At 59.8% G+C, this 56,284-nt stretch carries 56 protein-coding genes and 1 pseudogene; 16 read left to right on the top strand and 41 right to left on the bottom strand.

Annotation, left to right across the window (positions count from 1 at the left end; genetic code table 11):
* The first annotated feature begins 24 nt into the window (after positions 1–24).
* Entirely contained in the window at positions 25–480 is a 456-nt protein-coding gene (locus GIW28_RS04975; protein ID WP_236445863.1) for an Lrp/AsnC family transcriptional regulator, read from the top strand.
* A gap of 105 nt (positions 481–585) precedes the next feature.
* Here the strand turns inward: GIW28_RS04975 and GIW28_RS04980 are convergent, their stop codons facing one another.
* Both GIW28_RS04980 and GIW28_RS04985 read right to left on the bottom strand, forming a co-directional pair.
* Positions 586–3,651: an efflux RND transporter permease subunit gene (locus GIW28_RS04980; RefSeq protein WP_138453031.1), complete on the bottom strand. Its 3,066-nt coding sequence runs from the start codon at positions 3,649–3,651 to the stop codon at positions 586–588.
* 6 nt (positions 3,652–3,657) lie between these two features.
* Positions 3,658–4,758, bottom strand: a complete 1,101-nt coding sequence (locus tag GIW28_RS04985; protein WP_176991287.1) for an efflux RND transporter periplasmic adaptor subunit — start codon at positions 4,756–4,758, stop codon at positions 3,658–3,660.
* A 93-nt stretch (positions 4,759–4,851) separates the two neighbouring features.
* Here GIW28_RS04985 and GIW28_RS04990 point away from each other — a divergent pair, with 93 nt between their 5' ends.
* Complete coding sequence (locus GIW28_RS04990) at positions 4,852–5,487, top strand: TetR/AcrR family transcriptional regulator (RefSeq protein WP_017137119.1); 636 nt, start codon at positions 4,852–4,854, stop codon at positions 5,485–5,487.
* 122 nt (positions 5,488–5,609) lie between these two features.
* On the opposite strand, the gene GIW28_RS04995 is transcribed toward GIW28_RS04990, so the two are convergent.
* Positions 5,610–6,392 carry a class I SAM-dependent methyltransferase gene (locus tag GIW28_RS04995; RefSeq protein WP_017137118.1) on the bottom strand — a complete coding sequence of 261 codons (783 nt, stop codon included), beginning with the start codon at positions 6,390–6,392 and terminating at the stop codon, positions 5,610–5,612.
* Between the two features lie 96 nt (positions 6,393–6,488).
* On the opposite strand from GIW28_RS04995, the gene GIW28_RS05000 reads away from it, so the two are divergent.
* Positions 6,489–7,109, top strand: coding sequence for an energy transducer TonB (locus tag GIW28_RS05000; RefSeq protein ID WP_138451325.1), 621 nt, complete (start codon positions 6,489–6,491; stop codon positions 7,107–7,109).
* 1 nt (position 7,110) lies between these two features.
* Here the strand turns inward: GIW28_RS05000 and GIW28_RS05005 are convergent, their stop codons facing one another.
* The 6 genes from GIW28_RS05005 to ppc all read right to left on the bottom strand — a co-directional run bounded on the left by GIW28_RS05005 (position 7,111) and on the right by ppc (position 13,712).
* Positions 7,111–7,938 (bottom strand): isocitrate lyase/PEP mutase family protein, encoded by an 828-nt coding sequence (locus GIW28_RS05005; RefSeq protein ID WP_099548544.1) that lies wholly within the window; start codon positions 7,936–7,938, stop codon positions 7,111–7,113.
* Positions 7,939–7,965: 27 nt separating this feature from the next.
* Positions 7,966–8,826 carry a DUF72 domain-containing protein gene (locus GIW28_RS05010; protein ID WP_236445865.1) on the bottom strand — a complete coding sequence of 287 codons (861 nt, stop codon included), beginning with the start codon at positions 8,824–8,826 and terminating at the stop codon, positions 7,966–7,968.
* Positions 8,826–9,128, bottom strand: coding sequence for a hypothetical protein (locus GIW28_RS05015; RefSeq protein WP_017137114.1), 303 nt, complete (start codon positions 9,126–9,128; stop codon positions 8,826–8,828). The genes GIW28_RS05010 and GIW28_RS05015 overlap by 1 nt, the downstream gene beginning before the upstream one ends.
* A gap of 254 nt (positions 9,129–9,382) precedes the next feature.
* On the bottom strand, positions 9,383–10,066 hold the full coding sequence (tsaB, locus tag GIW28_RS05020) for a tRNA (adenosine(37)-N6)-threonylcarbamoyltransferase complex dimerization subunit type 1 TsaB (RefSeq protein ID WP_236447259.1): 684 nt from the start codon (positions 10,064–10,066) through the stop codon (positions 9,383–9,385).
* 90 nt (positions 10,067–10,156) lie between these two features.
* Positions 10,157–10,804 (bottom strand): adenylate kinase, encoded by a 648-nt coding sequence (adk, locus tag GIW28_RS05025; RefSeq protein ID WP_056857561.1) that lies wholly within the window; start codon positions 10,802–10,804, stop codon positions 10,157–10,159.
* A gap of 280 nt (positions 10,805–11,084) precedes the next feature.
* Positions 11,085–13,712 carry a phosphoenolpyruvate carboxylase gene (ppc, locus tag GIW28_RS05030; protein WP_236447260.1) on the bottom strand — a complete coding sequence of 876 codons (2,628 nt, stop codon included), beginning with the start codon at positions 13,710–13,712 and terminating at the stop codon, positions 11,085–11,087.
* A 184-nt stretch (positions 13,713–13,896) separates the two neighbouring features.
* On the opposite strand from ppc, the gene GIW28_RS05035 reads away from it, so the two are divergent.
* From GIW28_RS05035 to GIW28_RS05045, 3 genes are all read left to right on the top strand, one after another.
* Positions 13,897–14,241, top strand: a complete 345-nt coding sequence (locus GIW28_RS05035) for a pilin assembly protein (RefSeq protein WP_099548541.1) — start codon at positions 13,897–13,899, stop codon at positions 14,239–14,241.
* Positions 14,242–14,523: 282 nt separating this feature from the next.
* Positions 14,524–14,949 (top strand): DUF4398 domain-containing protein, encoded by a 426-nt coding sequence (locus GIW28_RS05040; protein WP_017137109.1) that lies wholly within the window; start codon positions 14,524–14,526, stop codon positions 14,947–14,949.
* Positions 14,950–15,004: 55 nt separating this feature from the next.
* On the top strand, positions 15,005–15,790 hold the full coding sequence (locus tag GIW28_RS05045) for an OmpA family protein (protein ID WP_017137108.1): 786 nt from the start codon (positions 15,005–15,007) through the stop codon (positions 15,788–15,790).
* Between the two features lie 50 nt (positions 15,791–15,840).
* Here GIW28_RS05045 and GIW28_RS05050 read toward each other — a convergent pair whose 3' ends face one another.
* From GIW28_RS05050 to GIW28_RS05125, 16 genes are all read right to left on the bottom strand, one after another.
* Complete coding sequence (locus GIW28_RS05050; protein WP_157786501.1) at positions 15,841–16,014, bottom strand: hypothetical protein; 174 nt, start codon at positions 16,012–16,014, stop codon at positions 15,841–15,843.
* A gap of 118 nt (positions 16,015–16,132) precedes the next feature.
* Positions 16,133–16,459 carry a hypothetical protein gene (locus GIW28_RS05055; RefSeq protein WP_017137106.1) on the bottom strand — a complete coding sequence of 109 codons (327 nt, stop codon included), beginning with the start codon at positions 16,457–16,459 and terminating at the stop codon, positions 16,133–16,135.
* A complete protein-coding gene (locus GIW28_RS05060) occupies positions 16,456–17,361 on the bottom strand; it encodes an alpha/beta hydrolase (protein ID WP_138451331.1) in 906 nt (301 codons plus the stop codon). The genes GIW28_RS05055 and GIW28_RS05060 overlap by 4 nt, the downstream gene beginning before the upstream one ends.
* A gap of 174 nt (positions 17,362–17,535) precedes the next feature.
* Positions 17,536–18,813, bottom strand: a complete 1,278-nt coding sequence (locus GIW28_RS05065) for a flavohemoglobin expression-modulating QEGLA motif protein (RefSeq protein WP_017137104.1) — start codon at positions 18,811–18,813, stop codon at positions 17,536–17,538.
* Between the two features lie 21 nt (positions 18,814–18,834).
* Positions 18,835–19,395: a hypothetical protein gene (locus tag GIW28_RS05070; protein WP_017137103.1), complete on the bottom strand. Its 561-nt coding sequence runs from the start codon at positions 19,393–19,395 to the stop codon at positions 18,835–18,837.
* 57 nt (positions 19,396–19,452) lie between these two features.
* The gene (locus GIW28_RS05075; protein WP_026013712.1) at positions 19,453–20,169 is read right to left on the bottom strand and encodes a TetR/AcrR family transcriptional regulator; all 717 of its coding nucleotides are present in this window, start codon (positions 20,167–20,169) and stop codon (positions 19,453–19,455) included.
* 162 nt (positions 20,170–20,331) lie between these two features.
* Positions 20,332–21,834, bottom strand: coding sequence for a lysine--tRNA ligase (lysS, locus tag GIW28_RS05080; protein ID WP_017137101.1), 1,503 nt, complete (start codon positions 21,832–21,834; stop codon positions 20,332–20,334).
* Positions 21,835–21,905: 71 nt separating this feature from the next.
* A protein-coding gene (prfB, locus tag GIW28_RS05085; RefSeq protein WP_096236834.1) for a peptide chain release factor 2 occupies positions 21,906–23,001 on the bottom strand; the annotation gives its coding sequence in 2 pieces (ribosomal slippage) (positions 21,906–22,928 and positions 22,930–23,001; 1,095 coding nt in all).
* 233 nt (positions 23,002–23,234) lie between these two features.
* A complete protein-coding gene (locus GIW28_RS05090; RefSeq protein WP_017137099.1) occupies positions 23,235–24,236 on the bottom strand; it encodes a response regulator in 1,002 nt (333 codons plus the stop codon).
* A 52-nt stretch (positions 24,237–24,288) separates the two neighbouring features.
* On the bottom strand, positions 24,289–25,299 hold the full coding sequence (locus GIW28_RS05095) for a chemotaxis response regulator protein-glutamate methylesterase (protein WP_236447261.1): 1,011 nt from the start codon (positions 25,297–25,299) through the stop codon (positions 24,289–24,291).
* Positions 25,296–27,578: a hybrid sensor histidine kinase/response regulator gene (locus GIW28_RS05100; protein WP_236447262.1), complete on the bottom strand. Its 2,283-nt coding sequence runs from the start codon at positions 27,576–27,578 to the stop codon at positions 25,296–25,298. Before GIW28_RS05100 ends, GIW28_RS05095 begins: the two co-directional genes overlap by 4 nt.
* Positions 27,575–28,276 (bottom strand): chemotaxis protein CheW, encoded by a 702-nt coding sequence (locus GIW28_RS05105; protein ID WP_017137096.1) that lies wholly within the window; start codon positions 28,274–28,276, stop codon positions 27,575–27,577. The genes GIW28_RS05100 and GIW28_RS05105 overlap by 4 nt, the downstream gene beginning before the upstream one ends.
* Positions 28,273–29,526, bottom strand: coding sequence for a CheR family methyltransferase (locus tag GIW28_RS05110; protein ID WP_236447263.1), 1,254 nt, complete (start codon positions 29,524–29,526; stop codon positions 28,273–28,275). The genes GIW28_RS05105 and GIW28_RS05110 overlap by 4 nt, the downstream gene beginning before the upstream one ends.
* Positions 29,523–30,035, bottom strand: a complete 513-nt coding sequence (locus tag GIW28_RS05115) for a chemotaxis protein CheW (RefSeq protein WP_017137094.1) — start codon at positions 30,033–30,035, stop codon at positions 29,523–29,525. Before GIW28_RS05115 ends, GIW28_RS05110 begins: the two co-directional genes overlap by 4 nt.
* The gene (locus GIW28_RS05120; protein ID WP_099548538.1) at positions 30,035–31,657 is read right to left on the bottom strand and encodes a methyl-accepting chemotaxis protein; all 1,623 of its coding nucleotides are present in this window, start codon (positions 31,655–31,657) and stop codon (positions 30,035–30,037) included. Before GIW28_RS05120 ends, GIW28_RS05115 begins: the two co-directional genes overlap by 1 nt.
* 171 nt (positions 31,658–31,828) lie before the next feature.
* Entirely contained in the window at positions 31,829–32,539 is a 711-nt protein-coding gene (locus GIW28_RS05125) for a tellurite resistance TerB family protein (protein ID WP_236458923.1), read from the bottom strand.
* Between the two features lie 304 nt (positions 32,540–32,843).
* Between GIW28_RS05125 and GIW28_RS05130 the strand changes: the two genes are divergently transcribed.
* Positions 32,844–34,469 carry a glucan biosynthesis protein D gene (locus GIW28_RS05130; RefSeq protein WP_236447665.1) on the top strand — a complete coding sequence of 542 codons (1,626 nt, stop codon included), beginning with the start codon at positions 32,844–32,846 and terminating at the stop codon, positions 34,467–34,469.
* A gap of 117 nt (positions 34,470–34,586) precedes the next feature.
* Here GIW28_RS05130 and GIW28_RS05135 read toward each other — a convergent pair whose 3' ends face one another.
* The 4 genes from GIW28_RS05135 to GIW28_RS05150 form a co-directional block, all read right to left on the bottom strand.
* Positions 34,587–34,772 (bottom strand): hypothetical protein, encoded by a 186-nt coding sequence (locus GIW28_RS05135; protein WP_017137090.1) that lies wholly within the window; start codon positions 34,770–34,772, stop codon positions 34,587–34,589.
* Between the two features lie 335 nt (positions 34,773–35,107).
* Positions 35,108–36,214, bottom strand: a complete 1,107-nt coding sequence (locus GIW28_RS05140) for an NADH:flavin oxidoreductase/NADH oxidase (RefSeq protein WP_017137089.1) — start codon at positions 36,212–36,214, stop codon at positions 35,108–35,110.
* A gap of 127 nt (positions 36,215–36,341) precedes the next feature.
* Positions 36,342–38,243, bottom strand: coding sequence for a potassium transporter Kup (locus tag GIW28_RS05145; RefSeq protein WP_099548536.1), 1,902 nt, complete (start codon positions 38,241–38,243; stop codon positions 36,342–36,344).
* A gap of 154 nt (positions 38,244–38,397) precedes the next feature.
* Positions 38,398–39,495, bottom strand: a complete 1,098-nt coding sequence (locus GIW28_RS05150; RefSeq protein WP_236447664.1) for an acyltransferase family protein — start codon at positions 39,493–39,495, stop codon at positions 38,398–38,400.
* A 284-nt stretch (positions 39,496–39,779) separates the two neighbouring features.
* Between GIW28_RS05150 and GIW28_RS05155 the strand changes: the two genes are divergently transcribed.
* The 6 genes from GIW28_RS05155 to tsaA all read left to right on the top strand — a co-directional run bounded on the left by GIW28_RS05155 (position 39,780) and on the right by tsaA (position 45,159).
* Positions 39,780–40,817: an acyltransferase family protein gene (locus GIW28_RS05155; RefSeq protein WP_236447663.1), complete on the top strand. Its 1,038-nt coding sequence runs from the start codon at positions 39,780–39,782 to the stop codon at positions 40,815–40,817.
* Between the two features lie 212 nt (positions 40,818–41,029).
* Entirely contained in the window at positions 41,030–42,370 is a 1,341-nt protein-coding gene (gene rimO / locus GIW28_RS05160; protein WP_017137087.1) for a 30S ribosomal protein S12 methylthiotransferase RimO, read from the top strand.
* A 159-nt stretch (positions 42,371–42,529) separates the two neighbouring features.
* The gene (locus GIW28_RS05165; protein WP_017137085.1) at positions 42,530–42,997 is read left to right on the top strand and encodes a GNAT family N-acetyltransferase; all 468 of its coding nucleotides are present in this window, start codon (positions 42,530–42,532) and stop codon (positions 42,995–42,997) included.
* Between the two features lie 221 nt (positions 42,998–43,218).
* Positions 43,219–43,929, top strand: coding sequence for an rRNA pseudouridine synthase (locus GIW28_RS05170; protein ID WP_058421638.1), 711 nt, complete (start codon positions 43,219–43,221; stop codon positions 43,927–43,929).
* Between the two features lie 69 nt (positions 43,930–43,998).
* Positions 43,999–44,460 carry a DUF1456 family protein gene (locus GIW28_RS05175; RefSeq protein ID WP_003189058.1) on the top strand — a complete coding sequence of 154 codons (462 nt, stop codon included), beginning with the start codon at positions 43,999–44,001 and terminating at the stop codon, positions 44,458–44,460.
* 3 nt (positions 44,461–44,463) lie between these two features.
* Positions 44,464–45,159 (top strand): tRNA (N6-threonylcarbamoyladenosine(37)-N6)-methyltransferase TrmO, encoded by a 696-nt coding sequence (gene tsaA, locus GIW28_RS05180; protein ID WP_099548535.1) that lies wholly within the window; start codon positions 44,464–44,466, stop codon positions 45,157–45,159.
* 147 nt (positions 45,160–45,306) lie between these two features.
* On the opposite strand, the gene fpr is transcribed toward tsaA, so the two are convergent.
* On the bottom strand, positions 45,307–46,086 hold the full coding sequence (gene fpr, locus GIW28_RS05185; protein ID WP_003189055.1) for a ferredoxin-NADP reductase: 780 nt from the start codon (positions 46,084–46,086) through the stop codon (positions 45,307–45,309).
* A gap of 124 nt (positions 46,087–46,210) precedes the next feature.
* Between fpr and GIW28_RS05190 the strand changes: the two genes are divergently transcribed.
* Positions 46,211–47,137 carry a LysR family transcriptional regulator gene (locus GIW28_RS05190; RefSeq protein ID WP_026013711.1) on the top strand — a complete coding sequence of 309 codons (927 nt, stop codon included), beginning with the start codon at positions 46,211–46,213 and terminating at the stop codon, positions 47,135–47,137.
* Between the two features lie 3 nt (positions 47,138–47,140).
* Here GIW28_RS05190 and GIW28_RS05195 read toward each other — a convergent pair whose 3' ends face one another.
* The 3 genes from GIW28_RS05195 to GIW28_RS05205 all read right to left on the bottom strand — a co-directional run bounded on the left by GIW28_RS05195 (position 47,141) and on the right by GIW28_RS05205 (position 49,201).
* A complete protein-coding gene (locus GIW28_RS05195; protein WP_017137081.1) occupies positions 47,141–47,503 on the bottom strand; it encodes a diacylglycerol kinase in 363 nt (120 codons plus the stop codon).
* A 75-nt stretch (positions 47,504–47,578) separates the two neighbouring features.
* Complete coding sequence (gene erdR / locus GIW28_RS05200; RefSeq protein WP_017137080.1) at positions 47,579–48,229, bottom strand: response regulator transcription factor ErdR; 651 nt, start codon at positions 48,227–48,229, stop codon at positions 47,579–47,581.
* A gap of 252 nt (positions 48,230–48,481) precedes the next feature.
* Entirely contained in the window at positions 48,482–49,201 is a 720-nt protein-coding gene (locus GIW28_RS05205) for a tRNA-uridine aminocarboxypropyltransferase (protein ID WP_236447343.1), read from the bottom strand.
* Between the two features lie 179 nt (positions 49,202–49,380).
* Here GIW28_RS05205 and GIW28_RS05210 point away from each other — a divergent pair, with 179 nt between their 5' ends.
* Complete coding sequence (locus GIW28_RS05210) at positions 49,381–49,821, top strand: PA3611 family quorum-sensing-regulated virulence factor (protein ID WP_017137078.1); 441 nt, start codon at positions 49,381–49,383, stop codon at positions 49,819–49,821.
* Positions 49,822–50,199: 378 nt separating this feature from the next.
* Positions 50,200–51,312: a TIGR00730 family Rossman fold protein gene (locus GIW28_RS05215; protein WP_017137077.1), complete on the top strand. Its 1,113-nt coding sequence runs from the start codon at positions 50,200–50,202 to the stop codon at positions 51,310–51,312.
* 141 nt (positions 51,313–51,453) lie between these two features.
* Here GIW28_RS05215 and recX read toward each other — a convergent pair whose 3' ends face one another.
* The 8 genes and pseudogenes from recX to GIW28_RS05255 form a co-directional block, all read right to left on the bottom strand.
* Positions 51,454–51,921 (bottom strand): recombination regulator RecX, encoded by a 468-nt coding sequence (gene recX / locus GIW28_RS05220; protein ID WP_017137076.1) that lies wholly within the window; start codon positions 51,919–51,921, stop codon positions 51,454–51,456.
* Between the two features lie 8 nt (positions 51,922–51,929).
* Positions 51,930–52,988, bottom strand: a complete 1,059-nt coding sequence (gene recA / locus GIW28_RS05225) for a recombinase RecA (protein WP_017137075.1) — start codon at positions 52,986–52,988, stop codon at positions 51,930–51,932.
* Positions 52,989–53,071: 83 nt separating this feature from the next.
* Positions 53,072–53,572, bottom strand: coding sequence for a CinA family protein (locus GIW28_RS05230; RefSeq protein ID WP_099548533.1), 501 nt, complete (start codon positions 53,570–53,572; stop codon positions 53,072–53,074).
* Between the two features lie 81 nt (positions 53,573–53,653).
* Positions 53,654–54,133: pseudogene (locus tag GIW28_RS05235) on the bottom strand (lysis system i-spanin subunit Rz).
* Positions 54,133–54,558, bottom strand: coding sequence for a structural protein (locus GIW28_RS05240; RefSeq protein ID WP_236447344.1), 426 nt, complete (start codon positions 54,556–54,558; stop codon positions 54,133–54,135). Before GIW28_RS05240 ends, GIW28_RS05235 begins: the two are co-directional and overlap by 1 nt.
* 57 nt (positions 54,559–54,615) lie before the next feature.
* Entirely contained in the window at positions 54,616–54,825 is a 210-nt protein-coding gene (locus tag GIW28_RS05245; protein ID WP_236447345.1) for a hypothetical protein, read from the bottom strand.
* Entirely contained in the window at positions 54,822–55,142 is a 321-nt protein-coding gene (locus tag GIW28_RS05250) for a hypothetical protein (RefSeq protein ID WP_236447346.1), read from the bottom strand. Before GIW28_RS05250 ends, GIW28_RS05245 begins: the two co-directional genes overlap by 4 nt.
* On the bottom strand, positions 55,142–56,227 hold the full coding sequence (locus GIW28_RS05255; RefSeq protein WP_236447347.1) for a pyocin knob domain-containing protein: 1,086 nt from the start codon (positions 56,225–56,227) through the stop codon (positions 55,142–55,144). Before GIW28_RS05255 ends, GIW28_RS05250 begins: the two co-directional genes overlap by 1 nt.
* Between the last annotated feature and the right edge of the window lie 57 nt (positions 56,228–56,284).

Below are 56,284 nucleotides of genomic sequence, written 5' to 3' on the forward strand. Positions count from 1 at the left end.
ATCAATGTTCGTAAGGTCCATCTAATGAAAAGGCTTACAAAAAACGATCAGACACTCGATGCCATTGATCGCGCGCTGCTGGTCGCCCTGCATCAGAATGCCCGTGCCTCTATCCGCGCGCTCAGCCGGCAGGTGGGATTGTCCGCTCCTGGTTGCAGCGAGCGTCTCAAACGCCTGGAAGTGGCAGGGGTTATAAGTGGGTTCAGCGTAGCGTTGGACGCACAGGCACTGGGGTTTGCGCTGCAGGCACTGGTGCGGGTAAAACCGCTGACGGGAAATTTTCAAACAGTGGAGCAGCTACTGTCAGACATGCCTGAATGTATTGTCTGTTACAAGATCACCGGGGAAGACAGTTTCGTCTGCCATCTGTACACACACTCCGTTAACCACCTTGATCAAACCTTGCAAAAAATAACGCCATTGGCCGACACCAACACCTCCATTATAAAAACCGTCGAGAAGAAACTGCCAACATTCTAAATAAACAAGTGGGAGACATTCAGGCTTAAACAGCAGTTATCGAATTTCAGGCTTTTCCCACACCCGTCAATACTATCGATACGCCTTCACGCCTCCCGTTATGAACTAGTGCGCCTCCTTCTTAATGCGAAACCATGCCGCATACAGGGCTGGCAAGAACAATAACGTCAACGCGGTCGCCACAATCAACCCGCCCATGATTGCCACCGCCATCGGCCCGAAGAACACGCTGCGCGACAGCGGAATCATTGCCAATACCGCCGCAAGCGCCGTCAGCACAATCGGGCGAAAGCGTCGGACGGTGGCTTCGATGATCGCCTGCCAGGGCGCCAGTCCCGCCTTGATGTCTTGTTCAATCTGGTCCACCAGGATCACCGAGTTACGCATGATCATGCCCGACAGCGCGATGGTGCCGAGCATGGCAACAAAGCCGAAGGGCTGGCGGAACACCAGCAGGAACAAGGTCACGCCGATCAAGCCCAGCGGCGCCGTCAGAAACACCATTGCAGTGCGTGAGAAACTGCGCAGTTGCAGCATCAGCAAGGTCAGCACTACCACGATAAACAGCGGCACGCCGGCCTTGACCGAGTTCTGGCCACGGGCCGAATCCTCGACGGTGCCGCCCACTTCGAGCAGGTAGCCGTCCGGCAGTTCGGCGCGCACGCCTTCCAGGGTCGGCAGGATCTGCTGGACCAAGGTTGCCGGTTGTTCCTTGCCGTAGATATCGGCACGCACGGTCACCGTCGGCAGGCGATTGCGGTGCCAGATGATGCCTTCTTCAAAGCCATATTCGAGGGTCGCAATCTGCGACAGCGCTACGCTTTTGCCGTTGTCGGTCGGCACCGCCAGGCTCGGCAGCAGCGACAACTCGGTACGTTCATGCACGGTGCCGCGTAGCAGGATCTCGATCAACTCGTTGTCCTCGCGGTACTGGCTGACGCTGGAGCCGGTCAAGGAACTTTGCAGGAACTTCGACAGGTTGGCAGTGCTGACGCCCAGCGCACGGGCACGGTCCTGGTCGATATTCAGGTAGACGATCTTGCTCGGTTCCTCCCAGTCCAGGTGCACGTTGACCACGTGGGTATTTTCGCGAACCTTGGCCGCGACCTTGCGCGCCAGGGCACGGACTTCTTCGATGTGCTCGCCGGTCACGCGAAACTGCACCGGGTAGCCCACGGGCGGGCCGTTTTCCAGGCGCGTGACGCGTGAACGCAGGTCGGGGAATTGTTCGTTAAGGGTCTCGATCAGCCAGGTGCGCAGGCTTTCGCGTTCCTCGATGGTTTTGGCCAGTACCACAAACTGCGCAAAGCTGGCGGCCGGCAGTTGTTGGTCCAGCGGCAGGTAGAAGCGCGGCGAACCGGTGCCCACATAGGCCACATAGTTGTCGATGCCAGCATGTTCCTTGAGCAAGGCTTCCAGGCGCTTGACCTGGTCGGCGGTGTTGCTCAGCGAGGCACCTTCAGCCAGTTTCAGGTCGACCATCAACTCCAGTCGGCCGGAGGCCGGGAAGAACTGCTGTGGCACAAAACGGAACAGCGCCACCGAGCCGATAAACAACAACAAGGTCAACACGATCACGGTTTTGCGCCGACGCACACACCATTCGACCAAGCGTCTTACACGTTGATAGAACGGCGTGCCGTAGGGATCAGGCCCATCGGTGCCGTGTTTGGCCGCATGAATCTTCGCCAGGTCCGGCAGGAGCTTTTCCCCCAGGTACGGCACAAACACCACCGCCGCAACCCACGAGGCCAGCAGGGCAATGGTCACCACTTGGAAAATCGAACGGGTGTATTCACCGGTACTCGATTGCGCGGTGGCAATCGGCAGGAAACCTGCGGCGGTGATCAATGTGCCGGTGAGCATCGGGAACGCGGTGCTGGTCCAGGCAAAACTCGCGGCCTTGAGCCGGTCGTAGCCCTGCTCCATTTTGATCGCCATCATTTCCACGGCGATGATCGCATCGTCCACCAACAAGCCCAGGGCCAACACCAAGGCACCGAGGGAGATTTTGTGCAGGCCGATGCCCAGGTAATACATGGTCGCAAAAGTCATCGCCAGTACCAGCGGAATCGCCAGGGCGACCACCATGCCGGTGCGTACACCAAGGGAGAAGAAGCTCACCAGCAGCACGATGGCCAAGGCTTCAGCGAGTACCTGGACGAATTCACCGACGCTGGTTTTCACCGCGGCCGGTTGGTCCGAGACCTTGCGCAGTTCCATGCCTGCCGGAAGGTTCTTCTGCAGGCGTGCGAATTCGCCTTCAAGGGCCTTGCCCAGTACCAGAATGTCGCCGCCGTCACGCATCGCCACGGCCAGGCCGATGGCGTCCGCGCCCATATAGCGCATGCGCGGCGCCGGTGGGTCGTTGAAGCCGCGATGGATTTGCGCCACATCACCGATGCGGAAGGTGCGGTCACCTACGCGAATCGGGAAGTTACGGATCTCATCGACCGTTTTGAAGTTACCCGAGACGCGCAGTTGCACGCGTTCCGTCGGGGTTTCAAAGAAACCGGCGGTGGAGACGGCGTTCTGCTCCTGCAGTGCCTGCTGCACTGCAGCCAATGGCAGGCCGAGGGTGGCGAGCTTGAGGTTGGACAGTTCGATCCAGATCTTCTCGTCCTGCAGGCCCAGTAACTCGACCTTGCCCACATCCGGCACGCGTTGCAGTTGAATCTGGATGCGGTCGGCGTAGTCCTTGAGCACCGCGTAGTCAAAACCGTCACCGGTCAGGGCGTAGATATTGCCGAAGGTGGTGCCGAATTCATCGTTGAAAAACGGCCCCTGGATATCCGGCGGCAAGGTCTGGCGAATATCGCTGATCTTCTTGCGCACCTGGTACCACAGCTCCGGGATTTGTGCCGAGTGCATCGAATCGCGGGCCATGAAGGTGACCTGGGACTCACCGGGCCGGGAGAACGAGACAATGCGCTCGTACTCGCCCGTCTCCATCAGCTTCTTCTCGATACGTTCGGTGACTTGGCGCGAAACTTCCTGGGCCGTGGCGCCCGGCCAGTTGGTCTTGATGACCATGGCCTTGAAGGTAAACGGCGGGTCTTCACTTTGCCCCAGCTTGGTGTAGGACAACGTGCCGACCACTGCCAGCAGGATCATCAGGAACAGTACGATCTGGCGATTACGCAACGCCCATTCGGAAAGATTGAAACCCATCGGGGACTACTCCTTGGCCGCCAGATTCACTACTCGGTTGGCGCGATCCACCGGGCGCACTTGCTGGCCCTCATGGAGCACATGCACACCCGCCGCGATCACCCAATCGGTGGGGGCCAAGCCTTCAAGCACCGGCACGGTTTTTTCACCGAAAGCACCGATGCGCACCGGCGTTCGTTTGAGCGTGTTGTCCGGCTGTACCCGCCAGACGTAGGACGCACCGTTCTCCGCGCTCAGGGCCGACAGCGGCACTGACAGTGGGACGATCCCATCAGCCTGGATGAAGACGCGGGCGCTCTGGCCCAACTCGGCGGGGACTTTGCCGCCGGTGAAGGCAACGCGCGCAGCGAAGGTGCGGGATTTTGGGTCGGCTGCCGGTGAGAGCTCACGAATGCGCCCGGCAAAACGTTGGTCGGGCTGGCTCCACAACTCCACCGATACCGGTTGGCCGATCTTGAAGCGGCCAAACCCTTGCTCGGGCAGGCTGATCAACACTTCGCGCTCGCCATCGGTGGCCAGGGTAAACACCGTTTGGCCGGCGGCCACCACTTGGCCGACTTCCACCGCACGCTTGGCCACTACACCGTCCTGGGGCGCACGCAGCACGGCATAGCCGGCCTGGTTGCTCGATACGTCGAACTCGGCCTTGATCTGCTTAAGACGTGCAACACCTGCTCGGTAGAGGTTTTCGGAATTGTCGTACTGCGAGCGGCTGACCATCTGACGGTCCATCAGGGTCTTGTAGCGGTCGCGTTCGGCGCGCACCAGGCTCAGGTTGGCTTCGGCGGCGGCAACCTGGGCGCGGGTGGCTTCCAGTTGCAGGCGCACGTCCTGTGGGTCGAGCTCTGCCAATGGTTGGTTGGCCTTGACCCGCTCGCCCTCCTCCACCAGGCGCTTACTGACTTTGCCGCCGATGCGAAAGGCCAGGTCCGGCTCATAACGGGCGCGTACTTCCCCCGGAAAACTGTCCATCGCCAGCGCCGACGGCTGCGGTTGCACCACCATGGCCGGGCGGATGGTGGTTTGGGCCGCTTCTTCATGACCGCAGGCGGTCAACAGGAAGATCAGGCTGACAGGCAACGCAAGGGGCAGGAAAGTACTGCGCATGCTGAAGGACCTTTCGCAAATGGAGCTAGGAATAATTATACTGGCCGGTATGTTATTAATACCAAACTCACCAGTCCAGTATTAAAGGTGAAAATGTCCGACAATCCTGTAAACACCAATAGCCCCGGGCGTCCCAAGGACATGGCAAAACGCCAGGCAATCCTCGAAGCAGCCAAAATCCTGTTTTTGAGCAATGGCTACGCCAGCACCAGCATGGATGCCGTGGCCCTTGAGGCCGGCGTGTCAAAACTGACGGTCTACAGCCACTTCACGGATAAAGAGACCTTGTTCACCGCCGCCGTCGTGGCCAAGTGCGAGGAGCAGTTGCCGGTGATGTATTTCGAGTTGCCCGAGGGCATGCCGGTGCACACCGTACTGCTGAACATCGCGCGCGGCTTTCATCGGCTGATCAACAGCGAAGAATCGGTGAACCTGCACCGCCTGATGATGACCACCGGCAACCAGGACGTGAAACTCTCGCAGATCTTCTTTGAAGCCGGGCCTATGCGCATGCTGCAAGGCATGGAGCGCCTGCTCAGCCGCATTGACCAGAGCGGCGCCTTGAGCATCGACAAACCATTTACGGCGGCTGAGCACTTCTTTTGCCTGCTCAAGGGCACGGCAAATTTCTGCTTGTTGTATGGGTGTGGCGGGCAGTTGAGTGAAGAAGCTGCCGAAGCGCATGTGCAGGAGGTGGTGGGGTTGTTTATGCGGGCGTATCGGCCTTGAGGGTTTGAGCTGCCTGATCGGGCACTATCGCAGGCAAGCCAGCTCCCACCTTTGACTGTGTTTGCAAATCAAAAGGTGGGAGCTGGCTTGCCTGCGATGAGGCCCGATAGAACAACAATGATTCAGGACTTGAGCGCTTTCTTTGGATAGATGTCATACCGGCTGGACTTTCCATCCAACGCATGGCTCGGTTTGGGCCCGTCAATGCACGGCGCCTTGCGCGGGCGCTTGACCACCACGCGGTGGCTGGCCAACGCCAAGGCGGCAGCGAGTAAGGCCGGTGCGTCCGGATCATCACCCACTAATGGGCGAAACAGGCGCATTTCCTTCTTAACCAGCGCCGTTTTCTCACGGTGCGGGAACATCGGGTCCAGGTAGATCACCTGCGGCGGCTCGCCCTCCCAGTTGCGCATCACCTCGATCGAGTTGCCTTTGAGCAACTGCATGCGCGCCACAATCGGCGCCACTTCAAAGTCGTCCGCACCACGGGCCAGGCCGTCTTCGAGCAAGGCGCCGATCAACGGCTGACGCTCGATCAGGCTCATCTCGCAGCCCAGGCTGGCGAGTACGAACGCGTCCTTGCCCAAGCCCGCCGTAGCGTCCAGCACCCGTGGGCGCACGCCTTGGGCAACACCGACCGCCTTGGCGATCATCTGCCCGCTGCCACCGCCGTAGAGACGCCGATGCGCCGCGCCGCCTTCGACGAAGTCCACGCGCACCGGCCCCGGAGCGTCAGGCCCGAGCTGTTGCAGTTGCAGGCCGTGTTCCCCGACTTGCAGGGAAAAGTCCGCCTCCTCCAGCTGCAAAGGCAGGCCAAGCTGCGCGGCCCAGTGCTCGGCGCGGGCCTTGAAACCGTCGGCCAAAGCCTCGACCCGAATGCGGCTGGCCGCTGGTTGTTCGCTCATCAATCGCTACGCTCAAAAATATTAAGGATCGGCAAACAACGGCCGATAAAAACAACAGTCAGGTATTTTGCCAGAGCTGAGCGTCGACCGAGAAAAATGTCAGACATTCTTCCCCTAACCATCGGTGTACTGCCGACCCACAACCACTACGGCCTGCGCAATACTCAAGCGCTGGCTGGGGTGAGCCATGTGTGGCAGGACTTCTTCGCCCGTGCGTTGGCCGAGCAGCTTGGCGATACGCCGGGTGCGCTGGCGGCCAAAGCCCCGGCGCCGAGGGACCCGGCGGTAGAACCCAGCGAAGGCGCCGACCTGTTGTCACAGATCCTCACCCAGCGTGAATGCGACGTACACGACACCGAGGTCGCCCCGCCGGAGCCGCTGTTCCTGCCCATCGCCGAATTTGAAACCGAGCTGCTGCCGCCGCCTGCCACGCCGTTTCCGGCAGAAGAAATCATCGCCCAGCAGCGCCAGCAAAACTTCGAAAGCGGCTGGGTCCGCCCGATTGTGCTCAATGCCGGCAACCCGCCGCCTGAGCCTGGCCCGGCGCCGCAGCCCCAGCCGCTGCACCTGCCGATTGCCGAATTCGAACTGGACCTGCTGCCACCGCCTGCCACGCCTTACCCGGCCGAGGAGCTGGTGGCGCAACAGAAGGCGCTGGACTTCGATTATCACTGGGCGCGCCCGCTGGTCCTCAACAACCTGCGCCTGGCGGCCTGATTCAGTCTTTGAAAAAACCGTTGGCCTGGCTGAACGGCATCTTGCGTTCAGTGAAGGTAAAAGTGCCCAGCTCATACACCTCCTGCGCCGCCCGATAGAACTCGCCATACGCCGCCAGCGCCATGGCTGAGCCGACACTGATGCGGCGCACACCCATTTCGCTCAACTGCGCCACGCTCAGGTTCAAACCACCGGACATCAGTACATTTACCGGTTTGGGCGCCACCGCCTTGACCACCGCGAGCACTTCTTCGGCACTGCGCAAGGCGGGAGCGTAGAGCACGTCCGCCCCGGCTTCGGCGTAGGCTTGCAGGCGGCGAATAGTGTCAGGCAAATCCAGGCGACCATGCAGGAGGTTTTCTGCACGGGCGGTGAGCGTAAAGGCAAATGGCAAGCTGCGGGCAGCGGCGACGGCGGCTTCCACGCGCTCCACCGACAGGTCAAACGGATAGATCGGGTCGACCGCAATGCCCGTGGCGTCTTCGATAGAGCCACCCACAATACCGCTGGCCGCGGCGCGCAGGATGGTCTGGGCGCAGCCTTCGGGGGTGTCGCTGAAGCCGTTCTCCAGGTCAGCCGCCACCGGCAGCGCAGTGGCCCGCACGATCGATGACGCATTGGCCAAGGTGTCTTCAAGGGATAATGCGCCTTCCGCATCCGGTCGCCCGAGGCTGAACGCATAGCCCGCACTGGTCGTGGCCAACGCCTCAAAACCCAGGCTGGCGAGCATGATGGCGGAGCCGGCGTCCCACGGGTTGGGCATCACGAATGCGCGGTCACGCTCATGCAAGGCCTTGAAGGTTTCGGCGCGAAGGGTTTGGGCATCCATGGCTGACTCCTGTCGGAAAAAGGAGCCCTAGAGTAACCCCAGTTGCTCCGCTGCGGGTTCCCGATGCAAGGTTGGCAGCGCTGGCAACCCCGGCAAACGCAGCATCAACTGTTGGTGAAAGCGCAGCGCCAGTTGCGCGGCGAGGCGGTTATCCGAGGTGTGCAGGAACACATAAGGCGTGCGCCCCTCTTCGATCCAGCCAGCAATTTTTTCTACCCACGGGACCAGGAACGGGTCATTGGCCTCCAGTTCCGGATGGCCGATGAAGCGCACCTGGGGAAATAGAGTCAGCGCCGCCGGCCGTGTTGGTACCTTGGGCTTTTTCGATTGGGCGTGCAGCACGGCCGCCGACGTTGAAGTGCAACTGAACAGCGCACGTGGATCGAGGCAAATACGCTCCACGCCACGGTCGCGCAACAGGCGGTTGAGCCTGCGCTCGGCATCGCCCTTGGCGAAGAACTCAGGGTGACGCACTTCCACGGCCAGCGGGCGTTCCAGGCCGTCAATGAAACCCGCCAGTTCGCCCAGGCGTTGCGGCGAAAAGCTCGCCGACAATTGCAACCACAGCGGCGAAACCCGCTCGCCCAAAGGGCTCATCAAGCCGACAAAACTTTCCGCTGCCGGCAATTGCTCGCGCAAGTCGCCGCCGTGGCTGATATCTCCGGGGAATTTGGCGGTGAAACGAAAACCCTCAGGCATGATTTCAGCCCAGCGCTGCACCGTGGCGGCCGAGGGGCGGGCATAAAAGGTGGTGTTGCCTTCAACGGCGTTAAAGACCTGGGAATACAGGGCAAGGTAGTCGCTGGAACGGGCATCGGCCGGGTACAGGTACTCGCGCCAGGCGTTTTCACTCCAGGACGGGCAGCCGATGTAGTAAGGCAGGCGCATCAGATGTGGATGTCGAGACCCAGCACTTCCATATCCCATTCGACAAAGCCGGCGGTGGTCAGGTAGCTGGCCAGCGCGGTGGCGACGCTTTTGCTCATGGAACGGGGGAAGACCATGTCTTGCTGACGGGCAGGAAGGCCACTGATGCGTGCAGCGCCAGAACCTTGGGCACTGGGTTGCGACTCTGACTGAACCTCGATGAAGTCCGGCGAATCTTCGACGGACTCGTCTACCGTGACGTTCGCCTTGCGCGGCTTACGCTTGAGTGGGTAGGACTGTGAGGAAAAGCCGTCTATACGCATACATGCAGACTCGGTATCAATGATGGCAATTTAGCGGCACTTTCCGTAGCGCGCAAATGCTCTGGTGATAACTAGAACACATAATTTGTAAAAGGTTTACAAACCGAGGCAAATTCTGACGATTGGGGATTTTTGCCGGTGCGCTGCACTTACTGTGGCGAGGGAGCTTGCTCCCGTTGGACTGCGCAGCAGCCCCGATCTATTAACAGCGGGGCCGCTTCGCGGCCCGACGGGAGCAAGCTCCCTCGCCACACTTAAAGGCCGCGCTCAGCCTTGGTTTGCGCAACTTTATCGCGCAGGTAAACCGGTGCAGCCTGGTCGGCCGGAATCGCTTCGCCGCGCTCGAAAGCAAAGCGCGCCAGGGTCAGCAAGTCTTCGGCATGCGGCAACATTGTTGCATCCTGGCCAGCCAGTTTTACGTCGATACGCTCACCGTAACCCCAGCCAGTGCCGGCGCCGAACCACTCGCCGCTGGCATCAGCAGGCAACACCGACGATTCCGGAGGCTGTGCGGCTTCCACGCCCACCAGACGCATTTCGCCATCGGTTTCGCGGTAGCAGCCCCAATACACTTCATCCATGCGCGCATCAATCGCCGCCGCCACCTGCGAGGCGCCGTGTTCACGCAATGCACGCTGGGCCAATACTGCAAGGTTGGACACCGGCAACACCGGGCGCTCCAGCGCAAAGGCCAGGCCCTGCACCACACCAATGGCAATACGCACGCCGGTAAAGGCGCCCGGGCCACGCCCGAAAGCAATCGCGTCCACGGCAGACAGCGTGGTGCCCGCCTCTTCCAGCAGTTGCTTGATCATCGGCAACAGCTTCTGCGCATGCAGACGCGGGATCACCTCGTAGTGGCTCGTTACCTTGCCATCGTGCAGCAAGGCGACGGAGCAAGCTTCAGTCGCGGTGTCCAGGGCCAGCAGGGTGCTCATCGGTGTAGGTGTCCAAGTCGAAAAAAAGTGCGCCAGTATAAACAACAACGGCCCGCAAGCGGGCCGTTGTACGCAAAGCCGATCGAAGGATCAGCTCAGTGCTTCAAGCACCTTGGCAGTGATGGATTCTACCGAACCCACGCCAGGGATGTGGCTGTACTTCGGCTTGCCTTGGGCAGCCGAAAGCTTCTGGTAGAAATCCACCAGCGGCTTGGTCTGCGAATGGTAGACCGACAGGCGATGGCGCACGGTTTCTTCGGTGTCGTCCTTACGCTGTACCAGGTCTTCACCGGTCACATCGTCTTTACCTTCAACCTTTGGCGGGTTGTAGACGATGTGGTACACGCGGCCCGAGCCTTCGTGAACGCGACGGCCCGCAATACGCTGAACGATTTCTTCGTCTTCAACTGCGATTTCAACCACAGCGTCCAGCTCAACGCCGGCTTTCACCAAGGCTTCCGCCTGGGGAATGGTGCGTGGGAAACCGTCGAACAGGAAACCGTTCTTGCAATCTTCCTGGCTGATGCGTTCCTTGACCAGGTTGATGATCAGGTCATCGGAGACCAGGCCGCCGCTGTCCATTACGCTCTTGGCGATCAGGCCCAGCTCGGTGCCGGCCTTGACGGCGGCACGCAGCATGTCACCGGTGGAGATTTGTGGAATGCCGAATTTTTCAGTGATGAACTTTGCCTGAGTACCTTTACCGGCCCCGGGAGCTCCCAGCAGAATGACGCGCATCGATGTGCTCCTCAATTTTTTATAGAGATGACGCTCGGATTCGCCGCGTGGGGCCAATCTCGTAAAAATGTGGGTCCTGGCCGATCAAACGGCCAAAGGCTGATCAAGATACACAGCGGGCTCTATCCATACAAGCCGCCAAAAGTCGCAAGAACCGCGCCCGCCATGCAGTCATAGGTAGGGTATGCCTGAGTGCAACCCCGCCTCCTAAACGCCGACCGCCCGTTTCCGGGCGGCCGTCGTTGTTTATCTGCAAGCCATTGAGAACACGCAGAAAACCTCAGCCAGTGTTGCGCAAACCGGCGGCAATACCGGCTACAGACACCAGCAGCGCCTGTTCCAGAGGGCTGTCCTGCGCCGCCTCCTGCTGGCGCGAGCGTGCCAGTAATTCGGCCTGCAACAGGTGCAGCGGGTCGAGGTAGGTGTTGCGCAGGCGAATGAACTCAAGCGTGTCCGGGCTATGGGCCAGCAGTTGCGACTGGCCGGTCAGGCCAAGTACCACGTCGCACGCCTGCGACAATAGGTCGCGTAAGTGCGCACCCAATGGCAGCAGGTCCGGCTGCACCAAACGCTCGTCATACAGCCGCGCGATGTCGGCATCGGCCTTGGCCAGTACCATCTCGAGCATATCGATGCGGGTGCGGAAGAACGGCCATTGCTCGCGCATCTGCCCCAACAGCTCACCTTCGCCACGCTCCAGCGCCTTGCTTAATGCCGCTTCCCAACCAAGCCAGGCGGGCAGCATCAGGCGGGTTTGGGTCCAGCCGAAGATCCACGGAATCGCGCGCAGGCTCTCGATACCGCCCGCACGGCGCTTGGCCGGGCGACTGCCCAATGGCAAGCGGCCCAACTCCTGCTCGGGTGTGGACTGGCGGAAGTATTCGACGAACTGCGGATTTTCCCGCACCACGGCGCGGTAAGCACTGACACCGTCTGCTGCCAATTCATCCATCAGATGCCGCCAGGCCGGCTCAGGTGGCGGCGGTGGCAGCAGCGTGGCTTCGAGCACGGCAGCCAGATAAAGGTTGAGGTTCTGCTCGGCAATGTCCGGCAGGCCGAACTTGAAGCGAATCATCTCGCCTTGTTCGGTCGTACGGAAACGCCCCGCCACCGAGCCTGGCGGCTGCGACAGGATCGCCGCATGCGCCGGGCCGCCGCCACGGCCAACGGTGCCGCCGCGACCATGGAACAACAGCAACTCCACCTGTTGCTCGCGGCAGATATCCACCAGCCGTTCCTGCGCCCGGTACTGTGCCCAGGCAGCGGCGGTGGTGCCGGCATCCTTGGCCGAGTCCGAATAGCCGATCATCACTTCCTGCGGGCCTTGCAAGCGCGCGCGATAACCCGGCAATTGCAGCAGACGCTCCATCACCGGCCCGGCGTTATCCAGGTCGGCCAGGGTTTCAAACAGCGGCACCACGCGCATCGGCCGTTGCACGCCCGACTCTTTAAGCAACAGTTGCACGGCCAGCACATCCGACGCGGCACCCGCCATGGAAATGACATAAGAACCGAGTGATGCAGCCGGTGCGGCGGCGATTTCCTTGCAGGTGTTCAACACTTCGGCGGTGTCTGCCGACGGTTTGAAATAACCCGGCAGCAGCGGTCGGCGATTGGTCAGCTCTTTGCTCAGGAAGCTGATGCGCGCTTCTTCGTCCCAGTCTTCATAACGGCCCAAGCCCAGGTAATCAGTGATTTCGGTCATGGCCGCCGAGTGACGACTGGAATCCTGACGCACGTCCAGGCGCACCAGGAACAAGCCGAAGGTCACGGCACGGCGCAGGCAGTCGAGCAACGGGCCATCAGCGATCACGCCCATGCCGCACTCATGCAGCGACTGGTAGCACAGCTCCAACGGGTCGAGCAGGTCGCGGTTGTTTTGCAACACATCGGCAGGCGCAGGCGTGCTGGCGGTCAGTGAGGTATGCGCCCATTGACGCGTGGCGCGCAGGCGTTCGCGCAGTTGCTTGAGCAAGGCACGGTAAGGTTCGACGCTATCACCGACCTTGGCCTGCAATGCAGGGCTGGCCTGCTGCATCGACAGCTCGGACGCCAGATGATCGACGTCTCGCAGGTACAGATCCGCCGCCATCCAGCGCGCCAGCAGCAACACTTCGCGGGTGACCGGCGCGGTGACATTCGGGTTGCCGTCACGGTCGCCACCCATCCACGAAGCAAAGCGGATCGGCGCCGCCTCAAGTGGCAGGCGCAGGCCCGTGGCGGCGTGCAAGGCCTGGTCGGCCTTGCGCAAATAATTGGGAATGGCATGCCACAGCGAATGCTCGATCACCGCAAAGCCCCACTTGGCTTCGTCTACCGGCGTGGGCCGGATGCGGCGGATCTCTTCAGTGTGCCAGGCTTCGGCGATCAGACGCTGCAAGCGCTGGCGAATCAGCTCGCGCTCGGCGCTGGTGAGGTCGCGGTGATCCTGCAACGCCAGCTGTGCGGCAATCGCATCGTATTTCTGGATCAAGGTGCGGCGCGCCACTTCGGTCGGGTGGGCGGTGAGCACCAGCTCAATCTCCAGGCGCGCCAACTGACGGGCCAGGGACTCATTGCTGTGACCTTCGCTTTGCAGGCGCGCCAGCAACTCCGGTAATACGCGAGACTCGAAGGGCGCTGGTTGCGATTCATCGCGCCGATGGATCAGTTGGTACTGCTCGGCGATATTGGCCAGGTTGAGAAACTGGTTGAAGGCCCGGGCCACGGGCAGCAATTCATCTTCCTGTAACTGATTGAGGCGGGTGCTCAGCTCATCGCCAGCACCTCGTCTGTCAGCCTTGGCGCCTTTGCGGATCTGCTCGATCTTGTCGAGAAAAGCATCGCCGTACTGCTCTCGAATGGTGTTGCCCAGCAGCTCACCCAGCAGGTGAACATCCTCACGCAAGCGTGCATCGATATCACTCATCAGCCAATCTCCAGCCAGAAATCCGGGACGCGCAGGCCTTCCAGAGTGCCGCCCGCGTCAGTTTCTGACAAGACACTTTAAACCTTGCGACTTGCAGCTAGTCTCAACAGTGAGTCGTCGTGTTACCCACGCAGGCGACTGGACACCCATCACCGCCTGCCATCGCGGGCTTATTGAGGTTGCCATGAAAATTCGAGAACTGGCCCAACATTGGGAAGAGAACGCGAAGGGTCGCCTGACCAAAACCGAGTACGCGATCCACTTGGACGTCGAGTCCGCTGCGCGCCTGGCCGCTATCGCCGAGATGTACCCCAAGCGCAGCACCGAAGAATTGCTCGGCGAACTGATCGGCGCGGCCCTTGAAGAGCTGGAAGCGAGCTTCCCCTACATCAAGGGCCAGCATGTGATCGCCACCGATGAAGAGGGTGACCCACTGTACGAGGACGTCGGCCCGACGCCGCGCTTTCTGACTCTGTCACGCCGCTATCTGCATGATTTATCAGCCACAGCCGATAAACAGCAACACTGAAAAACCTTCGACACCCCCCGTTTAACCCCTGTATTCCGGGCCTCACAGAGGCTCGGAGTACCTCTGCGCAACGCGAAAGTTCAAACTTTTAAACGCTGACCAAACAGTCAGATATTTTTTTAGGCAAATCGCCATCTCCGCTGAACTTTTGAAAAAACGCTCCGGTCACAGCCAGTAAGCCATCACTTGGAACGGCCGTTTGAAAGGGCATTTGGTGCTTTACCGCCGGGCCTGCAACCGCCAACCAATGAAGTGGATTTTGATTTTTTCAGGAGTTATCCAATGGAGTTGAAGACGATGAAGACCAGCACTGCCAAATCCTCGTTTAACCATCTGCGCGGGCTGAAATTGGCCGCGCTGGCAATCGGCACCAGCTTCGTTCTGGCGGGCTGCGCCGGCAACCCTCCGACCGAGCAATACGCCGTGACCCAGTCCGCCGTAAACAGCGCAGTCAGCGCCGGCGGCACCGAGTACGCAGCGGTAGAAATGAAGTCGGCCCAGGACAAGCTCAAAGCTGCCGAACTGGCCATGCATGACAAAAACTACGACAAAGCGCGTCAACTGGCTGAGCAAGCCGAGTGGGATGCCCGAGTCGCAGAGCGCAAGGCCCAGGCTGCCAAAGCTGACCAGGCTGTGAAGGATTCCCAGAAAGCTGTGCAGGAACTGCGTCAGGAAGGCATGCGCCCGGCTGTTATCAAACAGCAATAAGCCGCCGCCACTGATTGCACTGCACCCGATATCGAATTGAAAGGACGACACGACTATGCGTAAACAATTGATGATCCCTGCCCTGCTGGCGATGAGCGTTGCTCTGGCGGCGTGCTCCACCCCGCCGAACCAGAACCTGGAAAACGCACGGACCAACTTCTCGGCCCTGCAATCCAACCCGCAAGCCACCAAGGTAGCGGCGCTGGAAACCAAGGACGCGCAGGATTGGCTGGACAAGGCTGACAAGGCCTACCGCGACAAGGAAGACGAGAAGAAGGTCGACCAACTGGCCTACCTGACCAACCAGCGTGTGGAAGTGGCCAAAGACACCATCTCGCTGCGTGAATCCGAAGCCAAGCTGAAAAACGCCGGCGACGAACGTGCCCGCGCCCTGCTGCAAGCCCGTGATGCACAGATCAAGCAACTGCAAGACAGCTTGAACGCCAAGCAGACTGATCGCGGCACTCTGGTGACCTTCGGTGACGTGCTGTTCGCCACCAACAAGTCCGACCTGAAATCCAGTGGCCTGGTGAACATCACCAAACTGGCTCAGTTCCTGCGCGACAACCCGGACCGTAAAGTGATCGTCGAAGGCTACACCGACAGCACCGGTTCGGACTCGTACAACCAGAGCCTGTCCGAGCGTCGTGCCGCTTCGGTACAACGTGCACTGGCTCAACAAGGCGTGGATATCTCGCGCATCGTGACCCAGGGTTACGGCAAGGAATACCCGGTTGCCGACAACGGCAGCGTTTCGGGCCGTGCCATGAACCGCCGCGTTGAAGTGACCATCTCCAACGACAACCAGCCAGTCAAGCCACGCTCTTCCGTTGCTAACTGATTGATTGACGCAGGATGAAAAAACCACCGGAAACGGTGGTTTTTTTTGCTTCAGAATTGGATCTGACGGTTGCTGTCGTCGCCGCCCGCCAGCTCGAACTCCGTGCGCCGCCTGGTTTCGTCCTGCTCCTTTTGGGAAAGCTCTGCGTCCCACTCGCTGAACTCATCCAAACTTTGCTGCGCCCGGGCCATATCCAACATCCTGTCTATCGCAGCAATATTCACCGTAACTCTCCCTTGGCTGGCCATTCATAAGTTATCCATCAGCAGCGCTGACAAGCCCTTAAGTGGCATCCTACGGAATACGGTTCCAGATATTTCAGTATCGCTGCATTGAAGCGCTTTACTCTTGAAGTTGCGGGGTTTCCTGGCCCATGCAACGCACGGCTTGTTTCTTGTTATTGACCAGTACGCCGCTCAAGCCTTTCTGTTCGGTATCAAACATCACCAATACGCCATCAATGCATTGCGCCACCTGCGCAGCCGGAGTCAGCGAGACCTTGTAGTCCTCGCCCGGCACGGTCTTGAGCATGGTGAAGTCGCTGAGCAACAAGGCATCTTCCGGCTTGGCGAAGTGCAAGTAGCCGTAAAACCACAGGCAGCCGACGGTGCCGATGATGGTGCCGATGCCGGTGAGGATCAGCGGGATCATGTTGCGTTCTTCGCTCATTGCGGGCTCTCTGATGAATCAACTTTAGGAATAGGGTAATTCGGTATCTCGCCCAGGCGGCGCAGGCCATTGAAGTGCTGCGGGTCGTCCAGATAGCGCAGCATCACGGTTTGCCAGGTCTTGTCGGCGAAGGTCTGCACATGGCCGCCACGGGTCAACTGCAACACCCTCGGCGGCGGCGCGGCCTGATACAGGCGAATGCCGTTGGCCACCGGCACAATCGGGTCATCCAGGCTATGGAACAGCAGCTTGGGCACGCCGGTAAGCTGGGGCATGGCATTGATCGCACTGTCGGCGTCGGGCACCAGCCACGACAGCGGCACCTGAAACGGCCATGTTAACCAGGAGGTGCTGAGGGCGAATTGTCCTACATCACGATAACTGGCGGGCACGCCGTCCAGGACCAGGGCCTTGAGCTGGGCTTGGCGCTGCGGGTGTGCCGCCAGGTAATGCACCGCCAGCGCACCGCCCAGGCTCTGGCCCAACACGATCAGCGGCTGGCCTTGGGTTTCAGGGGCCTTGTCGATCCAGCCGAATGCGGCATCGATGTCCTGATACACCGCCGGCAAGGACGGCTTGCCTTCAGACAGGCCATAACCGCGATAGTCCAGCAACAGCACTTGATAGCCCTGCTCCGGCAACCACCAACTGCCGCCCAGGTGCCAGGCCAGGTTGCCGCCATTGCCGTGCAGGTGCAGCACCGTGCCTTTGAGCGGCACACCGGGTTTGGCCGGCAGCCACCAGGCATGCAGCTTTACGCCGTCGGCGGTGGTGAGGGTGACGTCGCGATAGGCCAGGTGGGCTTTTTCCGGCGTGAACGGCAGGCCGGGTTCGGGGTAGAACAGCAGTGAGCTGCAGCCGTTTAAAGTGAGTAGCAGGCAAAGAATGCCGAGGATTCTCATCCGTTGAAGCCTCGCTGATAGGTTGTACTCATTTCTCAAGAACCAATGAGATCAAATGTGGGAGCTGGCTTGCCTGCGATAGCGGTCTTTCAGTTAAAACAGCGGTGACTGATACACCGCTATCGCAGGCAAGCCAGCTCCCACCTTTTTGATTCGGTTGTGTCAGGGAAATCTCTACAGGATATTCGAGTAATCCGCCTCGATCCGGTCCAGGCTCAGGTGGTTGAGGAAGTTGGAGAAGCACATCCACGCCGCCAGGGCGTTCATGTCGCGAAACTGCTCGGGCAGGTACTTGGGTGGCACCACCAGGCCTTCGTCGACCAGTTGGCGCAAGGTGCGCATGTCTTCCAGGGTGGTCTTGCCGCAGAACAGCAGAGGCACTTGTTCCAACTTACCTTTGCGCACGGCCAACTGGATGTAGTTGTAAACCATGATAAAGCCCTTGAGGTAGGACAAATCCTTGGTAAACGGCAGACCGGTCGGCGTCGAACCACGGAACACGCGGCTGGCATTGCCGTAGCTTTCGGCCATCTCAAAGCCTTGCTCGCGGAAGAACTCGAATACCTGCAGGAAGTCGGCGCCCTCTTCGACCATATGGATGGCACGGGTGCGGTTGGTCAGTTTGCGCAGGCGACTGGGGTAGGAGGCAAAGGTGATGATCTCCATCAGAATCGCCAGGCCTTCCTGGGTCACCGTTGACGAGGGCGGCCCTTTGGACAGAAAGGTGCAGATCGGCTGGTTCTGGCCATTGAGCGTGGTGCCGACGTGCACCAGGCCTTCGTGCACTTCCAGCGCGCGCACATCACGCTCGTTGAACATCGCGTCGGCGCGGATCTTGATGTAGTCGGCGCCCGCCGCCGCATCGGCGACGATACCGTCGGACTCGAAGACGCGGATGGTCTCTTCGGCCTCACCGAACACCTTATTCAAACGGGTTTGCAGCAAGGCCACGGCATGCTTGGCCGTGAGCGTCTTGGCTTCGTCCTTGAGGTCGCCACGGCCGTCGATCTGGTTGAGGTAGTCAGACATCATCAGGCCCAGGTCGGCCAGCGTCGGGTCACCGGCGTGGAACGCGTCCGAGGCGGCGCCGTAGAGTTCCTGGGAAATCAGGCCGAAGTCCTCGGTGCCCCGCGCTTCGAGCATGCGCACCACCATGCGGTACTCGCGGCACATGCGGCGCATGATCTGCCCCACCGGGCTGAACTGGCCGAGGCGGCGGGTGATGTCGCGCTCGATGTTCTGGAACTCCAGCTTCACCGCGCTGGAGTCAAACGACAGCGGCCGGCCCAGGTAGTAATCGCGGTCCACGGCCGGCATGGCCTTGCCCTTGGCCTTGAGAAACCCCTGGCGAATGTTCTCGTCCCACTTCACGGCGTCGAGGACGCGAATCGGTGTTTGTGCCAGCACAATGCGATCGGACAAGGTGCGTATCGTCTGCTGGTAATCGTCCACCCGGTGCTTCCTCTTTAAACGTTATTTGCCCGCGCGCCGGTAGCGCACGGCTTCAACGAACACATCGGCATTGGCCGGGTCATCCAGATAGGCAAATACCTGGTCCATGGGGCTGTCGACCCGCACGCCGTCACCTTCGACGGTTTCCACGGTGCTGCCGCGCAAAGCATTTTGGCCTATGGCTTGATGGATCTGCTCAAGGTCGAGGTTGTAGACCACCAATTCACGCGTTTTGTCGCCCTTACCTTCAAAGTCAAAACCGGCCAGGAAGTAATTGCCACCCAAGGCCGCCGGCAACGGCGCAGAAAGGTACCAGCGGTTGCCATGGCGCGACACCGTAAACAGGTACTCATCACGCTGGCCCGGCTTGGCTTTAGGGTAGCTCACGGCCTTGTAATGCTGCTGATCGACACGGGTGATCTGCAGATTCAGCGGTTCGCCCCAGGCGTTTTTACTTGACCAGTGGCCGAGCAAGGCGTCGGGCGCGGCTTCACTGGCCGGCAGCGGGTCCTTGAAGGTGACCAGGCAACCGCTGAGCAGCAGGAACGACAAGGCGATTGCAATGACACGCCAGGCTTTCATTGGGCACCCCATCAAGTGTGGGAGCTGGCTCCCACATAAAGCAGATTGCGCACGGGGCTAGACCGAGGCCAACACCAAATGCATGTAACGCTTGAGAATCTCAAGCATCTCTTCACCCGTCAGAGGCTCAGGGCCGCCGAGCAGGCCCTGATATTCCATCCGACCGATTATCGCCGTCAACACTCTGGCATCCTGTTGCGGCTCGCGGGAACCCAATACCTGGAAAAACTGCCCGGTGCCCTGCAACAGAATCTGCTGGTGCGAGCGCACCAGCTCAGCCAGGCGCGGGTTAAGCAAGGCTTCCTGGCGAAAGGCCTGTTCGGCCATCAAGTGTTCGCGGCGATTGGTCAGTTGGCGCATCACGTAGTCGGCGGTCAGCCGTGCAATGTCATCGGCCAGTTGTGAGCGTGACTGCGGGCTGCCATCGCCATAGGCGACCATCTCGCGCAGCAGGCCTTCATTGCGCACCCACAGCTTGCCCATGAAGGCAGCGCTGCGCTCCACGTATTGGGCGAAGGTATCGGTGAGCAGGTCATCAATGTCCTTGAAGTAATAGGTGGTGGCCGACAACGGCACGCCGGCCTCTGCTGCCACCGCGCGATGGCGCACACCGCGTACCCCATCACGCACGACGATGCGCATGGCCGCATCGAGAATGTCTTGCCGGCGTTGCTCGCTGCCTCGACGGCTGGCCTTGCGGCCCTGGTACTGGACACTATCAGCCACGGCAGCAGCAATGCCGGCGGCGCCTTCTTGAGCCATTACGCGGTTCACGACAGATCTTCCTTTAATGAGTTATGCGGAGCGTCACGGGCTGCATTCCTGTGCAGAGCGTGGGAACGCTCAGCGCGTGCCTCTTGGCGCCGTTCTGCTGACGGCTGAATTCGTCACACAAAAAAGCCGCCTTATAAAAGGCGGCTTCGGATTTCGCTACGGTTACGCTTGTGGCCGCATGTGCGGGAACAAGATCACATCGCGGATCGACGGCGAGTTGGTCAACAACATCACCAACCGGTCGATACCGATACCTTCACCGGCGGTCGGCGGCATGCCGTATTCCAGGGCGCGAACGAAGTCGGCGTCGTAGTGCATCGCCTCGTCGTCACCGGCGTCCTTGTCGGCCACCTGGGCCATGAAGCGTTCGGCCTGGTCTTCTGCATCATTAAGCTCGGAGTAGGCGTTGGCGATTTCACGGCCGCCAATGAACAGCTCGAAACGGTCGGTGACGTTCGGGTTGTCATCGTTGCGACGTGCCAGCGGCGACACTTCGAACGGGTACTGGGTAATGAAGTGCGGCTGTTCCAGCTTGTGCTCCACCAGCTCTTCGAAAATCATCACCTGCAGTTTGCCCAGGCCTTCGAAGCCCAGCACCTTGGCGCCAGCTTTCTTGGCGATGGCGCGGGCCTTGTCGATGTCGGTCAGGTCGTCAGCGGTCAGCTCAGGGTTGTACTTGAGGATCGAGTCGAACACCGACAGACGCACGAACGGCTCGCCGAAGTGGAACACCTTGTCGCCGTACGGCACGTCAGTGCTGCCCAGCACCAGCTGCGCCAGCTCGCGGAAGAGTTCTTCGGTGAGGTCCATGTTGTCTTCGTAGTCGGCGTAGGCCTGGTAGAACTCCAACATGGTGAATTCAGGGTTGTGACGGGTCGAGACGCCTTCGTTACGGAAGTTGCGGTTGATCTCGAACACTTTCTCGAAGCCGCCAACCACCAGGCGCTTGAGGTACAGCTCCGGCGCGATACGCAGGAACATTTCCAGGTCCAGCGCGTTGTGGTGGGTTTCGAATGGTTTGGCTGCGGCACCACCGGGGATGGTTTGCAGCATCGGCGTTTCCACTTCGAGGAAGTCACGCGCCATCAGGAAGCTGCGGATGTGCGCAATCACTTGCGAACGCACGCGGAAGGTCTGGCGCACGTCTTCGTTGACGATCAGGTCGACGTAGCGCTGGCGATAGCGCTGCTCGGTGTCGGTCAGGCCGTGGTGCTTGTCCGGCAGCGGGCGCAGCGACTTGGTCAGCAGGCGCACGCTGGTCATTTCAACGTAAAGGTCGCCCTTGCCGGAGCGCGCCAGGGTGCCTTCGGCGGCAATGATGTCGCCCATGTCCCAGGTTTTCACCGAGGCCAGGGTTTCTTCAGGCAGGGTTTTACGGTTGACGTACACCTGAATGCGACCGGTCATGTCCTGGATCACCATGAACGAGCCACGGTTAAGCATGATGCGACCCGCCACCTTGACCGGGATTGCAGCCTCTGCCAGCTCTTCCTTGGTCTTGTCCGCGTACTGTTTCTGCAAGGCATCGCAGTAGTTGTCACGGCGAAAGTCGTTCGGGAAGGCATTACCCTTGGCGCGCTCGGCAGCAAGCTTTTCCTTGCGCAGGGCGATCAGGGAGTTTTCTTCCTGTTGCAGGGCTTGCGGGTCGAGTTGTTGGTCGCTCATGTCTTTTGAAATTCCATCACAGGTTCGTTGCCCCCACCGGTGGCAGGGGACTTAAGGTCTTGGCTGACGGTTTACAGCCCCGATTTCAAGCTGGCTTCCAGGTATTCGTCGATATCACCGTCGAGCACCTTGTCGCAATCGCTGCGTTCGATGTTAGTGCGCAGATCCTTGATCCGCGATGCATCAAGCACATACGAACGGATCTGGTGGCCCCAGCCGATATCCGACTTGGTGTCTTCCAGCGCCTGGGAAGCGGCGTTGCGCTTCTGCATTTCCTGCTCGTACAACTTGGCCCGCAGCATTTTCATGGCGGTGTCCTTGTTGGCGTGCTGGGAACGTTCGTTCTGGCAGCTGACCACGGTGTTGGTCGGTACGTGGGTAATACGCACGGCCGAGTCGGTGGTGTTTACGTGCTGGCCACCGGCACCGGAGGAGCGGTAGGTGTCGATCCGCAGGTCGGCCGGGTTGATCTCGATTTCCACCTTGTCGTCGATCTCTGGCGAGACGAAAACGGCGGAGAACGAGGTATGGCGGCGGTTGCCGGAGTCGAACGGGCTCTTGCGCACCAGGCGGTGTACGCCGATCTCGGTCCGCAGCCAGCCAAAGGCGTATTCGCCCTTGATGTGCACGGTCGCGCCTTTGATACCGGCGACTTCACCGGCCGACAGTTCCATGATGGTAGCGTCGAAACCGCGTTTATCCGCCCAGCGCAGGTACATGCGCAGCAGGATGTTGGCCCAGTCCTGGGCCTCGGTGCCGCCGGAACCGGCCTGGATGTCCAGGTAGGCGTTGTTCGGGTCCATTTCGTGGCTGAACATGCGGCGGAATTCAAGCTTGGCGAGGTTTTCCTCGAGACGGGCCAGCTCGGCGACGACATCGCCCACTGCGCCTTCGTCGTTTTCTTCGACGGCCATGTCCAGCAGGTCGCGGCAATCGCCCAGACCGGTGTTCAACTCGTCGAGGGTGTCGACGATCTGCGCCAGCGCAGCACGCTCGCGGCCCAGTTCCTGGGCGTATTCAGGTTTGTTCCAGACAGCCGGATCTTCAAGCTCGCGATTGACTTCGGTCAGACGCTCATGCTTTTGATCGTAGTCAAAGATACCCCCGAATAGTTTCGGAGCGCTCGGACAGGTCCTTGATGGTGTTAAGGATCGGGTTGATTTCCATGGCGGGCAGCACTCGTTGGCGAACTTTTGAAAGCCGACGAGTATAACGACAAACCGGCGCTAACGGCAGCCCGCTTGGCGAAAAGGCGGGGTTGTTGACGATCTCCAGAACGATTGAGATCAAATGTGGGAGCTGGCTTGCCTGCGATAGCGGTGTATCAGGTACAGATGTGGTAACTGACAGGCCGCTATCGCAGGCAAGCCAGCTCCCACAAGGGTTCGGCGGTGTTCTGCTTACTCGATACCGACCTGATTGCGCCCGTTATGCTTGGCCGTGTACAACCCCTTGTCCGCCGCCATGATCAACTGCCGACAATCCGTACCCTGCAACGGCGTCATGGTCGACAGGCCGATGCTGATAGTCAGGCTCGCCCCTTCTGCCGGGGCAATGTGCGGGATCTTCAGCCCCGCAACCGCCATGCGCAGCTTCTCGGCCACCAGGCGCGCACCGCCCGGCGAGGTATTGGGCAGCACCAACGCAAACTCTTCACCGCCGTACCGCGCCGGCAAGTCCGAAGGTCGGCTGCTGGCTTCACGGATGCTCGCGGCGACTTTGCGCAGGGCTTCATCACCTTCGACGTGGCCAAAGCTGTCGTTGTAGGTCTTGAAGAAGTCCACATCGATCATCAACAACGACAGCTGGGTCTGGTCACGCATGGCACGGCGCCATTCCAGCTCCAGGTATTCGTCAAAGTGGCGGCGGTTGGACAGCCCGGTGAGGCCATCGGAGTTCATCAGCCGCTGCAGCACCAGGTTAGTGTCCAGCAATTGCTGCTGGCTCACACGCAGCGCGCGATAAGCCGCATCGCGCTGCAACAGCGTCATATACGAGCGCGAGTGATAGCGAATGCGCGCCACCAGCTCGATGTTATCCGGCAGCTTGACCAGGTAATCATTGGCCCCGGCCGAAAACGCCGCGCTCTTGATCAGCGGGTCTTCCTTGGTCGAAAGCACAATTATCGGGATATTCGCCGTGGCCGGGTGGTTGCGGTATTCGCGCACCAGTGTCAGGCCATCAAGACCGGGCATCACCAGGTCTTGCAGGATCACCGTCGGTTTGATGCGGATCGCCTGGGCAATCGCCTGATGCGGGTCGGCGCAAAAGTGAAAGTCGATGTTTTCCTCGTGAGCCAGGCCGCGCCGCACAGCTTCGCCGATCATGGCCTGGTCGTCGACCAGCAACACCATGGCAGCGTTTTCGTCGGTCTTGATGTCGTCGATCTGTAAATCATTCATGTGCAGTCACCTGAATTACTTTCCTGCAAGCCGGCACTGCGAGAGGTCTTGATCATTTTGCAAATACCTCCAGCAATCGGGGCGCAATTCTGTCCAGTGGGCGGATTTCAACAGCAGCATCAATCGCCGCCGCCGCTTTTGGCATGCCATACACCGCACAGCTCTGCTGATCCTGGGCGATGGTCAAATAGCCTTGTTCACGCAGTATCTTGAGGCCCTGAGCCCCGTCGCGCCCCATGCCGGTCAGCAGTACGCCGACGGCATCACCATTCCAGTGGCTGGCGACGCTTTCGAAGAACACGTCGATGGAAGGCCGGTAAATCTCGTTCACAGGCTCCGCGGTATAGGCTAGCGTGCCATTTTTCAACAGGCGAATGTGGTGGTTGGTGCCAGCCAGCAGCACCACGCCGTTTTGAGGCGGTTCGCCCTCGCGTGCCAGGCGCACCGGCAGGCCGGAGGCGCTGCTCAGCCATTCGGCCATGCCGGCGGCAAACACCTGGTCCACATGCTGCACCAGCACAATGGCGGCGGGAAAGTCACGGGGCAAACCCTTGAGCAGGATTTCCAGGGCGGCCGGGCCGCCTGCAGAGGAACCAATCGCCACCAGCCTCTGACGTTTGCCAGTGGTGCGCGCTGGCGCGGTTTCGGCGCGTACACGACTGCCACGCTGGCCGATCAGCCAGCCAATATTGAGGATTTTGCGCAGCAACGGCGCCGCCGCATCCTTGGGGTTGCCCACGCCCAGCGCCGGAGTGTCCACCACATCCAGGGCGCCATGGCCCATGGCTTCAAACACGCGACTCATATTCGCTTGGCGGTCGACGGTCACCAGCAGAATAGCGCATGGGGTCTCGGCCATGATCTGCCGCGTGGCCTCCACGCCGTCCATCACCGGCATGATCAAGTCCATCAGGATCAGGTCCGGGGTCAATTCGGCGCAGCGCTGCACAGCTTCCAGGCCATTGCTGGCCACCCACACAACCTCGTGCGTCGGCTCTAAACTCAACGCGCGGCGCAAGGCCTCTACCGCCAGGGGCATGTCATTGACGATCGCAATCCTCATGCCCGGGCGCCTCCAATCAGCTCCATCACGGCATCCAGCAACGCATCGTCATGGAAACTGGCCTTAGCTAGATAATAGTCGGCGCCGGCGTCCAGTCCACGGCGCCGGTCTTCTTCGCGATCCTTGTACGACACCACCATCACCGGCAACGATTGCAGGCGATTATCACGGCGCAAGAGTGTGACCAATTCGATCCCGTCCATACGAGGCATATCAATGTCAGTGATCAGCAGGTCGAAGTCTTCGGAGCGCAGCGCGTTCCAGCCATCCATGCCATCGACCGCGACCGCCACTTCATAACCACGATTAAGCAACAATTTGCGTTGCAGCTCACGCACGGTGAGCGAATCGTCCACCACCAGCACGCGTTTGCGCGGCGCTTCGGTCGCCTGCTGGCTGCGCCGTGCGATACGTTCCAGGCGCCCGGTGTTGAGCAATTTATCCACCGAACGCAGCATGTCTTCGACGTCGACGATCAACACCACCGAGCCGTCGTCCAGCAAAGCACCGGCGGAAATATCCTGGATCTTGCCCAGGCGGTCATCCAGCGGCAATACCACCAGGGTGCGCTCACCGATAAAACGCTCCACCGCAATGCCATACACCGCATCGCGCTCGCGGATGACCACCACCTTCAAGGTTTCGTCATTGCTCTGCCCCGGCGGGCGCTGCAGCAATTGGCTGGCGGCCACCAGACCGACATGCCGGCCTTCGTGCCAGAAATGCTGGCGCCCTTCCAGTTGCACAATGTCATTCGGCGCCAGGTCGCACATGCGTTCGATGTGCGCCAGCGGGAAGGCATAGGCTTCCTCGCCGACCTCCACCACCAGGCTGCGCACCACCGACAGGGTCAACGGCACTTCCAGGTGGAAGCGGCTGCCCTGCCCCGCCGTCTGCTCCAGCACCACGGCGCCACGCAGTTGGCGGACCATGTGCTGCACCGCATCCAGGCCGACGCCGCGCCCGGACACCTCGGTGACCTTGTCGCGCAGGCTGAAACCCGGCAGGAACAGGAAAGTCAGCAGCTCTTCTTCACTCAAGCGCAGCGCGGTTTCCAGTGGTGACAGGTGCCGGTCGACGATGGTGCCACGTAGACGCTCCAGGTCGACGCCATTGCCGTCGTCGCTTAACTCCAGCACCAGCAAACCGGCTTGATGGGAGGCGCGCAGGCGGATCAGGCCTTCGGCGGGTTTGCCCGCCAACACCCGCTGCTCGGGCATTTCGATGCCGTGGTCGACGGCATTGCGCAATAAATGCGTGAGCGGCGCTTCGAGTTTTTCCAACACGTCGCGGTCGACCTGGGTCTTTTCACCCTCGATCTCCAGGCGCACCTGCTTGCCGAGGCTGCGGCCAAGGTCACGCACCATGCGCACCTGGCCGGCGAGCACATCGGCAAACGGTCGCATGCGGCAGGCCAGCGCGGTGTCATAAAGCACCTGGGCACGCTGCCCGGCCTGCCAGCCGAACTCATCCAGCTCGGCGGTTTTATCCGCCAGCAACGCCTGGGCTTCACTCAACAGGCGGCGTGTGTCGGCCAGGGCTTCCTGGGCTTCCAGGCTCAAGTTCATGGCCTTGAGTTGGCCATCGAGCGTGTCCAAGGCCCGCGCGCTGTTGCTTTGAATGCGCTTGAGGCGCTGCAGGCTCACCAGGTAAGGCTTGAGCCGCTGGGTCTCCACCAAAGATTTACTCGACAGGTCGAGCAGGCTGTTCAAGCGCTCGGCGGTGACGCGCAGCACGCGCTCCCCGCCTTCGGTCAGGCGTTTGTTCGGGCGCGGCAGGTCAGTGCTGACCGGCGGCACAGGCTCTGGCTCAGGCTCCGGCGGCAACGCTTCAATCACCGGCGCAGGTTCGGGAGCGGCGGGGGCTGGTGTGGCGTTGACAATCGGCTGCGAGGGATCCAGCAGGCGTTCCATCAGCGCTACATAGCCTTGAATGTCCGCTGGCCCGACATTATTGCCCGGCGTGGCGATGCGCATCAGCAGGTCGGTGCCCTGCAGCAAGGCGTCGATATGCTCAGGTTGCAGGTACAGGCGGTTTTCCTGGGCGCTGACCAGGCAGTCCTCCATCACATGGGCCACGCTGACCCCGGCGTCCACGCCGACAATCCGCGCCGCGCCCTTGAGCGAGTGCGCGGCGCGCATGCATGCCTCAAGCTGGTCAGCCTGGGTGGGGTTGCGTTCCAGGGCCAGCAGGCCCGCGCTCAATACCTGGGTCTGCGCATCGGCTTCCAGGCTGAACAGCTCCAGCAGCGAGGCATCGCGCATCTGGTCGGGGGTCATGTGAGGCTCCGGGTCACGGCAGACAACAATTGCGCCTCGTCCAGCCAACGCAGGCTGCGGCCTTTCCACTGCAACACGCCTTGGGTAAAGCGCGCGCTGGCCTGGGTGCCGGAAGCCGACGCGGCCTTCAAGGTGCGCTCATCGATGGCATGGATGCCGTCGACTTCATCTACCGGTACCACCACCGGGCCGTCCTGGGCAGCAATAATCAACATGCGCGGCATCACTCGCGCGCCGGTAGCGCCTGTGCTGGCCGGGTCCAGCCCCAGCAGTTCCACGAGTGACAGGCACGCCACCAGCGCACCGCGCACATTCGCAACGCCCAGTAATGCGCGGGAACGTTGGTGCGGCAACGAGTGAATCGGCTGCAGTGGCGCCACCTCCACCAGGCATCGCGTGGCAATGCCCAGCCACTCTTCACCCAGACGAAACATCAGGATCGAACGGGTGACGATGTCTTCGTCAACTTCCGCGGCTGCATACGCCTGTCGGTCGTCCTGCTGCAACGCATAACGGTCAAGCAGGCGCGTGGCGGCGGCGGAATACACCGAGCAGTTGCGGCAGTGGATATGTTCGGCGAGCAACGGGCAGGACTTGTCGCCATGGATGCCGATGCGGTTCCAGCAGTCGTCGATGGCTTGGGTGTCGGCCAGGGTCAGGTCCAGACCTGCGGTGTCGAGCGCATCAAGGTTATTCATCGTTTGGACTCACTGTCTGCACGCTCGCTACGCGCGGCGCGCGCCTGCAAGCGACGCGCGCCCGCACTGTCACCCTGGGACTCGAGCAATGCGGCCAAGTGCATCAAGGCCTGCGGGTGCTGCGGTTCCAGGTACAAGGCTTTGCGGTAATAACCCTGGGCTTCCAGGGCGCTGCCGGCCACGTCGCTGAGCAGCCCCAGCCAGTAAAACACCTGGGCTGCCGGCGGGTGGTTACTCAAATACTGTTCACACGCGGCACGGGCCTCAGCACTTTTGCCTTCGTTAGCCAACGTAGCGATGCGGCAGAGCAAATCGCCCGCATCGCTGTGCGGCGCCTTGATCGGCACCACTTGGGCACTCGCGGTGCTGAACGGGCGCGGCTTGGCAGGAATCGGTGCCGCGCTGCGCTGGGGGATGGGCAGGGGCACAAATACCGGTTCAGGCTTGACCGGCTCGGTATGCCGACTGAATGCAAAGGATTGCGGCACGCCAATCGAGCGCATGCCATGGCGCCCCAGCAGGCTGCCCTCGGCGGGGCCGATAAACAGCACGCCGTCCTCATGGGTCAGGCTCTTGAGCACATCGAACACTTGCTTCTGGGTGGGCTGGTCGAAGTAGATCAGCAGGTTGCGGCAGAACACAAAATCGTAGGTGGGCTCATTGGCCAGCAACGCCGGGTCGAGCAAATTGCCGACTTGCAGACGCACTTGTTCGCGCACCCGCTCGGCAATGTGGTAACCATCGGGCTGTTCGCTGAAGTGACGCTCGCGAAACTCGATATCGCCGCCGCGAAAGGAGTTCTTGCCATACACCCCACGCTTGGCGCGCTCCACCGACAATGGGCTGACGTCCAGCCCCAGCACTTTGAACTGGTGCGGCGCCAGCCCGGCATCGAGCAAGGCCATGGCAATCGAATAAGGCTCCTCGCCCGTGGAACACGGCAGGCTGAGAATGCGCAGGGCGCGCATCTGCTTGATCGCCGCCAGGCGCTCCCTGGCCAAACGCGCCAAGGTGGCAAAGGACTCGGGATAGCGGAAAAACCAGGTCTCGGGAACGATCACCGCTTCGATCAGCGCCTGCTGCTCATCCTGCGAACTCTGCAAATGCTGCCAGTAATCCTGCACGGTCTGCGCCTGCACGGCCTGGCTGCGCTGGCGCACCGCACGCTCAATGATTGCTTCGCCCACCGAAGCAACGTCCAGGCCAATACGGTCCTTCAAGAAGGCAAAAAAGCGTGGGTCGTTGCTCATAAGCTTAGCTCGCTGGCAAACAGCAAGGCGCGCACGTCGTCGGTGAGCAAGTCGGCCACGCCGATCCACTGCATCAAGCCCAACGCATCTTCACGCACCGGCCCCAGGTACGGCGCCTCGCGGTTATCCAGGCCATAAGGCTGGAACTCGGCCGGGTCGCAACGCAGGGTGTCGGTGGCCTGCTCCAGGACCAACCCCAGCCAGCGTGGCTCGATCCAAGGTTGCGGCTGGTAGTTGACCAGCACCAGCCGTGTGCTGGTGCGGGCCTGGGCCGGTTTGCCGAAGGTCAACGCACACAGGTCGACAACCGGCACCAGCGCGCCACGATGGGCAAAGATCCCCGCCACCCACAGCGGTGCATGGGCGATGGGTTTGAGTGGCAGGCGCGGTAGCACCTCGGCCACCTCCGTGGCTTTGAGGGCATAACGTTCGCCGCCGATGTGGAACACCAGAAACAACGCCTTTTTCGCTGCCGGGACGACGCCGCGTTTAGCCGCAAGGTCGCTCATCAGACTTTGAAACGCGACACGCCGCTGCGCAGACCGACCGCAACCTGGCTCAGTTCATCAATGGCAAAACTGGCCTGGCGCAGGGATTCCACGGTCTGGCTGCTGGCATCGCCCAGTTGCACCAGCGCATGGTTGATCTGTTCGGCGCCGGTAGCCTGGGCCTGCATGCCTTCGTTGACCATCAATACCCGCGGCGCCAAGGCCTGTACCTGATGGATGATCTGCGACAGCTGTTCGCCCACTTGCTGCACTTCGAACATGCCGCGACGCACTTCTTCGGAGAACTTGTCCATGCCCATCACGCCCGCTGACACTGCCGACTGGATCTCGCGCACCATCTGCTCGATGTCGTAGGTGGCCACGGCGGTCTGGTCGGCCAGACGGCGCACTTCGGTGGCCACCACGGCAAATCCGCGCCCGTATTCACCGGCCTTCTCGGCTTCAATGGCGGCGTTGAGCGACAGCAGGTTGGTCTGGTCGGCCACCTTGACGATGGTCACCACCACTTGGTTGATGTTGCCGGCCTTCTCATTGAGGATCGCCAGCTTGGCGTTCACAAGGTCAGCGGCGCCCATCACCGAGTGCATGGTTTCTTCCATACGCGCCAGGCCTTGCTGGCCGGAGCCGGCAGCGACCGACGCCTGGTCGGCGGCGGTGGACACTTCGGTCATGGTGCGCACCAAGTCCTTGGACGTGGCGGCAATTTCCCGCGATGTCGCGCCGATCTCGGTGGTGGTGGCGGCCGTTTCGGTGGCCGTGGCCTGTTGTTGCTTGGAGGTGGCGGCAATCTCGGTCACCGAGGTAGTCACCTGCACCGACGAACGCTGGGCCTGGGAAACCAGGGCGGTCAGCTCGGTCATCATATCGTTGAAGCCGGTTTCGACAGCGCCGAATTCGTCCTTGCGCTCAAGGTTCAAGCGCTTGCTCAGGTCGCCCGTGCGCATGGTTTCGAGGATTTCGACGATGCGATTCATCGGCGCCATGATCGCGCGCATCAGCAGCAGGCCGCACAGGCCCGCTGCGAGAATGGCCACGACCAACGATACGAACATGCTGACTTTGGCGGCGGCCACCGCTTCATCGATGGCGGCGGTGGCGTTATCGGCGACCTGTTTGTTTTCATTGATAATGTCATTGAGCTTCATGCGGCCTGCGGTCCAGGCGGGCGTGAGTTGCTCGTCGAACAGCTTTTGCGCCTCAACGCCGTTGTTAGCCTGATGGGCGTCCAGTACCAGGGCAAGAATCTTGTTGTAGTTCTGGTGGAGCTTTTCGAAGGCGTCGAACTCAGTGCGATCCTGATCAATATTGATCGTGCTCGCGTAACTGGCCATGTGCTGTTCCAAGCGTGCCTCAAACGACTTGTAGTCCTGTTTGTCAGCTTCCGAGATGCCCTGACTTCGGTGGGCACCGACCAATTCCTGGGTTTGCAGGTAGCTGTCGACCCAGGCGCTGCGGATCATCGAACTGAAAAATACCCCGGGTACGGCGTCATCCCGGACCGAGTTTTCGCTGACTTCAATCTTCAGCAGGCGCGAATACGAGACCACGACCATCAACAGCATGATCGCGATAATTACCGCAAAGCTCGCCAAAATCCTTTGGCGCAAGGTCCAGTTCTTCACAGTAATTCCTCGAAGGGCCGATCAAATGCCGAGGAGTATAGCTGAGCAGGTGCCCGCATTTATCAACAGGTTTTGATGTCGCGCTCACAGAACGCAAAAACACTGTGCAGTTGACGCAGAGCGTCACGGGCTGCGCTCCCACGCAGAGCGTGGGAGCGATCATTCAGGAGGTCAGGGCGTGGCTTGGCGTACCTGTTTTTCCAGCTCGGCCTTTAAGCCGGGTTCAAGTTTGAGCTGGCGCGCCAGCTCGTCCAGGTAAGCTTTTTCCATGAAGTTCTCTTCGTCCACCAGCATCACACTGGCGATGTACATCTCGGCGGCCATTTCCGGGGTGCTCGCTGCGCGCGCCACATCAGCGGGATCCAGAGGCTTGTTCAGCTCGGCGTGCAGCCAGCTTTGCAGTTCACGGTCGTTATCCAGCTTGGTGAATTCGCCTTCAATCAAAGCGCGCTCTCGCTCGTCTACATGCCCGTCGGCTTTGGCGGCGGCGACCAGCGCCTTGAGAATGCCCTGACTGTGTTGTTCGACCTGGGCCGGCGGCAGGCGGTCGATGGTTTGCGGCTCGCCTTGGGGTGCGCCGGCCTGCTGCGCCTGCCAGTTGCCGTAAGCCTTGTAGGCGATCACTCCGAGTGCTGCCAGCCCGCCATAGGTGAGCGCCTTGCCACCGAACTTGCGTGCCTTCTTGTTACCCAGCAGCAGCCCCATCGCGCCGGCCGCCAGGGCACCGCCACCCGCACCGCCAAGCAAACTGCCGAGCCCACCGCCGCCGAGCAAGCCGCCAAGGGCGCTTTTGTCGTCCGATTTGCGTTGCCCGCCCGCCTTGTTTTGCAACAGGTCCTGGCCGGATTTGAGCAACTGATCGAGCAATCCACGGGTATTCATGCGTAGCCTCCAGACACTTGGGTTCGTAGGACCAATAGGCTCCCAGCGTAAAACTAAGTGCCAAAAAGCCGCGATCTAGAGTGCTTCCAGATGTAACGCCGGCAGCGCGTATTTGAAACGTCTTGTTTCACATGCAACGCCATCATCCCGCCATCAATCAATTTTCCTTCTGCATCGAACCGCTTAAGCTATCCGGCGTCTGTTTATTGTCCGTTGCGTTTGGTCGAAGGCATGTCCGAACCGTTATTTATGATCCGTTACGTGCCAGGAACGGCGCGGGATTTGCTCACGACAGGTTGTCTCTATGCACCGCAGGAATTTGCTCAAAGCGTCCATGGCCATTGCGGCTTACACCGGCTTGTCGGCCAGTGGCCTGTTGGCCGCGCAGGCCTGGGCGGGAAACCGTGCCGCCGATGGCAAGGCTGTAGCGTTTGACTTCGAATCGCTCAAGGCCCAGGCCAGGCAGCTCGCCGCCAACGCGTATAAAGACACCAAACAGGTGCTGCCACCGACGCTGGCAACCATGACCCCGCAGAATTTCAATGCCATTGGCTACGACGGCAACCATTCGCTGTGGAAGGAGCTGAACGGCCAGCTCGACGTGCAGTTTTTCCACGTCGGCATGGGCTTCAAGACGCCAGTACGCATGCACAGCGTCGACCCCAAGACCCGCGAAGCCCGCGAGGTGCATTTCCGCCCGTCGCTGTTCAACTATGCCAAGACCACGGTGGACACCAAGCAGCTGACCGGCGACCTGGGTTTCTCCGGTTTCAAGCTGTTCAAGGCGCCGGAACTGGATCGCCATGACGTGCTGTCGTTTCTCGGCGCCAGTTACTTCCGTGCGGTGGACGCAACCGGCCAGTACGGCCTCTCCGCACGCGGCCTGGCGATTGATACCTACGCGAAAAAACGCGAGGAATTCCCCGACTTCACGCAGTTCTGGTTCGAAACCCCGAGCAAGGACGCCACGCGTTTTGTGGTCTACGCCCTGCTCGACTCGCCGAGCGCCACCGGTGCCTACCGCTTTGACATCGACTGCCAGGCCAACCAAGTGGTGATGGCCATCGACGCGCATATCAATGCGCGCACCGCCATCGAGCAACTGGGCATCGCGCCGATGACCAGCATGTTCAGCTGCGGTACCCATGAACGCCGGATGTGCGACACCATCCACCCGCAAATCCACGACTCGGACCGTTTGGCCATGTGGCGTGGCAACGGCGAGTGGATCTGCCGTCCACTGAACAACCCGGCCAAGCTGCAGTTCAACGCTTTTGCCGACACCGACCCGAAAGGTTTCGGCCTGGTACAGACCGACCATGAGTTCGCCAGCTACCAGGACACTGTGGACTGGTACAGCAAGCGCCCTAGCCTGTGGGTGGAACCCACCACCGCCTGGGGCGAAGGCTCGATCGACCTGCTGGAAATCCCCACCACCGGCGAAACCCTGGACAACATCGTGGCCTTCTGGACCCCAAAAAAGCCCGTGGCCGCAGGCGAATCACTCAACTATGGCTACAAGCTGTACTGGAGCGCGCTGCCGCCGGTGAGCACACCGCTGGCGCAAGTGGATGCCACCCGTTCAGGCATGGGCGGTTTTACCGAAGGCTGGGCACCGGGCGAGCATTACCCCGAAGTGTGGGCGCGCCGCTTTGCCGTGGATTTCAAGGGCGGTGGTCTGGATCGCCTGCCGGCCGGCACCGGGATCGAGCCGGTGGTGACCTGCTCCCACGGGGAAGTCAAAGACTTCAGTGTGCTGGTGCTGGACAACATCAAGGGCTATCGCATTCTGTTCGACTGGTACCCGACCAGCGACAGTGTGGAACCGGTTGAACTGCGGCTGTTTATCCGCACCCAGGACCGCACCTTGAGTGAAACCTGGCTGTATCAGTACTTCCCGCCGGCACCGGACCAGCGTAAGTACAGCTGATACGCGCCAACAGAGCGCTCCCACGCTCCCGCGTGGGAGCGCATCCCGTGGTGATAGCAGGACGCGGAGCGTCCTGGGCTGCATTCCCACGCAGAGCGTGGGAACGAGCTTATGCCGTTAAAACCGCGACACGCTCTTCATTGCGCCAATCAAGTAGCGCATCGCCACCTGATCGTTTTCGGTCAGGGCGCGATACTGCGCCAGCAACTCCACCTCATCCGAACTCAACCTTCGCCCCCGCAAGGACATCCGGCGACTCCAAAAAGACGCCACCGCACCCGCTACGCCATAAGACTTGGTCATGGACCGTTACTCCTGATATCAGTCAATTACTCCTGGTGCCCATTCCCTACGCTCATGAAGCGCAATGGCTTCAAGGACAAACAGCCTGACTCCCTGGGCCAGAAATCACACTTACCCTAAGCGTAGAAACAATCTCGTCACGTGTGGGATTTTTTTAGAGTATTCACTTAAAAAATTACTTCGGTAACAAATACCTACAACCCTTTCTCACGCAGCGACCGCTAAAGGTGGATATCGAGAAGCTCTTGCGCATCAGCTGCGGATCAGGCATGCGTTAAACGCGGGCAACAAAAAACCCACCGAGTCGGGTGGGTTTATTGCAGGCAGACGCGGGTTCAATCCCTCAGGTCAGACTCGTGAATCGGCTGATCACGGTGAGTCGCCCGCTGGTACTGCGCGGGCCAGATGGCTTTGCGCCCACCCAAGTCATCGTCGGCATGCAGCGGCCAGTAAGGGTCACGCAACAGCTCACGGGCGAGGAAGATGATGTCGGCCTGGCAGGTGCGCAGTATGTGTTCAGCCTGGGCCGGTTCGGTAATCATACCCACCGTGCCGGTGGCGATACCCGACTCTTTGCGCACGCGCTCGGCAAACCGCGTCTGGTAGCCCGGGCCGGTGGGAATCTCGGCGTTGGCGGCGGTGCCACCGGAGGACACGTCGATCAGGTCCACGCCGAGTTCTTTGAGGCGGCGCGCCAGCTCTACGGTTTCATCGGGGTTCCAGCCGTCTTCGACCCAATCGGTGGCCGATACCCGCACAAACAGCGGCAGCTCCTGGGGCCAGACGGCGCGCACGGCGGTGGTCACTTCGAGCACCAGGCGGATACGGTTTTCAAACGAGCCGCCGTAGTGGTCCTGGCGCTGGTTGCTGATCGGCGAGAGGAATTGATGCAACAGGTAACCGTGGGCAGCGTGGATCTCCACCACTTCGAAACCGGCGGTCAGCGCGCGTTTGGCGGCGGCGACAAAGTCGGCAATCACCTGCTGGATCTGCCCTTCATCCAGTGGCCTGGGTTGCGTGTGGTTCGGGTCAAAGGCAATCGGCGAAGGGCCCACCGGCACCCAGCCGCCCTCCTCCGGCTTGACGCTGCCGTGCTTGCCGATCCACGGCCGATGGGTGCTGGCCTTGCGCCCGGCATGTGCCAGCTGGATGCCCGCCACCGCGCCTTGAGCAGCAATAAAGCGGGTGATGCGCTGCAGCGGTTCGATCTGCGCGTCGTTCCACAGGCCCAGGTCCTGGGCGGTGATGCGGCCATCGGCGGTGACGGCGGTGGCTTCGGTAAAAATCAGCCCGGCACCACCGACGGCGCGGCTGCCCAGGTGCACCAGGTGCCAGTCATTGGCCAGGCCATCGTCGGACGAGTATTGGCACATCGGCGAGACGGCGATGCGGTTGAGCAAGGTCAATTGACGGAGGGTGTAGGGTTCGAGCAGCTGACTCATGGCGCACCTCTTCTGGGTTCTGTGGGCACTATTCAAACAGTGCTTAGAGCCTAGTCGACAACGGTGGATTGCACAGGGTTCAGAAAGGAAAGCGGGAGCCGAATGCCGGCTCCCGTGTTGCAAAAGATTACATCTCGACCTGGGTGCCCAGCTCGATCACCCGGTTTACCGGGAGTTTGAAGAAGCGCAGGTTGCCGTTGGCGTTTTTCAACATGAACGCAAACAAGCTCTCACGCCAACGGGCCATGCCCTTGATGCGCGAGGCGATCACCGTTTCACGGCTGAGGAAGTAGGTGGTGCGCATCGGGCTGAAATCCAGATCGTCCAGGTGGCACAGCTTCAGGGCTTCGGGCACGTCCGGCTCATCGGTAAAGCCAAAATGCAGGATCACCCGGAAGAAGCCTTCGCCGTAGGCGTCCACCTCAAAGCGCCGCGAGGCAGGCACACGCGGAATGTCTTCGTAGACCACCGTGAGCATCACCACTTGCTCATGCAACACCTGGTTATGCAGCAGGTTGTGCAACAGCGCGTGGGGCACGGCATCGGGCCGCGCGGTGAGGAACACCGCAGTGCCCTGCACGCGATGAGGCGGTTGCACGCGGATACTGCTGATAAAGATCGGCAACGGCAGCCCGCCTTCGTCGAGGCGGTCCATCAACAGTTCCTTGCCGCGCTTCCAGGTGGTCATCAGCACAAACAGCACAATCCCCGCCAACACCGGGAAGGCACCGCCCTGCACAATCTTTGGCACGTTGGCGGCGAAGAACAGGCCGTCCACCAACAGGAAGCCGATCAGCACCGGAATCGCCAGCACCGGCGGCCACTTCCAGAGCAGCAGCATCACCGCCGACACCAGGATGCTGGTAATCAACATGGTGCCGGTGACTGCCACGCCGTAGGCGGAGGCCAGGGCATTGGAGGATTCGAAGCCGAGCACCAGCAGGATCACGCCGACCATCAGCGACCAGTTCACCGCGCCGATGTAGATCTGGCCTTGCTCGGCGCTGGAGGTGTGCTGGATATGCATGCGCGGGATGTAACCCAACTGGATCGCCTGACGCGTCAGCGAGAACGCGCCGGAAATCACCGCCTGGGATGCAATCACGGTGGCCAGGGTCGACAGCGCGACCAATGGCACCAAGGCCCATTCCGGCGCGAGCAAGTAGAACGGGTTGCGCGCCGCTTCGGGGTTTTCCAGCAGCAACGCGCCCTGGCCGAAGTAATTGAGCACCAGCGCCGGCAGCACCAGGGCGAACCAGGCGCGGGCGATCGGCTTGCGGCCGAAGTGGCCCATGTCGGCGTACAGCGCTTCGGCACCGGTCAAGGCCAGCACCACGGCGCCAAGAATCGCGACGCCCATGCCCGGATGGGACACAAAGAAACGCACGCCCCACACGGGGTTCAGCGCATTGAGCACCTCGGGATGTTGCAGGATGCCGTGCACGCCAAGACCGCCCAGCACCAGGAACCACACCACCATCACCGGCCCGAACAGCTTGCCGATGCGGTCAGTGCCGTGTTTCTGGATCAGGAACAGCCCCACCAGCACCACCAGCGACAGCGGCACCACCCAACGTTCAATCCCGTCAAAGGCCAGTTCCAGGCCTTCAACCGCCGACAATACCGAGATCGCCGGGGTAATCATGCTGTCGCCGTAGAACAGCGCCGCACCGATCAAGCCGAGGATCACCAGCACCGAACGCAACTTGGGGTACGGCGACGCCGCCCGTCGCGCCAGCGCCGTCAGGGCCATGATGCCGCCTTCGCCCTGGTTGTCCGCGCGCAGGATAAACAGCACGTACTTGATCGACACGACCCACACCAGCGACCAGAAAATCAGCGCCAGAATGCCAAAGACCCCGTCGTGATTGACTTGAACCCCATAACCACCGGTAAACACTTCTTTAAGGGTATAGAGCGGGCTGGTACCGATATCGCCGTAAACCACCCCGACCGCCGCCACCAGCATGCCAATCGGCTTTGCATTGGAATGCTCGGCACCTGCTGCCTGACTATTTGCCTGACCCATCAACCACTCCTGCCCTTTGACCTGAGGTCTTTTATAAACAACGCGCCTAAGCTGACCCTAGCATGCGCTGTTTTACTTCTCGTAACAGACGTTTTATTGACCCCGGGGTTTCACCCGTGCGCAACGGCGCGAAGCATAGCGCAAAGGTTGATGATTAGTTGACGACTGACTGAGCACTCACGCGCCCTGCTCGGCGTCGAGAAAGACGCCGAGTCAAAGGACGCTCTACAAACCTGTAGCTCATGTACCCAGCAGCAATCACCACCGGCAGGGATATCGCCCAGAACACCACAGAGGCCATAAGCCCACCTTCAGCACTGCCAAAGGCCACCCAGAGTCGACCGCACACGCTCAGCGTAAGGATATGCGACAGATACAGTGAGTAGGACATGTCACCCAATGACGTGAGAACGCCGGGCACCCGCCATTGAGACTTGAACTCCTGGAGCGCCAAGGCCAGTAACAATAAGGTGTAGCCACCGCCCACGATCAGTGCGCGTTGCAGAGAGATGGACTGGATGACATCCGACCCATCGACGGTTCCCGATACCAGCGCATAAGCCAGCAGGCCCACACCAACCAGGCCGACCAGAGCGCCAGACAAGCGCCACTGGAATGCCCCACCGACCACCTTTAAATACAGCAGGCCGGCCAGCGCGCCGAAGATGAACTCAATGGAAAATTCGTGCTTGATTACCCGTAGATAGGGATTGGCCGGGCTCGTATACAGCACCGAGGCAGCAAAGATGGCGCAAAGCCATGCAACGAATACCAACGGCATCCACCGTCGTGGCAGCAGCAAAATGAGCGCGAACACCAGGTAAAACCAGACTTCGTGGATCAACGACCAGGCAACCATGACCAGTGGCAGATTAGCGTCCGGCAACAACAGGAACGAACTCAGCAGACTGACTTCGCCCGCCTGGGAGCTGTTGACCATACCGGGCTTGAGCAGGAACACCAGCATCACCGCGAAAAAATACACCCAATACACCGGATAGATGCGTAAGAAGCGGCCTTTAAGGAAACCGAGCACTTCACCCCGCGCACCGAACGTATTGGCCGACGCCAGCACCATGACGAAGCCGCTGATAACAAAGAACAAATCCACACCGGTTTGCCCAAACACGAACATGTCCGGTAGCCAGGTAGCGCCAGCAACGTACTTTGCATTGATAAAAAGTGAGTGAAAGGCAATGACTGCGAGCGCAGCCAGACCCCTGGCCGCCTGCAATGCGGAAATTTTGTGCACGGGATTAGGTCCTTGACGTAAGTGCTATTGAGCGCGCGCATAGTGAGAGCAGCACTAATCGTTTGCAAGCTACGCAGTGGCAGCCAGGATCGCGCGGGCGCTCCATCAGGTAAGCGCGCTCGACGACTTCGAGCCTCAGGCCATTAAAGACTTTGAAAACCGCCACTGTTCGGATAGCCTCTTTTCGCCCTGCATTTGCAGCATTAAAACGTAAAAACCCACCGTGCTGAGGACCGTCATGCACAAAATTTTTAACGGAAACTATATGACATGCGGAGCACTGCGTGATTAATCGCGACAACTCATTTGATGCAATAAGGCACCTCGCGGCACTGGCGGTATTGGTCAGTCACCATTACGCCCTCGCGGGTCTGCAAGAACCTATTTTGCAAGGCTATACCTCGTTAGGCGCGATTGCAGTACTGGCCTTCTTTGCCATTTCCGGTTTCCTGATTACTCAAAGCTTTTTAAACACACCTCGTTTTTCACATTACATGGCGAAACGAATAGCGCGAATTTTCCCTGCTTTAATCGCATGTGCCTTTGTCATGGTTTACATCTTCGGCACGGCGTTCAGCCATAAAGGCGGCTTTAATTTTGCGTTCAGCCTGGAAGCATTAACCGACTTTTTGAAGGTGTCGGCTTTTGGTCGCGCAGACATAGGTGACATTACCTGCGGCTTTATATTCAAGGACTCGTTTAACGGTAGCTTGTGGACGCTAAAAATTGAATTCGGCTTCTATATCGCGCTCGCATTGGCGCTGATGGTTTTACGTAAAGCGGCCGTACCGTTGATTATGACGATGGCTTTTTGTATAACGACCTATCTTTGCACCCAGTCGACACACCCACTGGCGCCGAAGCTTTTAGTGTACTCCACCGTCGGAATTGCTTTCTTTGTAGGTGCTTCGTTACATTTTTATCGGCATGTGTTCAGCAGCTCGAAAGCAAAGATAATGACTGGCGTACTGTCGGCGGCACTTATTCTGGTCTCGCTAAATACCCCATTTGTTATGGTGCTTGCGAGCATCGGCGTCAGTCTTTTGGTCTTGTCAGTAGGGGCGCTTTACAAAGATCGAATTATTAAATCTCGATTTGATATTTCCTATGGGATGTATCTTTATGCATTCCCTGTGCAACAGCTCATGATTAACACCACCGACCTGGGTTTTTACGCTTCAATGCTGGCGACCCTTGTAGTGGTCGTTATGCTTGCCACACTGTCGTGGCTGTTGATTGAAAAGCCGGCGTTAAATTACGTGCACAGAAATACCCTTAGCCGAGTCCGCGCACAAGCCGACGTGGCACAGGTTCAGCGGTAGCGAGTGGGCCAGGATTGCAGTCAGATCTTGGCAAAACACCCACTGCGGGCGGCTGACAACCATGCCGCACTCGTCGCATTTCCCTGCATAAAGCTGGTCAATCGCGCTGCCCGCCGATAGAATTGCGCACTTTTTGATCAGAGGCGCACCAAGCGCCCGTCTACCGCCATGTCGTGCCCGACTGGCGGCGTCATTCAATACCGAGGTTAGACATGTCCACCACCATCGCAAAAGCCAACCCAAAGGTCGGCTTTGTATCCCTGGGTTGCCCGAAGGCTCTCGTTGACTCCGAGCGCATCCTCACGCAACTGCGTATGGAAGGCTATGACGTCGTGTCCACTTATCAGGACGCCGACGTGGTGGTGGTCAACACCTGCGGCTTCATCGACTCGGCCAAGGCTGAATCGCTGGAAGTGATCGGCGAAGCCATCAAGGAAAACGGCAAGGTCATCGTCACCGGCTGCATGGGCGTGGAAGAAGGCAATATCCGCAACGTGCACCCAAGCGTGCTGGCGGTAACCGGCCCGCAGCAGTACGAGCAGGTGGTCAACGCCGTGCACGACGTGGTGCCGCCGCGTCAGGACCACAACCCGCTGATCGACCTGGTGCCGCCGCAAGGCATCAAGCTGACGCCGCGCCACTACGCGTACCTGAAGATTTCCGAAGGCTGCAACCACAGCTGCAGCTTCTGCATCATCCCGTCGATGCGCGGCAAGCTGGTCAGCCGCCCGGTGGGTGATGTATTGGACGAAGCCCAGCGCCTGGTCAAATCCGGCGTGAAAGAGCTGTTGGTGATCTCCCAGGACACCAGCGCCTACGGCGTCGACGTGAAATACCGCACCGGCTTCTGGAACGGCGCGCCGGTGAAAACCCGCATGACCGAACTGTGCGAAGCCTTGAGCAGCCTGGGCGTGTGGGTGCGCCTGCACTACGTTTACCCGTACCCGCACGTGGACGAGCTGATCCCGTTGATGGCCGCCGGCAAGATCCTGCCGTACCTGGACATTCCGTTCCAGCACGCCAGCCCGAAAATCCTCAAGGCCATGAAACGCCCGGCCTTCGAAGACAAGACCCTGGCGCGCATCAAGAACTGGCGCGAGATCTGCCCGGAGCTGATCATCCGTTCGACCTTCATCGTCGGCTTCCCTGGCGAAACCGAAGAAGACTTCCAGTACCTGCTGGACTGGCTGACCGAAGCGCAGCTGGATCGCGTCGGTTGCTTCCAGTACTCGCCGGTCGAAGGTGCCCCGGCCAACCTGCTGGATGCGGCCATCGTGCCGGACGACGTCAAGCAGGACCGCTGGGAGCGCTTCATGGCGCATCAGCAGGCCATCAGCTCCGCACGCCTGCAACTGCGCATCGGCAAGGAAATCGAAGTACTGATCGACGAAGTCGACGAGCAAGGCGCAGTGGGCCGTTGCTTCTTCGATGCGCCGGAAATCGACGGTAACGTGTTTATCGACGATGCCAGCGGCTTGAAGCCGGGCGACAAGGTCTGGTGCACCGTGACGGATGCCGACGAGTACGACCTGTGGGCTGAAAAGCGCGACTAGCTCTGCGCACGCAAAGCGTCCGGCGAGGCATTCCCACGCAGAGCGTGGGAACGATCGGCGTTAAAAAATTGAAAAAGCCTCGTATCTGAACAAGATGCGGGGCTTTTTTGGGTCTATCGTTTGCCCATCAGCGCCGATCATCGGCAAGGGGCAGCGGGCATGCGTCAGCATTCGGTTATCCACACACCTAAAACCAGCGACTACCAGCAATTGGCGCAGATCTGGGAAGACTCCGTGCGAGCGACCCATGACTTTTTGCCGGACAGCTACATCGTACTGCTCAAGGAGCTGGTGCTGACGCGCTACCTGGACGCGGTGATGCTGATCTGCACCAAGGACGCGCGCCAGCGCATCACCGGGTTTGCCGGGGTGGCGGCGGGCAAGGTCGAGATGCTGTTTATCGACCCGCAACACCGTGGCCAGGGCTTGGGCCAGCAATTGCTGAGTTATGCGATCGAGCATCTGAATGCCGATGCGCTGGACGTCAACGAGCAAAACCCGCAGGCCCTGGGGTTTTACTTCAAGCAGGGCTTCGAGGTTGTCGGACGGGCGGAACATGATGGCTTGGGCCAGCCGTATCCGTTGCTGCATATGCGCTTGCGCCAACAGCAACGGCGCAGTGGCTGACACAACACAGCGCCAATGTGGGAGCGGGCTTGTGTGGGAGCTGGCTTGCCTGCGATGGCATCACCTCGATTCCAAATGCACGACCGAGGTGTCTGCATCGCGGGCAAGCCCGACTCCCACACAGGCCAGCGCCCACAAAAAGCCACTACGCTGAAATGGGTCCGGGATTAACCGCGCCCACACAGGTACAATAGCCGCCCCCTTTTGCTACGGCCCTTGTCATGACTGACCCCATACGCCTTTCCAAACGCCTTATCGAACTGGTCGGTTGCTCCCGTCGGGAGGCTGAGCTGTTTATCGAAGGCGGCTGGGTCTCGGTGGACGGTGAAGTGATCGATGAGCCGCAATTCAAGGTCACCACCCAGAAGGTCGAGCTGGACCCAGAGGCTAAAGCCACTGTGCCGGAACCGGTGACCATTCTGCTGCACGCCCCGGTGGGCGTGGATGTGGAAACAGCAATGGCCTCGATCAGCGCCGAGACGCTGTCCGAAGAGCACCGTTTCAGCAAGCGCCCGCTCAAGGGCCACTTCCTGCGCCTGACCGCCAGCGCCGATCTGCAGGCCAAGGCCAGCGGCCTGCTGGTGTTCACCCAGGACTGGAAGATTTTGCGCAAGTTGACCGCCGATGCCGCCAAGATCGAGCAGGAATACGTGGTTGAGGTCGAGGGTGACATGGTTGCCCATGGCCTCAACCGCCTGAACCACGGTTTGACCTACAAAGGCAAAGAGCTGCCGGCCGTCAAAGCCAGCTGGCAGAACGAAAACCGCCTGCGGTTTGCGCTGAAAAACCCGCAGCCGGGTGTAATTGCCCTGTTCTGTGAAGCGGTCGGCCTGAAAGTCATCGCCATCCGCCGCATCCGTATTGGCGGCGTGTCCATCGGCAAGGTGCCGGTCGGCCAATGGCGCTACCTGTCCGGCAAAGAGAAATTCTAAGCCGCTCCCCTTTTCCCGGCACCGGCAACTCTGCGCGGTGCCCTCAGTTGAATACCAGGATTGCCCACCATGATTCACAACGACGTATTGCGCAGCGTGCGCTACATGCTCGACATCAGCGACAACAAGATGGTCGAGATCATCAAGCTCGGCGGCATGGACGTCACCAAGGAAGACCTGCTGACCTACCTCAAGAAAGATGAGGAGGAAGGTTTTGTGTTCTGCCCGGACGACGTCATGGCGCACTTCCTTGATGGCCTGGTGATCTTCAAGCGTGGCAAGGACGAAAGCCGTCCGCCGCAGCCGATCGAAACCCCGGTGACCAACAACATCATCCTCAAGAAGCTGCGCGTGGCCTTCGAACTGAAGGAAGACGACATGCACGCCATCCTCAAGGCTGCTGAGTTCCCGGTGTCCAAGCCTGAGTTGAGCGCACTGTTCCGCAAGTTCGGCCACACCAACTACCGCACCTGTGGCGACCAGTTGCTGCGCAATTTCCTTAAGGGCCTGACCCTGCGGGTTCGTGCGTAAGCCATGAGCTACTCGGTCTCGCCCGTCGGCTTCGTGCGCTCCTGCTTCAAGGAGAAGTTCGCCATCCCGCGCCAGCCGCAGCTGGCCCCGGCCGCACGCGGCGTGCTGGAGCTGGTGGCGCCGTTCGATCAGGGCGAGGCGGTACAGGGCCTGGAGCAGGTCAGCCATGTGTGGCTGCTGTTTCTGTTCCACCAGGCCCTGGAAGACAAGCCGCGCCTCAAGGTGCGGCCGCCACGCCTGGGCGGCAATACCTCCATGGGCGTGTTCGCCACCCGCGCGACTCATCGCCCCAATGGCATTGGCCAATCGGTGGTGAAGCTGGATAAGGTCGAGCCGGGCCGCTTGTGGGTTTCCGGGATCGATTTGCTCGACGGCACGCCGGTGCTGGATATCAAGCCGTACGTGCCGTACGCGGACATCATTGACACCGCCACCAATGATATTGCCAGCAGTGCGCCGCAGCTGATTCCCGTGCAGTGGCTGAAGACGGCACTGCACCAGGCACAAGGCCATGCGCAGCGCCTTGATGAGCCGCTGGTGGCATTGATCGAGCAGTGTCTGGCCCAGGACCCACGGCCGGCGTATCAGACGCCAGGGCCTGAGCGTGAGTACGGCGCGCAGTTCTGGGATGTGGATGTGCGTTGGCACTATCCAGAGGCGGGTGTCATCTGTGTGCTGGAAGTGGTACCGGCCAAGTAAACGCCGAAACAACTGTGGGAGCCGCTCATGTGGGAGCTGGCTTGCCTGCGATAGCATCACCTCAGTTCAACTGAACGACCGAGGTGTCTGCATCGCAGGCAAGCCAGCTCCCACACAAGCCAGCTCCCACATTTTTTTGAGCAGTGTTTACTTCTCGACGAACGCGCGCTCGATCAGGTAATCACCCGGCTCACGCATACGTGGCGAAACTTTCAGGCCGAAGCTGTTCAGCACTTCGCTGGTCTCGTCCAACATGCTCGGGCTGCCGCACAGCATGGCGCGGTCGTCCTCGGGGTTGATCGGCGGCAGGCCGATGTCGCTGAACAGCTTGCCGCTGCGCATCAGGTCGGTCAGGCGGCCTTCGTTTTCGAACGGCTCGCGGGTCACCGTTGGGTAGTAGATCAACTTGTCACGCAGCGCCTCGCCGAAGAATTCGTTCTGCGGCAGGTGCTCGGTGATGAATTCGCGGTAGGCGACTTCATTGACGTAACGCACGCCGTGGCACAGGATCACTTTTTCGAAGCGCTCGTAGGTTTCCGGGTCCTGGATCACGCTCATGAACGGCGCCAGGCCGGTACCGGTGCTGAGCAGGTACAGGTGTTTGCCCGGCTTCAAATCGTCAAGCACCAGGGTGCCTGTCGGTTTTTTGCTGATGATGATCTCGTCGCCTTCCTTCAAGTGCTGCAATTGCGAAGTCAGCGGACCATCGGGCACCTTGATGCTGAAGAACTCCAGATGCTCTTCCCAGTTTGGGCTGGCAATGGAGTACGCGCGCATGAGTGGGCGGCCGTTGGGCTGTTGCAGGCCGATCATCACGAACTGACCATTCTCAAAGCGCAAGCCCGGATCGCGGGTGCACTTGAAGCTGAACAGCGTGTCGTTCCAGTGATGAACACTGAGGACACGTTCGTGGTTCATGTTGCTCATGTACGGGGAACTCCTGGAAATGGGTCTGCGCCAAAGATGAGATGCGCAATTGCACAGCATTCTAATGGCGGCGACAATATCTGTTAACTGGATTATTAAGATAAGGGTTATCGGTTATATCGATATGCGATTTACTCTACGTCAACTGCAAGTCTTCGTCGCCGTCGCCCAGCAGGAAAGCGTCTCACGCGCTGCTGGCCTTCTGGCCTTATCTCAATCCGCCGCCAGCACCTCAATCACCGAGCTGGAGCGTCAATCCAGCTGCCAATTATTCGACCGCGCAGGCAAGCGCTTGAGCCTCAATGCTCTCGGCCATCAGTTATTACCGCAGGCCGTTGCGCTGCTGGACCAGGCCAAGGAGATCGAAGACTTGCTCAACGGCAAGTCCGGCTTTGGTTCCCTGGCGGTCGGCGCCACCCTGACCATCGGCAATTACCTGGCGACCCTGCTGATTGGCAGCTTCATGCAGCAGCACCCCGAGAGCCAGGTGAAACTGCATGTGCAGAATACTGCCAATATCGTGCACCAAGTGGCGCATTACGAAATTGACCTGGGTCTAATCGAAGGCGACTGCAGCCACCCGGACATCGAGGTACAAACCTGGGTCGAGGATGAGTTGGTGGTGTTCTGTGCGCCGCAGCATCACTTGGCCAAGCGCGGTGTGGCGACGATGGAAGAGCTGACCCATGAAGCGTGGATCCTGCGCGAACAGGGCTCGGGCACGCGCTTGACCTTTGACCAGGCCATGCGCCATCACCGTAGCGCGCTGAATATCCGCCTCGAGCTTGAACACACCGAGGCGATCAAGCGTGCAGTGGAGTCAGGGTTGGGGATTGGCTGTATTTCCCGGCTGGCCCTGCGCGATGCGTTCCGCCGTGGCAGTTTGGTGCCGGTGGAAACCCCGGACCTGGACCTGGCCCGGCAGTTTTACTTCATCTGGCATAAACAGAAGTACCAGACCTCGGCGATGCGCGAGTTCCTGGAACTGTGCCGCGCCTTCACCGCCGGGGTTCAGCGCAGCGACGAGATCGTGCTGCCCAACATTGCCTGAGGCTTAGATCAGGATCACGGCCCACACCAGGGTAATCATGGTCAGCGCTACGAATTGCGCGGCGCTGCCCATGTCCTTGGCGTTTTTCGACAGCGGGTGGCGGTCGAGGGAAATCCGGTCGATAGCCGCTTCCACTGCCGAGTTGAGCAACTCAACGATCAAGGCCAGCAGGCAGACCGCGATGAGCAAGGCGCGCTCGACCCGACTGACGTGCAGGAAGAAGCTCAGCGGGATCAGGATCACGTTCAGCAACACCAACTGACGGAATGCCGCCTCGCCGGTGAAAGCTGCGCGCAGGCCATCCAGGGAATAGCCCCCTGCGTTGAAGATACGTTTGATACCGGTTTGACCCTTGAAAGGCGACATAGATGTAGGCAACTGAACCAAAGAAGTGGGGAAACTAGATCACGCAAAGTCAAAAAAGCGTGAATCGGGTACAGCTTAATGCTGCGAAATTGACTCAAGTTGTTGCAAGAGCAGCGCCGCCTGAGTGCGGGTACGCACGCCGAGCTTGCGAAAGATCGCCGTCACGTGGGCCTTGATGGTCGCTTCCGACACACTCAACTCATACGCAATCTGCTTGTTCAACAAGCCTTCGCAAACCATGGTCAGCACCCGAAATTGCTGGGGCGTCAGGCTGGCAAGGCCATCACGGGCGGCTTTGGCTTCGTCGGACACGTTGATTTCTTCAAACGCTTGCGGCGGCCATGACACGTCGCCATCCAGCACGGTGCGCACGGCTTTCTGGATCGCTTCCATAGAGCTGGACTTGGGAATGAAACCGCTGGCACCAAACTCCTTGGAGCGCACCACCACGTCGGCTTCTTCCTGGGCTGAAACCATTACTACCGGGATCTGCGGGTATTGCCCGCGTAAGAGCACCAATCCCGAGAAGCCATAGGCACCCGGCATGTTCAGGTCGAGCAGCACCAGGTCCCAGTCGGATTTTTCGTTGAGGCGGGCTTCCAGTTCGGCAATGCTGGCCACTTCGACCAGGCTCACGTCAGGGCCAAGGCCCAAGGTAACGGCCTGATGCAGCGCACTGCGAAACAGCGGATGGTCATCGGCTATCAGGATTTCGTATGTGGCCATTGATTAAATGATCCTGTTTTTTATGGGAGCCCTGATGGGTTCAGGGTTCGCCAGTACACAAGGCAATGGCCAGGCAGCCATCGCCACAGGGCACACTCAGCATCAAAAACACCTGAAACGACACTGAAAAGTCACGGTTACGCCCCAATCGGCGCCCAGCATGCCCAGCGCAGCCTGGGGGGTCAAGCACTACGCCCGTGGGCATTTTAGCCGGTTGCGGGTTTACGGTGCCATCATGCAAACGTCGTCTGGTTATACCGTAGGGATATGGGGCGCGAGCCGCATGTGCACGCTGTCCGCCGGGTCCAGCGGCAATTGAAATTTAGCGGCCAGGTAATGCGCGCTGAACACATCGAGGTAGGCGTCCAGCACTTCGCTGGCCGCTGGGTCGTCGGCCAGCTCCAGGCACAGCGCCGCAACCTCGGCGGTACAGAAATGATCATCGCGCTTGGACCGGCGCAGCTTGTAGCGTGACAGCTGTTCGGGCGCCAGGCTCAACACCGGCAAGTGCGCAAGGTAAGGGCTTTTGCGGAACATCTTGCGCGCCTCGCTCCAGGTGCCGTCCAGCAGGATGAATAACGGGCGCTTGCCGTCTTGCACCCTCACCTCACTGCACACTCGCTCAGGCGCAACGAATTCGCCCGGAAACACGATATACGATTGCCATTGCGGGTCGGCTAACAGGGTCAGCAACTCAGGGTCCACTTCTGTGCGCGACCAGGCGAACGCGGTGGTGTCATCGATCACATCGGCGATCAGCCAGCCGGTATTGCTGGGTTTCATCGGTTCCACGTCATGCATCAACAGGCACATGGCCGAGCGGGCCTGCACTGTTGGGCGCCAGGCGCACAGGCAGTACTCGGGAATCACCCGGCAACCGGGGCAACGTTCGGCGCGCGAACCACGGTTTAGAAACGGCCGGACGGCGCGCGCCAGGCGCTGGGTACGCAAGCGGGAGACGGCGTGGCTCATCGGGCGCACCGCGAGCAGAGGTCAATCGACACAGGCAAAACTCGAATCAGGCTTAAGTGGCCGCAGTTTACCAGCGATACGCCTGGCTGTAGTGGCAAGCGGTCCCCTATAATTGCGCGCCACTGAACGCACAGCGCAGTGGCTGGTCTATGCACCAGTAACCGAATCAGGAGAGTTTCATGCTGCGTTCCATGCTGCGCCTTGTTGCCCCATCCGTCGCCCTTGCGCTGGTTCTGCCCATGGGCGCCCACGCGGCGTCGCTGCTGGAGGCCCAAATGAACAGGAAACTGCAGAGCGTCGCGGCCGAGAGCAATAAGGACCTGCCCCGGGAAATCGATGCAAAGACCCTGGAAGTGGCCTACACCGTTGAAGGCATGCAACTGATTGATCACCTCAGTGTGCTACCTGACCGTGCCGAACAGATGCGCGCAAACCCCAAAGCTGTGTATTTCCAGCTGGGTCAAAGCGTATGCCTGAACAAAGGCTATCGCGAGCTGATGGCCAAGGGCGCCGTGATGCGTTATGAGATCACCGAGAACAAGACCAACCGCCCGGTAGCGTCGGTCAAGTTCGTGGAAGCCGATTGCCCGGCACCCGCTGCGGCGAAGAAGAAAAAGTAACTGTTGCTCGATCATCGCGCGCTGCTGTCCGGTGGCGCGCACCTCCCTCGCCTTATTGGCCAGCCGCCAACTAAACTGCTTGATGAGTGACCAATAAGCGGTTGCCAGCCAAGGGTTTTTCGGCTCATGATCAAGCCATCCCGGCAGCCCATCTACTGCGTTTTTCACGCCGTTCTGTAACATTTTCAGGGCAAAAGAGGGTTGCCCTCCTGCGACTTGCAGTGCAAAGGTTTCCAAATCACAAGGAACATACAGAGCCCGTTTTGCCGCCTGGCGAACACCGTGCAACGCTTAAGGCGTGCAGCGACACACGCAGTGTCGTGGCCGCGGACGAATCTCTCGCCGATGGCCCAGGTTCTGTGAAGAAGGAGAAGTTGAATGCCTTACGAACCGAATGACCGCCTGCTCCGTCATTTTGAAGCAAACGGCGCTGACCTCACCCAGCAGGTCGACGCACAACTCCAGCTGGTCGCTCCCAACAGCCCGAACATCCCCCTTTATCGCGATATGATCCTCACCGTGCTGCGTATGGCCAAGGATGACCGCAACCGTTGGAATGCAAAAATCACGCTGCAGGCGATCCGCGAGCTGGATAACGCCTTCCGCGTGCTGGAACAGTTCAAGGGCCGCCGCAAGGTCACGGTGTTTGGCTCGGCGCGCACGCCGGTCGAAAGCCCGCTGTACGCCTTGGCCAGGGAAGTCGGCACGCTGCTGGCGCAATCCGACCTGATGGTGATCACCGGCGGTGGCGGCGGCATCATGGCCGCTGCCCACGAGGGCGCAGGTCTGGAACACAGCCTGGGGTTCAACATCAACCTGCCGTTTGAACAGCACGCCAACCCGACCATTGATGGCACCGAGAACCTGCTGTCTTTCCACTTCTTCTTTACCCGCAAGCTGTTCTTCGTCAAGGAAGCCGACGCGTTGGTGCTGTGCCCGGGCGGTTTTGGCACGCTGGATGAAGCGCTGGAAGTGCTGACCCTGATCCAGACCGGCAAGAGCCCGCTGGTGCCGGTGGTGCTGCTGGATGCCCCAGGCGGTGGTTTCTGGCAAGGCGCACTGGACTTCATTCGCAGTCAGTTGGAAGCCAATCGCTATATCCTGCCCACCGACCTCAAGCTGATCCGCCTGGTCTACAGCGCTGAAGAGGCGGTGGCGGAGATCAACCAGTTCTATGCCAACTTCCACTCCACGCGTTGGTTGAAGCGTGAGTTTGTGGTGCGCATGAATCATCCGCTCAGTGATCGTGCACTGACCCACTTGCAGAGCGAGTTTGCCAGCTTGCGGCTAAGTGGAGAGTTCCAGCAGCTTGCTTACACAGGCGAGGAACATGATGAACCAAGGTTCAGCCATTTGACGCGGCTGGTGTTCAACTTCAACGGTCGTGATCAGGGCCGGTTGCGGGAGTTGGTGGATTACATCAACTTGCCGGAGAACTGGGTCCAGGCTCAGGGGAAGACACAGCAGCGGGCGGCGCCAGAGCCGGCGTGATTTTTAAGGCAAAAAAAAAGGCCCACTACTGTCGTAGTGGGCCTTTTGTTTTACCGGGATTTGGCATCCCAGCAGCCAACACAATCCAATGTGGAAGCTGGCTGGCCTGCTCCCACATTTGGATTTAACCAACCTGAAGACTCAATCTTCCATGTCCCGACCGCTGAGTAACCGGCTGATCATGTCCATCGAAAACCCGCGATAACTCAGGAAGCGACCTTGCTTTGCACGCTCACGGGCATCAATCGGCAGATGGCCAGCAAACTTGCGCCGCCAGGTATCTTCCAACTGCGACTGCCAACTAATACCGCACTCACGCAGGGCGAGGTCGATATCGGCACGTTGCAGGCCACGTTGGCTCAGTTCTTCACGAATTCGCGCTGGGCCGTAGCCGGAGCGCGCGCGGTAGGAGACAAAGCTTTCAAGGTAACGGGCTTCGGAAAGCAGCCCCTCTTCCGTCAAACGGTCCAGGGCTGTTTCGATCATCTCGGGCTCTGCACCGCGCTGACGCAGTTTACGCGTCAGCTCGACTCGACCATGCTCGCGGCGAGCGAGCAGGTCCATCGCAGTGCGCCGAACGGCGACGAGTGTATCCAGTACAACAGTCATCGTTTGCTTCAGATGTCAGTGTCGACTTCTTCTACTTCTTCAACCGGCTCGCGGTTGGCAGCAGCTTTCACGTCTGGTGCTGGGGTCAGCAGTTTGTCGCGAATCTGCTTCTCAAGCGTGGCGGCGATATCCGGGTTGTCCGCCAGGAACTTGGCCGAGTTGGCCTTGCCCTGACCGATCTTGCTGCCGTTGTAGGCATACCAGGCACCGGACTTCTCGACGAAACCGTGCAGTACGCCCAGGTCGATCATCTCGCCGTTCAGGTAGATACCCTTGCCGTAGAGGATCTGGAACTCAGCCTGACGGAATGGCGGAGCCACCTTGTTCTTCACGACTTTAACGCGGGTTTCGCTACCAACAACCTCGTCACCTTCCTTCACCGCGCCGGTACGGCGGATGTCCAGACGGACCGAAGCGTAGAACTTCAGCGCGTTACCACCGGTGGTGGTTTCCGGGCTGCCGAACATTACGCCGATCTTCATACGGATCTGGTTGATGAAGATCACCAGGCAGTTGGCGTTCTTGATGTTACCGGTGATTTTACGCAGCGCCTGGGACATCAGGCGGGCTTGCAGGCCCACGTGCATGTCACCCATCTCGCCTTCGATTTCAGCTTTCGGCACCAGGGCAGCCACGGAGTCGACCACGATCACGTCGATGGCGTTGGAGCGCACCAGCATGTCGGTGATTTCCAGGGCTTGCTCACCGGTATCCGGCTGGGAAACCAGCAGGTCGTCAACGTTGACGCCCAGCTTGCCGGCATATTCCGGGTCCAGGGCGTGCTCGGCGTCGACGAACGCACAGGTGGCGCCCATTTTTTGCGCCTGAGCAATCACCGACAGGGTCAGGGTGGTTTTACCGGAAGATTCAGGACCGTAGATTTCAACGATACGGCCTTTTGGCAGGCCGCCAATGCCGAGTGCGATGTCCAGACCCAGAGAGCCAGTGGAAATAGCCGGGATCGCCTGACGGTCGTGATCGCCCATACGCATTACGGCACCCTTGCCGAATTGACGTTCGATCTGACCCAGGGCCGCAGCCAAGGCTTTCTTCTTGTTGTCGTCCATTAAAGTCCTCACGTAATCAATAAGGCCTGACGGCCAACACCTGTATAAGTAGACAGTATTGTTCCACAAAGATCCGGGATCGCCTACCCCTGATTTTCGATTTCTGCTGCAGCTCGTCGCAACAAGCCCTCAAGCGCGGCTTTTACCGTTTGTCGGCGGACCTCGTCGCGGTTGCCGGGGAAGTGCGCCAGCTCGGCCGTTACCTCATCGCCCACACCGAACGCCAGCCATACGGTGCCCACCGGTTTGTCCGGCGAACCGCCATCCGGCCCCGCGACACCGCTGACCGCCACGGCAAAGCGCGACAGGCTTTTTTCCTGCGCGCCGCGCACCATCGCCTCCACCACCTCCTGGCTGACCGCGCCGACCTTGGGGAACAACGCCTCCGGCACGCCTAGCTGGCGGGTCTTCTGCCGGTTGGAGTAAGTGACATAACCGGCCTCAAACCACGCCGAACTGCCCGGAATACGCGTGATGGCTTCGGCGATACCGCCACCGGTGCACGACTCGGCAGTGGTGACGTGGGCATTGAGCACCTGCAAACGGCGACCCAGTTCAGCGGCCAGTTGAGTGATTTCCTTCACGGTCGTCTCCAGGAATGGGCGGGGGTTTGCCTACCCTACAGGAGCCTATCGGCCATGCAAGTTGCAGAGTGCATCACGCGGCTACCGTGCGACAGCCCGCACATACGCCTGGCAGGCACGCAGGGCGATCAAAGCATCATCGCCGTCGTCGGTGATGCCGATAATTCGTTGAGCATGCGCCGGGTCAAGTCCGGCTCGCGCTGTTGCATGAACCATGCTGCCGGAGGAGGGAGGGGCAGGCATTGAGCAGTCATTGGACGGGGCGATCGTGTCGAGGATGACTGACAACCGTATATCAGCAGTGGCAAGACGGTCCCGCAGGCGAGCTTGATCACGTTTGGCATCGCTTAACTCATGGGCGTGTTATTGGTCGCTGGCACTGAGTTTTTGCTCCAGGGTCAGGCGCTTGGTTTGTTCGAGTCGCTGGTGGTGCAGCGCCATTTGGAGTTGCTGTGTGATTCGCAATCCGTAGCGCCATGCTTGGAGTTGCCAGGCAATCGCTGCAACGCCTGCCGTGCCCAGTACCATTAGTAGCAGGCTGATCAACTTCTGCAGCCGCATCAAAGCAAAGCCCTGCGCACACCTTCGGCCAATACTGCATCGGTATAGGAATACCCTCCATTCTCATGGTGGATGATTGCCTTGACGATCCCGCGCATCACCGATGGGCTTGTCAAGTCGATCTCTGCACCGGGCGGGGTTCCGCTGCTGACCTCCACCGCATGAACGTATGCCGCCGTCTCATTTTCATCATCAGGTGCCCACCGGCCGATGATCGCTTTCACTGTTTTGAGCCCATGCTTTTGCTGGTAGGCCAGCAATAGTTTCCCCATGGCGCGGATACCGTTCTCGGGTGTGTTGAATCGGGCAAATCGCTTCTCGATGGCAGGATCAGGTTTGAGCTGGCCTTGCCATCGATTGGCTGGGTTGTAGTCGATATTTCCGGGATTGCGATTACGCACACCCCGGGGTTCTGTGACCGGCATTGCGTTCTCCAGGCAAAAAAAACCCGCTCAGGGCGGGCATAGGTGGGCAGATTGCAATCAGGTTTTGGGGATAGTCTCGGCAGTTACAATGTCGAGAGCGGCCTCGCGCTTTGCATGGACATCGGCAGGGATAGGCCGATTGCGCTCGTACTTGGCAATCACTTGCCAATCGGTCGACTGGAGATAAGCCACTGAGTCGGCATATGCCTCGTCACGCCTTATGTCATCGGTCGTCCTTTTCTGCTCCAGCTTATCGAGATTGATCATTTTTTGACCGGCTCCACGTCGGGAAAACGAACCTCTCCGCTCTTCACGTCGAGGGTGATTGGTGTCTCTGGCGCTCGCACTATGCCCGGGCTATCCCATTTAACAGGAAACCTCAGAGACAGTTCAAAGTGGCCGTTAACTCTCTCTACGTAAGTTCCGGGGACAAACCATTCATTGTCCACGGCGCCACCTGGAAGCCTATAGCCGTCAGGGATTACCGACAGGTCGATAGCCTCGCCATTGATAGTGATCACATCATCCTTCACGGACGCCTCGATCTTTTCGTCAGAAAGCACTTGGTATAGTGTGATTTTCATTACTTCCAATACCCGGTTACAGTGACTCGCCCAGATGAGAATGTTTGTGCGGTGGTGTTGCCGTTCCTGATGGTTGCATAGCCAACCGTGGGGCTCAGCATGTTAGCCACGACGATTCCGTAATGGTCTACGCTCGCTTGCGGTACATAGCTAACACGAACACTTGTCTTGCCCCAATCGGGGAATGCGATAGGAAGTGTGAAGTCAATGTTCTGCGACTCGCCAATAGCAAGTTTTTTATCAGGAGCAACAGGATCGCCGGACGATGAAGACACGCTCATAAATCCATTTGCAAAACGACTAACGCGCCAATTACCAATAACTTGATCATCCAGAAGTCCAGTCCTGCCATTTTGTGCATCGACCCTATTTTGGGCGTTGCCATTATTCATTATTAACTGCCAATTGGTAAATGACCCGGCAGTAATAGTTCTAATGAAGTATCCACCAAGGGAACCGCCTGTTCCGCCCGTGCCGCCCAAAAGTTTCTGCATCATCCAGTTGCTATCCCACTTCGTCACCTCAAGCAGAGAAGCATTAAATGCATCCGCCCCTACAAACCCAGGAGGCAGAACACCAGTTGTTTTGTCGGTAAGCTGGTATACAGAAAGGCCCATCGGGGCAATCCCGGCCATGGTGTCAACATTCCCGTCGAACCTGTTTGGTCCGGCAATTCCGTTCCCCAAATCGGAGCCGACTTGCGCTCCCCTTGCCCATGCAGACCAAGAGGCACCCATCTGCCCGGCTCGCTCCCAAGTTACGTTAGACGCCATCTGCCGGAAGGTTTGGCGAACAAAGATATCGGCGCACTGCACAATGATGTGGCCGTTCTGCACCCCTTCCGGAGTGTTGACGTTACTCGTTCCGGTTAGCGTGTAGATGCCGTTGATGTACGGCAAGTTGTTCATGTTGGTACCGTCAGGCAGCCGAATGGCATCCGCCCTACCCCAGCCACCTTTGTTTGTGGCGTCAAGTCCTTGGTAAATCTCCTGCGTCATCGTATTGATCTTGATGCTGGCACTGCGCGGGGTGTCACCGCCCAGGCCGGTGGGTGCTATACCCGTGTTGATTTCCAAGCGAGCCATTTGGACTCTCCATATTCAGGGCAAAAAAAAACCGCTCAAAGGCGGGGTTCACGTGTT

The sequence above is a fragment of the Pseudomonas sp. PA-5-4B genome, assembly GCF_021606215.1.
Lineage (GTDB): Bacteria > Pseudomonadota > Gammaproteobacteria > Pseudomonadales > Pseudomonadaceae > Aquipseudomonas > Aquipseudomonas edaphica.

Coding starts and splice junctions, on each gene's coding strand:
- GIW28_RS05140 (WP_017137089.1), bottom strand. CDS start 36,214: ATGAGTCAGCTGCTCGAACCCTACACCCTCCGTCAATTGACCTTGCTC.
- adk (WP_056857561.1), bottom strand. CDS start 10,804: ATGCGCGTCATTCTGCTGGGAGCTCCCGGGGCCGGTAAAGGTACTCAG.
- GIW28_RS05245 (WP_236447345.1), bottom strand. CDS start 54,825: ATGATCAATCTCGATAAGCTGGAGCAGAAAAGGACGACCGATGACATA.
- GIW28_RS05110 (WP_236447263.1), bottom strand. CDS start 29,526: ATGAGCAACGACCCACGCTTTTTTGCCTTCTTGAAGGACCGTATTGGC.
- GIW28_RS05165 (WP_017137085.1), top strand. CDS start 42,530: ATGCGTCAGCATTCGGTTATCCACACACCTAAAACCAGCGACTACCAG.
- GIW28_RS05170 (WP_058421638.1), top strand. CDS start 43,219: ATGACTGACCCCATACGCCTTTCCAAACGCCTTATCGAACTGGTCGGT.
- GIW28_RS04995 (WP_017137118.1), bottom strand. CDS start 6,392: ATGAGCGAACAACCAGCGGCCAGCCGCATTCGGGTCGAGGCTTTGGCC.
- ppc (WP_236447260.1), bottom strand. CDS start 13,712: ATGAGTGATATCGATGCACGCTTGCGTGAGGATGTTCACCTGCTGGGT.
- GIW28_RS05250 (WP_236447346.1), bottom strand. CDS start 55,142: ATGAAAATCACACTATACCAAGTGCTTTCTGACGAAAAGATCGAGGCG.
- GIW28_RS05115 (WP_017137094.1), bottom strand. CDS start 30,035: ATGAGCGACCTTGCGGCTAAACGCGGCGTCGTCCCGGCAGCGAAAAAG.
- rimO (WP_017137087.1), top strand. CDS start 41,030: ATGTCCACCACCATCGCAAAAGCCAACCCAAAGGTCGGCTTTGTATCC.
- GIW28_RS05105 (WP_017137096.1), bottom strand. CDS start 28,276: ATGAATAACCTTGATGCGCTCGACACCGCAGGTCTGGACCTGACCCTG.
- GIW28_RS05045 (WP_017137108.1), top strand. CDS start 15,005: ATGCGTAAACAATTGATGATCCCTGCCCTGCTGGCGATGAGCGTTGCT.
- GIW28_RS05055 (WP_017137106.1), bottom strand. CDS start 16,459: ATGAGCGAAGAACGCAACATGATCCCGCTGATCCTCACCGGCATCGGC.
- erdR (WP_017137080.1), bottom strand. CDS start 48,229: ATGGCCACATACGAAATCCTGATAGCCGATGACCATCCGCTGTTTCGC.
- GIW28_RS05040 (WP_017137109.1), top strand. CDS start 14,524: ATGGAGTTGAAGACGATGAAGACCAGCACTGCCAAATCCTCGTTTAAC.
- GIW28_RS05135 (WP_017137090.1), bottom strand. CDS start 34,772: ATGACCAAGTCTTATGGCGTAGCGGGTGCGGTGGCGTCTTTTTGGAGT.
- GIW28_RS05035 (WP_099548541.1), top strand. CDS start 13,897: ATGAAAATTCGAGAACTGGCCCAACATTGGGAAGAGAACGCGAAGGGT.
- GIW28_RS05015 (WP_017137114.1), bottom strand. CDS start 9,128: ATGCGTATAGACGGCTTTTCCTCACAGTCCTACCCACTCAAGCGTAAG.
- recA (WP_017137075.1), bottom strand. CDS start 52,988: ATGGACGACAACAAGAAGAAAGCCTTGGCTGCGGCCCTGGGTCAGATC.
- GIW28_RS04980 (WP_138453031.1), bottom strand. CDS start 3,651: ATGGGTTTCAATCTTTCCGAATGGGCGTTGCGTAATCGCCAGATCGTA.
- GIW28_RS05205 (WP_236447343.1), bottom strand. CDS start 49,201: ATGAGCCACGCCGTCTCCCGCTTGCGTACCCAGCGCCTGGCGCGCGCC.
- GIW28_RS05145 (WP_099548536.1), bottom strand. CDS start 38,243: ATGGGTCAGGCAAATAGTCAGGCAGCAGGTGCCGAGCATTCCAATGCA.
- GIW28_RS05190 (WP_026013711.1), top strand. CDS start 46,211: ATGCGATTTACTCTACGTCAACTGCAAGTCTTCGTCGCCGTCGCCCAG.
- tsaB (WP_236447259.1), bottom strand. CDS start 10,066: ATGAGCACCCTGCTGGCCCTGGACACCGCGACTGAAGCTTGCTCCGTC.
- GIW28_RS05215 (WP_017137077.1), top strand. CDS start 50,200: ATGCCTTACGAACCGAATGACCGCCTGCTCCGTCATTTTGAAGCAAAC.
- GIW28_RS05210 (WP_017137078.1), top strand. CDS start 49,381: ATGCTGCGTTCCATGCTGCGCCTTGTTGCCCCATCCGTCGCCCTTGCG.
- GIW28_RS05175 (WP_003189058.1), top strand. CDS start 43,999: ATGATTCACAACGACGTATTGCGCAGCGTGCGCTACATGCTCGACATC.
- lysS (WP_017137101.1), bottom strand. CDS start 21,834: ATGAGCGACCAACAACTCGACCCGCAAGCCCTGCAACAGGAAGAAAAC.
- GIW28_RS05095 (WP_236447261.1), bottom strand. CDS start 25,299: ATGAGGATTGCGATCGTCAATGACATGCCCCTGGCGGTAGAGGCCTTG.
- GIW28_RS05005 (WP_099548544.1), bottom strand. CDS start 7,938: ATGGATGCCCAAACCCTTCGCGCCGAAACCTTCAAGGCCTTGCATGAG.
- GIW28_RS05255 (WP_236447347.1), bottom strand. CDS start 56,227: ATGGCTCGCTTGGAAATCAACACGGGTATAGCACCCACCGGCCTGGGC.
- GIW28_RS05195 (WP_017137081.1), bottom strand. CDS start 47,503: ATGTCGCCTTTCAAGGGTCAAACCGGTATCAAACGTATCTTCAACGCA.
- recX (WP_017137076.1), bottom strand. CDS start 51,921: ATGACTGTTGTACTGGATACACTCGTCGCCGTTCGGCGCACTGCGATG.
- tsaA (WP_099548535.1), top strand. CDS start 44,464: ATGAGCTACTCGGTCTCGCCCGTCGGCTTCGTGCGCTCCTGCTTCAAG.
- GIW28_RS05010 (WP_236445865.1), bottom strand. CDS start 8,826: ATGCGCCTGCCTTACTACATCGGCTGCCCGTCCTGGAGTGAAAACGCC.
- GIW28_RS04990 (WP_017137119.1), top strand. CDS start 4,852: ATGTCCGACAATCCTGTAAACACCAATAGCCCCGGGCGTCCCAAGGAC.
- GIW28_RS05070 (WP_017137103.1), bottom strand. CDS start 19,395: ATGAAAGCCTGGCGTGTCATTGCAATCGCCTTGTCGTTCCTGCTGCTC.
- GIW28_RS04975 (WP_236445863.1), top strand. CDS start 25: ATGAAAAGGCTTACAAAAAACGATCAGACACTCGATGCCATTGATCGC.
- GIW28_RS05100 (WP_236447262.1), bottom strand. CDS start 27,578: ATGACCCCCGACCAGATGCGCGATGCCTCGCTGCTGGAGCTGTTCAGC.
- GIW28_RS05090 (WP_017137099.1), bottom strand. CDS start 24,236: ATGAATGATTTACAGATCGACGACATCAAGACCGACGAAAACGCTGCC.
- fpr (WP_003189055.1), bottom strand. CDS start 46,086: ATGAGCAACATGAACCACGAACGTGTCCTCAGTGTTCATCACTGGAAC.
- GIW28_RS05125 (WP_236458923.1), bottom strand. CDS start 32,539: ATGAATACCCGTGGATTGCTCGATCAGTTGCTCAAATCCGGCCAGGAC.
- GIW28_RS05060 (WP_138451331.1), bottom strand. CDS start 17,361: ATGAGAATCCTCGGCATTCTTTGCCTGCTACTCACTTTAAACGGCTGC.
- GIW28_RS05130 (WP_236447665.1), top strand. CDS start 32,844: ATGCACCGCAGGAATTTGCTCAAAGCGTCCATGGCCATTGCGGCTTAC.
- GIW28_RS05240 (WP_236447344.1), bottom strand. CDS start 54,558: ATGCCGGTCACAGAACCCCGGGGTGTGCGTAATCGCAATCCCGGAAAT.
- GIW28_RS04985 (WP_176991287.1), bottom strand. CDS start 4,758: ATGCGCAGTACTTTCCTGCCCCTTGCGTTGCCTGTCAGCCTGATCTTC.
- GIW28_RS05000 (WP_138451325.1), top strand. CDS start 6,489: ATGTCAGACATTCTTCCCCTAACCATCGGTGTACTGCCGACCCACAAC.